The organism is Colwellia sp. TT2012 (assembly GCF_001440345.1).
GTDB lineage: Bacteria > Pseudomonadota > Gammaproteobacteria > Enterobacterales > Alteromonadaceae > Colwellia.
The window spans coordinates 403699-461369 of the sequence record NZ_LJYX01000017.1 but is presented as its reverse complement, the minus strand read 5'-3'; the positions used below and the strand labels follow the sequence as shown (position 1 = coordinate 461369).

The following is a 57671-nucleotide window of genomic DNA, read 5'->3' as shown; positions in this document are numbered from 1 at the left end:
AAGCTTTTACTAAATTTGACTATCAGTTAAATAAAGATTTAGTCGTCGCTTCTGGGAACTCTATTTATTTACTTATTCTAAATGGTTTGGGTGGTCTGTACTCTCGTATTGGTAACTTGTATTTTTCTCACCCTAAAGGGCGTGAGATCACTAGAGCATATTACCAAACGTTAATAGAGTTGGCTAAAGCCGAAAAGTATGAAGACGCAATATTTGTAGTTCGTAAATACGGCATTGATTCTGGCGCACTATGGGCTGAGTTAAAAGATGATGTTTTGAAAGAATTATCTGTCGATTAATTTTTAATCGCTATGGTCAGCAATTTTAAATAAAGACGATTTAATCGTCTTTATTTTTTTGTGAACAGCTGGCAATGATCTTATCTTCACCTGATTTCATTTCTTGCACAATCTTAACGTCAAAGTGCCATAAATAATGCAGGTGCTTTAATACCTCATCTTTTGAATCGCCAAGCTCTACACCATTGTGTGGCGTGTATCTAAGGGTTAGCGCTCTGTCACCATCAACATTTGCGTCAATTATTTGGATATTTACTTCAATATTACTGAGGTTATACTGATTTGCTAGGTTTTGACGAACTTTTTTATAGCCTTGCTCATTATGAATAGCACCAATTTCAACATAATTATTGTCACTATCATCATTAATATGAAAAAATTTAAAGTCACGCATTAGTTTTGGCGATAAATATTGGCTGATAAAACTTTCATCTTTAAAGTTTTCCATGGCAAAATGTAACGTATCTAGCCAGTTACTGCCCGCTATTTCAGGAAAATATTCTTTATCTTCTTCTGTTGGGTGTTCACAAATACGTCTGATATCAATGAACATATTAAAACCTAAAGCATAAGGATTTATACCTGAATAATATTTACTGTTGTATTTAGGTTGAGCAACGACATTAGTATGACTGTGTAAAAACTCCAGCATAAATTTATCTGTGACTAAGCCCTCATCATATAAGTGGTTTAAAATAGTGTAGTGCCAAAAACAGGCCCAACCTTCGTTCATCACTTGAGTTTGTTTCTGCGGGTAGAAATATTGCGATATTTTCCTGACGATTCTGACAATTTCTCTTTGCCAAGGTTTGAGCAAAGGGGCATTTTTCTCAATAAAATATAAAAGATTTTCTTGAGGCTCTTTGGGAAATATGTTTTTTTTCTCATCGTCTTGCTGTGCTTTTTTAGGGACAGTGCGCCATAAAGCGTTTACCTGTGATTGTAAATATTCAGCACGTTCAGATTGTCTTCTAAGTTCTTCATCGAGTGATATTTTTTGTGGTCTTTTATAACGGTCAACACCATGACTCATTAAGGCATGACAGGCATCTAAAGTAGCTTCAACCTCACTGATACCATATTTTAGTTCACACTTGGCAATATAACTTTTGGCAAAAAGTAAGTAGTCGATAATTGAACTGGCATCAGTCCATGATTTAAATAAATAATTTCCTTTAAAGAAAGAGTTATGACCATAACAAGCATGTGCCATGACCAGTGCTTGCATGGTCATGGTATTTTCTTCCATCAAGTATGAAATGCAAGGGTTTGAATTTATTACAATTTCATAAGCTAGGCCCATCTGGCCTCGTTGATAGTTTTGTTCCGTTTGAATGAATTTTTTGCCGAAGGTCCAATGACTATAACCGATAGGCATGCCCGCACTGGCATATGCATCCATCATTTGTTCCGCCGTGATCACCTCTATTTGATTGGTATAAGTATCTAGACGGTAAAAGTCAGCAACACGCGCAATCTCTCGCTGATATTGTCCAAGCAAGTCAAAAGTCCAATCTGGACTATCGTCTAAAGGCGTTACTTTAGTTTTTTGAGCGGTATCATCATTAGTGTTTGTCATCTATCACCCCATTTAATAAGTTACGTGGCACTTTGTGTGTTCTTTTTGAAAAGCTCCCTAAATACCGGGTAAATATCAGCGACTGATTTGATATGCTGCATGGCAAAGTTCGTATTAGACTGCTCCACTTGTTGATAGTGTTTCCATAGGGTTTGGTGTGCTCTTTGGGTTATTTCTATATAACTAAAATAGCGGCTTTTAGGCAGTATTTGTTGCTGTAAAATTGTTTGACAGCGGGGCGAGTCATCTGCCCAGTTATCGCCATCAGAAGCTTGGGCACCATAAATGTTCCATTGATTATCATTATAGCGTTCGCAGATAATATCATTCATTAACTCTAAGGCACTTGATGCAATTGTTCCGCCGGTCTCTTGGGAGTAAAAAAATTCATGTTCATCGACTTCTTTCGCTTGGGTATGGTGCCGGATATAAATAACATCAATATTTTTATAGGTGCGACTAAGAAATAGATATAGTAAAATATAAAAACGTTTTGCCATTTCTTTCGTTGCTTGATCCATCGAGCCTGAAACATCCATTAAGCAAAACATTACCGCTTTTGACGTAGGGACTGCTTGCTTAGTATAATTACGAAAACGTAAGTCGAAAGTATCAATAAAAGGTACTTTGGCTATTTTGTTTTTTAGTGCTGTAATCTCAAGTCGCAACGCACGCTCTTGTTGAATATGATCATGGGTATCTTGACTCAGTGCTAGAAGTGCTTGCTCGAGCTCTTTTAACTTTTTACGTTTTGAGGTGGTCATTGCTATGCGACGGGCAATGGAGCCTTGCAGTGATTTAACAATATCTATATTTGATGCCACACCCTCTGAGCAAAAACCACTGCGCACCGTTTTATATTCAATCATTTTATCTAATTGATTTTTCTCAAGGTTGGGTAGCTCTAAGTCTTCAAAAAGAAGGTTTAGATATTCTTCCTTTGAAATTGAAAAGGTAAAGTCATCTTCGCCTTCTCCGCTATTACTAGCATCTCCTTGGCCAGCACCTTGGCCTTGCTGTTTCGGCGGACGAGGGATTTTATCACCAGGAGAATATTGATCATTACCTGGATGTACTCTATCTTTTACACCGCCATCACCTTGATGGAAAATCGGCTCGGATAAATCCTGTTTGGGGATAATGATGCTTTCACCAGAATCTATATCTGTCACACCTCGTTGGTTTATTGCATCCGAGACAGATTTTTTAATTTGATTTTTATAACGCCTTAAAAAACGTTGCCGATTAACGGTACTTTTATTTTTACTGTTAAGACGTCTATCAATAAAATTGGCCATATATTATCCTTATCTCTTTTTTAGCTTATCCATATTGCGCAAGAGATACGACTTAAGAAGACTTTCTAACCCGTAAATACCACTCAGACAATAAGCGTACTTGCTTTTGGGTATAGCCTTTTGTCATCATACGTTTAACAAAATCATCATGTTTTTGTTGGTCATCGCTTGATGTCTTAGCATTAAAAGAAATAACAGGTAATAAATCTTCAGTATTGGAAAACATTTTTTTCTCAATAACGATACGTAGTTTTTCATAGCTAGTCCAAAGTGGATTTTGACCATTATTATTGGCTTTTGCCCGTAGGACGAAATTAACAATTTCATTACGGAAATCCTTCGGGTTGCTTATACCTGCTGGTTTTTCAATTTTCTCTAATTCATCATTAAGAGATTGACGATCAAATAGCTGACCGGTCTCTGCATCTCTATACTCTTGATCTTGAATCCAAAAATCTGCATAAGTGACATATCGGTCAAAAATGTTTTGTCCGTATTCGGAGTAAGACTCTAAGTAGGCGGTTTGTATTTCTTTACCAATAAACTCAATATATTGAGGGGTCAGGTAGCCTTTGATAAATTCCATATAGCGATCTGCGGTTTCTTTGGGCAGTTGCTCTCGTTCAACTTGTTGCTCTAATACATAGAATAAGTGCACAGGGTTTGCCGCGATTTCAGCACTATCGAAGTTAAATACCCGAGATAAAATCTTAAAAGCAAAGCGAGTAGAAAGTCCTGACATACCTTCATCAATGCCAGCATAGTCACGGTACTCTTGATAGGATTTTGCTTTTGGATCGGTATCCTTAAGTGTCTCGCCATTATAAACACGCATTTTTGAATAAATGCTTGAGTTAACAGGGTCTTTTAAACGAGATAAGACCGAGAATTGCGCAAGAATATCTAAAGTATCTGGCGCACATTGCGCCGTTTTTAATTCACTGTTTTCAAGTAGTTTTTTATAGATCTTAACTTCTTCAGAAATACGCATGCAATAAGGCACTTTAACAATATATACCCGATCTAAGAATGCTTCGTTGTTTTTGTTATTTTTAAAAGTGGTCCATTCAGATTCATTTGAATGGGCAAGTATAATTCCGTTAAATGGTAAAGCTGAAAGACCCTCTGTGGGGTTATAATTACCTTCTTGGGTGGCAGTCAGTAATGGATGCAGCACTTTAATAGGTGCTTTAAACATTTCAACAAATTCCATTAAGCCTTGATTGGCACGACACAAAGCGCCTGAATAGCTATAAGCATCCGCATCGTTTTGAGCAAAATGCTCAAGCTGCCTAATATCGACTTTACCAACAAGCGCTGAAATATCTTGATTATTATCATCACCAGGCTCTGTTTTAGCGATGGCAATTTGATCCAAAATAGAAGGGTAAATTTTTACCACTTTAAATTGAGCAATATCACCTTTATATTCATTTAAGCGTTTTGCCGCCCAAGGAGAAATAATATTGTTCAAGTAACGCTCTGGGATATTGTATTCTTCTTTTAAGATTTTACCGTCTGAATTTGCATCAAATAAGCAGAAGGGGTGATCATTTACCGGACTACGTATGCCATTGGCACTTAAAACATAAATAGGCTTTTGTTGCATCAGGAATTTTAATTTTTCAGCTATTGAGGATTTACCGCCGCCTACCGGGCCTAATAAATACAAGATCTGTTTATGCTCTTCTAATCCTTGTGAAGCATGTTTTAGATAAGAAACTATTTGCTCAATGGCTTCCTCCATGCCGTAAAAATCTGTAAAAGCAGGATAGCGCTTAATAACCCTGTTGGAGAATATCCTACTGAGTTTCGGATCTGTGGCTGTATCTACCATTTCAGGTTCACCAATGGCAAGAAGCAAGCGTTCTGATGCACTAGCGTAAGCTAGATTATCGTCTTTACAGATAGTTAAAAATTCTTGCAAGCTAAATTCTTCTTGTTGGGCTTGTTCATAACGTGTTTGATAATGTTGAAAAATACTCATAACTACCTCCAAAAGAGCGAAAAACTATCCATTTAAGATGAATTAGCAAAAAGTTAGTACCTAACAGCTTGTAAAGGTAAAGTAAAAAGTAACTGCTATAATTTAAGGTTAGTTGTTCTGGCTGATTTTGCTAAGAAATTTATAGAATTAAATTGTAATTGCCCAGAAAAATCCATGAGAGATCAATTAGCTATTGTTTTGTACAATCATGGTAATGACTGTTTTTTTGCTTGAAAGCATAGTAGGTCAGTAACACCAGTGTTTGCTATCAGGTAAATATCAAGCGAATAGTACTCATTCCTTGAGTGCTAAACCCCACTGTACATAAATATATACAGTCGACTGATAGCATCAGTATAGCCTTGTTAGCAGTGAGCAAGGTTTTTAACAATATACTCGTACAATTTCTGTTACAACCATCGATTCGGCCTCGTACTACCAGCTCTTTCGCTTCTAAGCTTTGCCATTGATAATAGGCTTAATATAAGAAGATGATTGGAAGAGAAATAACAATGACCGAATGTAAAAACCCATTAAAACTTTGTGGTATTGAGTTTACTGAATATGCCACCCCCGACTCTGATTTTATGGAAAAAGCTTTCTATGGCTTTGGTTTTTCTAAAACCAAAAAAATGAAAGGACGTGATGTTGACTACTTTAATCAAAATGACATCCATTTTCTTATAAACAATGAAAAAACAGGTTTTTCTAAAGAATTTGCTAAAAATCATGGCCCTGCCATTTGTTCTATGGGCTGGCGTGTTGAAGATGCTAATTTTGCTTTTACTGAAGCAGTGAAGCGTGGTGCAAAATCTGCAGAAAATGAAGCCAACAAACTTCCCTATCCAGCAATTTTTGGTATTGGTGATAGCCTTATCTATTTCATCGATAACTTTGCCAGAACAGGTAAAAATAAAGGTTTAATCTATGATACCGACTTTGAAGATATTGCTGAGCCCGTTATCGTTGAAGACAAAGGCTTTTTAGCCGTTGATCATATGACTAATAATGTTCGTCAAGGCACCATGCATAAATGGGCTGATTTTTATAAAGACGTTTTTGGTTTTACCGAAATTCGTTATTTTGACATCAAAGGTGTTAAAACAGCATTGATCTCTTATGCACTGCAATCACCTTGTGGTAAATTTTGTATACCTATTAATGAAGGTAAGGGTAGTACCAACAATCAAATTGATGAGTATTTAAAAGAATATAATGGCCCTGGCGTGCAGCATTTAGCTTTTATAACGGATGATCTTGTCGGCTCACTTGATAAGTTAGATAGTGACATTATTGATACGCTAAATATTTTGCCAGAGTATTATGATGAAATATTTGACCGAGTACCTTGGGTAAAAGAAGATAAAGATAAGATTAAAAAGCATCAAATCTTGGTTGATAGCCAAGGTGAAAATACTTACTTATTGCAAATATTTACTAAAAACTTATTTGGTCCCATTTTTATTGAAATGATCCAGCGAGTTAATGATCAAGGTTTTGGAGAGGGGAATTTTTCAACCTTGTTTAAATCAATTGAATTAAATCAAATGGAACGTGGCGTTTTATAGTAAATAAGCAAGGATATATTTTTGCTAAAAAAACCAGCTAACTGAGTTAAGTTTGCTGGTTTTTTATTGCTTGTCTGTTTAGTTAACTAAATTTACTGATCTTTTTTGCTGTCGGCAGACACGTTAAGATCTTTTAAAATGCCATCGTGTAAGTTGTAGACTACGCCATGCACAGTAATATCCTGTTTATTATGCCAAGCTGTTAACAAGGTTGTGGTTTTACATATATTGGCTACTTGCTCGATAACATTGAGCTCACATAATAAGTTAATGCGCTCTTTCTCATCGGTAAGCTTGTCCATCTCTTCTTTATGGAAACGGTAAACATCTTCAATATGGCGTAACCAGTTATCAATAAGGCCATGACTTTTATTATCAAGGGCGGCACTGACACCACCACATCCATAATGACCACAAACGATAATATGCTGTACTTTTAATACATCGACGGCATATTGAATCACAGATAAACAGTTTAAGTCGGTATGAATAACTTGGTTCGCTATATTACGGTGTACAAAGACTTCACCAGGTTGCATACCAAGTAATTCATTGGCAGGGACACGAGAGTCAGAGCAACCTATCCATAAGTATTTGGGTGATTGTTGTTCAGATAAGGATTGAAAAAAACCAGGGTTTTCTTTAGTGATTTTTTCTGCCCATTGTTTATTATTATCAAACAGGTGTTGGATTGTTTTCATAAGTATAAGTCACGCCGAGTAGTTAAATTCACTGACATATTATGTCATAAAAAAGGTAAGTAAAAGTAATTATTTGTAATCTTGTGATATTTGAGCTCATTAAATAGTCAATATTCAATGAGGTACCTTTTAAAATGCCAATAGCTTACTTGAGTCATAGCGAACTAGGGCAGTAAACACAATAGTAAAATTGGCAGTTTAGACCATTTTCAGACCAGCAAATAATTAGTGCCATTGCTCTTCGTATCTCTAGTATAATAACAACAATCTCAACTCAATAGGTATAACAGCTATGGCGAGTGCATGTGCATTACATATTTTAGTAAAAACTGAAAAACAAGCGATAGAAATAAAAGCACAACTTGCTAACGGTGCTAATTTTGGCGTACTAGCCAAAAAACATTCCCTTTGTCCATCGAAGAAAAAAGGTGGTGATTTGGGCGAGTTTCGCCGCGGAAAAATGGTGAAAGCTTTTGATGATGTTGTCTTTAAAAGACCGATATTAAAAGTACACGGACCGATAAGAACAAAATTTGGCTATCATTTAATTAAAATCCTATATCGCAATTAACGGGTTATTTTAATCCTGTTGCACTCTTCTTATTTTTTGTTTTGTTCTTGCTCTTCTTTATCAAGTCGTTCGTTACGCTGTTTAATTTTAGCCAGTTGCTCCGCTGTTAAATTAAATTTTCGCGCCGACTTTTTTAATAACAAAATGCCTCCAAGGATAATACCTATAGCAAGCGTTATAATAATTATTGCGATTAATGACATAGATGCTAAAACCTTTTTTGATAACTTTGATGAAAATACTAGCAAAAATAATGCAGTACAGGTAATTTATTCTACTATAGCCAAGCCACTTCAAGATGCAGGATTCAGCTGGAATTAGAAACGTCTTTAGGCCAGGCATTGATTGAAGAGAATGGTTATTCCCTTGTCGAATTAATACTGATGGATAAATCCTTTATAAACCAGCCTTGCGGGGGACGTCTGAGTAAATCACGTTCGTCATTGCGTAGTTCATTAAGGACGCTACATCGATGCAGCTGATTAGAGAATGCAGACGGTACAGGAGTCCCTTATTAGATAATGCAGGAGCAATTATCCTGAGCATATTCTCCTGAACAACCATTATTTCATCACAGCGCCTTGAATTGAAATTGCTCAAGCACTCTGAAATAGGCATCTTGAATGGTAACGGGTATAGTCATATTATTATTGGTTTAGCTGATGTAGTTAACGTCATCGATTAATGACACTATGTTCGCGGTGGTATCCCTTAAGTCATGATATTAACAGAGGTTTAAATTCTGTTGCCGCACATGCCGAGCAGCAGCAACAAACGTCAAAAGAAGTAGAGCAGGCTATCAAGATAATTTGTGTTTGTGTTTGTGTTTGTTTTATCTTTTATTTTCTTGATTTCGCAATTTAGCCAGTTTTTGTAATTGTTTAGATTGCTCATGTAAACTGGCACGCACCAATATCTCTCTATCTTCTTCTCGTATAAAGTGAAACGTTACCTTGTAGGCAAACTGTTCGTTAGCCGACTCAACCTCGACTACTTCCCCAAAACAATAAATAGCACAATTATTTTCCAGTAAAAATATTTTCAGCTCAAGTATTTGGCCAATACTAAATACAGTTGTCGCGATAAATTTAATGCCGCCACCGCCAAATTGTATGCCTTGGTATCTATATTGAACCTCATCCTGTTGACTAAGAATATAGCCGACCAGTAAATCAATTTTCTGTGATTGTTGATTAAGGAAACTGACGAGTTGAGCTGCGCTACTTCCTAGACTTTGTAATGACCTTAACGCTGATTGATCGATTGAATTCATCTCAGTTGACAGTTTGAATGGCATTGGCATACGGGTCATAAATCGTGAAAAACTACTGGCTTCCTCTTTTTCTATGATGGTAATATTTACCGAGAAGTCATGCTTAATGGCAAAAAACTCATGATATAGGGTTAATTTTTGTTCAAGGGAATGAGTATTCATCAGGTCAGTTTCCATTTAAAAGAGAGTGGTTTTCATAAATAAGGTAAAAGTTCAAAAAAATAATACCATAGCTGAAACTTATAACAGAAAATTGTAACTATACATATCTCTTTGGCTATTTATCACAGACAATTATAGTGACTGTGTTATGCTACAGACCATTCTAAATTAGCCGCAGATAAAATAATAATACCTTAATGTTTCAACCTATTAGCATCTTCATCGGGCTACGTTATAGCCGTAGTAAAAGCCCCACTGGCTTTGTTTCTTTTATTACTTTCTTTTCTACTGTGGGTATCTTATTAGGGGTGGCATCACTGATCACCGTGGTCTCCGTGATGAACGGTTTTGAAGGTCAGTTAAAAAAACGCATCTTAGGTATTGTCCCCCATGTTATTGTCAGTGACTTTCCTGATAAAGAGGCTGGTGCTACGCAAAATCCATATTGGCCAAGTTTACGCAAAGAACTTCTTAGTCAGCCTCATGTACTGCAAGTGACACCTTTTCTGGAAAGTGAGGCATTAATTCAATCGACAAAAGGTCTTCAAGGCGTGTTACTACAAGGTATTATGCCTCAATTTGAAAGACAAAATATTATTAGCAGCCATATGGTTGCCGGTAGTCTGGCAAATCTTTCGACACAAAGCTATTCCTTAGTCTTAGGGCAGTCATTAGCCAATAAATTACAAGTGAACCTGGGTGATGAAGTGCGCTTGGTACTGCCCAATAAGAGCGTTTTTACCCCCATGGGACGTATGCCGGTACAACGTGTTTTTACCGTGGCAGGTATTTTTCATATTGGCTCACAAGTTGATGATGCCATGGTTTATGTGGACAGTCGCTATGGCGCAAAATTACTCAGGCGAACGGGCGATGGTATTGATAAATTACGCCTTTATTTAGATGACGCCTTTAATGCCCAGCAAGTAGTAACCGCACTTGAAAGTAAGCAACAAAGTGCACAATTACCTAAGCAAACAGGCAACCCTCTGCATTCCGTTAGTTTTAGCACTTGGAATGAAAGCCAAGGGGCATTTTTTTCCGCAGTAAAAATGGAAAAAAATATGATGTGGTTAATGCTTAGTTTAATTGTTGCTGTTGCTACCTTTAATATTGTCTCGGCGCTGGTGATGGTTGTTGTTGATAAACAAGCTGAAATTGGCATATTACAAACCTTAGGTTTAGCGCGTACTGATGTGATTAAGATTTTTATCACTCAGGGCATGGTTAATGGTTTGTGGGGCGTTAGCTTAGGTGGGGTTATTGGCGTGATACTAGCACTGAATCTGAATGATATAATGCGGGTGATAGGGGTTAATTTATTTGGTTTTGGCGTACAAGTTTTACCGATAAAGTTGGAGTTCTTTGATGTGCTAACTATTATTTTATCAGCATTGGTCATGAGTTTTCTTGCGACGCTTTATCCGGCATACCAAGCGTCGACCACTCAGCCGGCAGAGGTGTTACGACATGAATAAGGTTATGAACTAATGAGTAAAGTATTACAGTGTTGTCAACTAACTAAATCATATAAGCAAGGTGACATCGAAACTAAGGTATTAAAAGACTTAGACCTCAGTGTTGACAAGGGGGAGCTTCTTGCCGTTGTGGGTAGCTCTGGCTGCGGGAAAAGTACCTTCTTACACCTTGCCGGCGCTTTAGATACTCCTAGTTCAGGCAAGGTGCTTATCAATGGCATCGATATTCACCAATTATCAGACAAAGAAAGAGCTAAATTTAGAAATCAGCATATTGGTTTCATTTATCAATTTCACCATTTGATGATGGAATTTAGCGCTCAAGAAAATGTTGCTATGCCATTGATGATTAGAGGTGACAAAGCTAAAAATGCCTTGTTAGCAGCCAAGAATATGCTTGACGAGGTTGGCTTAAGCCATCGAATTGATTATCGGCCTTCACAATTATCAGGTGGCGAACGTCAACGCGTGGCGATTGCTCGAGCCTTGGTTACCAAACCCTCTTTAGTTTTGGCTGATGAACCAACAGGGAATTTAGATAGCGATACCGCCGAGCAAATTTATCAACTGATCCGTAGGCTAAATAAAACGGCTCAGACAAGTTTTGTCATTGTGACTCATGATCTAGTCTTGGCGAAACGTATGGATAGGCAAGTGAAGTTGGTACGGGGGCAATTATCACCCTTGTTCGATGAGAGTCATAAACCATTAGTCACCGATGACGCTAACAGTGATTTAAGTCAAAATAGTCGACCAATAAGCGAAAAAAATGTTTAAACCCTTAAGTCTTTTTTTAGGCTGGCGTTATGTTTGTAGCCGACATGGTAATGGTTTTTCAGCTTTCATCTCTGCCTCTTCTACCCTAGGTATTGCTTTAGGGGTAACCGTACTTATCGTTGTGCTCAGCGCTATGAATGGCTTTGAGCGAGAGTTATCGCAAAAACTTTTGTCGATAGTACCGCACGTTGAGCTTGTCAGTGTTAATGAGCCGATAAAAGATTGGCGAAAAAGTATTGAAAAAGTACAAAAAGAGCCAGCAGTGCTCGCTGCTGCGCCGGTAATAAAAATGACCGGCATGTTGCAACATGGCTTGAAACTTAAAGCGGTAGAAGTACGTGGCGTTGATGCCGAGCTTGAAATGCACGTGTCGAGTATTGATGATTATATTATTGCTGGTAGGTGGCAGGCTTTAGCCACTGGTGAGTTAAGTCAAAACACCATTATTCTTGGTAGCGGTGTAGCAAAAAAAATATCTGTTGAGCTCGGTGATAAAATACAGTTATTGTTACCGCCACCACAAGGGGGCCATGACATTAAACAAGTCTTTTCTTCACCTATTATTCGTCATGTCGAAGTCGTCGGTATTTTTAAATTTGGCGGAACCATAGACGAAACGTTAGCTTATATTCCACTGGCCCTGGCTAGTGATGTTATGGGCTATGCTAGCAATGAAACACAAAGCATACGTTTGAAAGTAGCCGATGTATTTGCTGCGCCTGAAACCGCTCGTCAGGTTGCCTACAATTTTGACCATTATGTTTATATTAATAATTGGACTCGTAGCCAAGGGCATTTATTTAATGATATCCAGTTGGTGCGCATGGTCATGTTTATTGTCATGGTGCTGGTTATCGCGGTAGCTAGCTTTAATATTGTCTCAACCTTGATCATGGCGGTTAATGAGAAACAAGGTGATATAGCTATTTTAAAAACCATGGGTGCCAGTTCACAAACCATAATGTTGGCCTTTATTTTTCAAGGTTTGGTTAATGGGGTAGTTGGTAGTCTATTAGGCGCGCTGTGTGGTGTTTATTTTGCATTAAACCTTACCGATATTATTAGCGGCTTAGAGCAGTTGCTTGGGGTTACCTTTTTGTCGGGTGATGTCTATTTTATTAACTACCTACCGAGTGTTTTACATACTAGTGATGTTTACGCCACCGTTATCACCGCGTTAATTATGAGCCTGTTGGCAACCGTGTATCCTGCATGGCGAGCAACAAAAATTGAGCCTGCGCAAGTGTTAGGCCAGCTGTAAGCACCCCTATAGCTTTTACTCTAGCTGAAAAAAAGACAAAAAAAAGCCCGCAAACTAAGTGCGGGCCAACTCAAATATCAAGTTGATAGAAGGAAGTTAAATTCCAAGAAACATGTCAGAGAGAAAAGATAGTATCTATCATTTCAGAGTAATCTGGTTAGTGAACTTTCTTTGGGAAAAGAGAAAGTAACATTGCGCTAACTCAGAAAACAAAGCTATCATAGTGGTGAATTCCTTGGTCGGCAAACTAAAAAAAATGTAGTCTAGGTATTAGAAAAACTAATGTATAAACATTGAACTTTCTATTGAGTTTGATTTGTGAATAGATATTCATTTTATTTACCTGTACGGCAAATAAATGGTCTGTAGCGTGATTGTTTATGCATAAATCAATTGGCACCTAAATAATAGCTGGTTTTTTATAACAATTCATTCATTAAATGATGGTGATTTTAATTGTTTACTTAAAAAAACTAAGGCAAATACTATGCCCGTTACCAATCAAAGTGCAGGATTTTAAACCCATCGAAGAAACGTTTGAGCAACTTCACTTCATCGTTGCTGTAACTTATAATGACGCTACATGGATGGTGTGATTATAGAATGCAGGAGCATATTCTCCTGAACTACCATTATTTCATCACAGCGCCTTGAATTGAAATAGCTCAAGCACTCTGCAGCATGTATCTTGAATGGTGACGGGTATAAGTGATTTTATGCTTTATCGGTTAAGACATAATGGCTTAAGGCAATCGCTATCATTATTGTTGTTACTGTAGCGATAAAATGCAGGGGATCGAAGTCTTTCTATTAACAATGCCTAGTAAAGCAAGCTTTACTAGGCAAATATAGATCTAGGTTTTACTAGCTAAAGTTAGCTTGAGCAAAATCCCAGTTAGCTAATGCCCAAAAACCTTTCATGTAATCAGGTCTTACGTTACGGTAATCTATGTAGTAAGCATGTTCCCATAAATCAACGGTAAGAAGTGGCGTAACACCATCGTCAGTTAATGGCGTAGCAGCATTTGAAGTGTTTACAATCGCTAAGCTACCATCGGCATTTTTAACTAACCAAGTCCAGCTAGCGCCAAAGTTATTGATAGCACTATCAGTGAACTTAGCTTTAAATTCATCAAATGAACCGAAGTTACTGTTAATAGCGGCTAATAAATCACCTGATGGCTCACCGCCACCGTTTGGACTTAAGCTGTTCCAATAAAAAGTATGGTTCCAGATTTGTGCTGAGTTATTAAAAATACCCGCTGAAGAGCTTTTAACAATCTCTTCTAAGCTTTTATTTTCGAACTCAGTACCGCCAATTAAGCCATTAAGCTTAACAACATAAGTTTTGTGGTGCTTGCCATAATGGAATGATAAAGTTTCTGCTGAAATGTGTGGCTCTAAAGCATTTTGCTCGTAAGGTAATGCCGGTAATTCAATGGCCATGATACTCTCCTAGTTATAATTCTAATTTTCCACCAAAAATAGGTGTGTTTTCATATAAACTTGAGTAAAATACTCAAGTATTATTTATTCAGGACATAAACCTATATAGGGGTTGTCAGGACAAGTTTCAAGGCTATATATATATATTAAAAATCAATAGTTAATATATTTTTATGCTAGTACTTATTCTATTCCCTTGTATTGAAATGAGTTGAAAATTTATTTTTTATCTCCATATGTAGGTATATCAATGCAATTGAATAGAATAAGCATTAATTAATAGAGGGTGTTATGGATACAATTGAGCGAATTAAAGAACAAATTAGCAAAAATACAATCTTGCTATATATGAAAGGGTCTCCTAAATTACCAAACTGTGGCTTTTCATCACAAGCATCACAAGCGTTAATTTCTTGTGATGAGAAATTTGCTTATGTTGATATTTTACAGAACCCAGATATTCGTGCTGAATTACCTAAATACGCCGATTGGCCAACCTTCCCACAATTATGGGTTGAAGGTGAGTTAGTAGGTGGCTGTGATATTATTATGGAAATGTTTCAGCAAGGTGAATTACAAACTTTAGTGAAAGCAGCCGCGGCAAGAAATTCCTCAGCAGAAGATAGTTCAGCAGGCAATAGTCCAGCAGAGGCATAATTTTAACTGATTGATATTTAACTATCTGCCTCCATGTTTGTTGGCAGGTAATTAAAATTTTTAACATAAATAAAAACGGAGCATAAAATGAGTGTATTAGTTGGTCGTCAAGCACCAGACTTCACTGCAGCAGCAGTATTAGCTAGCGGTGAGATTGTAGATAGTTTTACATTAAGCGAAGCAATTAAAGGTAAAAAAGCGGTAGTGTTTTTCTACCCATTAGATTTTACTTTTGTTTGTCCATCTGAGCTATTAGCTTTTGATCATCGTATGGACGAGTTCAAAAGCCGTGGTGTTGAAGTGATTGGTGTGTCAATTGATTCACAATTTTCTCATAATGCGTGGCGTAATACACCAGTAAACGACGGTGGTATTGGTCCAGTACAATACACGTTAGTTGCAGATGTTAAACATGAAATTTGTAAAGCATACGGTGTTGAACATCCTGAAGCGGGTGTTGCATTTCGTGGTTCATTCTTAATCGATGAAGAAGGTAATGTACGTCACCAAGTAGTGAATGATTTACCTCTTGGCCGTGATGTTGATGAAATGTTACGTATGGTTGATGCTTTACAATTCCATCAAGACCATGGCGAAGTTTGTCCTGCAGGTTGGAAAAAAGGTGATAAAGGTATGACAGCGTCTACTGACGGCGTAGCTGCTTACCTTACTGAGAATGCAGACAAGTTATAATTATTGCTTAATCGTTAAGTTACTCGTTTAAGTTAATTAACGACAGAGCAAAGTAAAAAACCGCGCAAGCGGTTTTTTTATCTTTAAAATTCAATAAAGTCAACTAAGCAGTTATTGCTTAACGTCATTTTAATTGCCGCCGCAGATAATGGCTAACGGCCAGCCCCCTCACGCTCGCCGTTTATTTACAATGAGACAAAGGTATGTTGATTAGGTCCGGCTATTTTTACTGTGCCTCAGGCTCAGGCTCAGACTCATTCTCTGACTCGGTTAATGGCCACCCCCATAACGCTCGCCATTTGTTTACAATGTGACAAAGGTATGTTGATTAAGCCCGGCTGTTTTTACTGTGCTTTAGACTTAGACTTAGACTTAGACTTAGACTTAGACTTAGACTTAGACTTAGACTTAGACTTAGACTTAGACTCGTTTTCTGTCTCATTCTCTGACTCGGTTAATGGCCACCCCCCCTAACGCTCGCCATCTATTAACAATGTGACAAAGGTATGTTGATTAAGCCCGGCTGTTTTTACTGTGCTTCAGACTCAGACTCAGACTCAGACTCGTTTTCTGTCTCATTCTCTGTCTCGGTTAACGGCCAACCTCCTAACGCTCGCCATCTATTAACAATGGGACAAAGGTATGTTGATTAAGCCCGGCTGTTTTTACTGTGCTTCAGACTCAGACTCATTTTCTGTCTCATTCTCTGTCTCGGTTAACGGCCAACCTACTAACGCTCGCCATCTATTAACAATGTGAGCAAGGTATGTTGATTAAGCCCGGCTGTTTTTACTGTGCTTCAGACTCAGACTCAGACTCAGACTCAGACTTAGACTCATTTTCTGTCTCATTCTCTGTCTCGGTTAACGGCCAACCTCCTAACGCTCGCCATCTATTAACAATATGACAAAATAACTCGGCCGTTTTTTCGGTATCATATAATGCGCTATGTGCTTCATTATTATTAAAATCTATATTGGCTGCGATACATGCTTTTGCTAAAACAGTTTGTCCTAAGGCCAAACCAGCAAGTGTGGTCGTATCAAAGCTGACAAAACTATGAAAAGGACTGCGCTTGATTTTACAGCGCTCGGTGGCCGCATTTAAAAAGCCTAAATCAAAGGCGGCATTGTGCGCAACAATAATGGCTCGTTGACAACCTGCCGCTTTCATTTTTTTACGCACTAATTTGAACAGTGTTTTAAGTGCTTCATCTTCCGTCACCGCGCCACGCAACGGGTTAGTAGGGTCTATACCGGTAAACTCCAGTGCTTTTGGTTCTAGATTCGCACCTTCAAAAGGCTCAATGTTAAATTGTATGGTTTCATCGATAGAGAAATCACCTGTGGTTTCATCTAGATGTAACATTGAAGCCGCAAGTTCAAGTAAGGCATCAGTTTTGGCATTAAAACCCGCGGTTTCTACATCGATAACAACAGGGAAATAGCCCCGAAATCTTTGAGAAAATTGGCTTTTAACGTTGTCAGTATTGGTTGATGTTTTTTTCTGGCTATCTATTGAGCTTGATTCGGACATGGTCACTATGTAATGAAAAGGGAAAAGTAATGCTGGGGATTATCGCAGAAAGTTAATTTAAAAACGACAATGAAAGTGATTTCTCGGCAAGTTAGCCTGTTTTTACCATGAAAAGCGCTATTTCATTGATATAATGCTAAAGTTATCTAGGTTTATGACGATACCTTTATATATCTAATATAGGCTAAAGTGTATAGGCCCGTTACCGCTTTCAATATTGTGCATAATTATGAAACCAATCATCGCAGCAATGAGTTCTTCTTTTCTTGTCCTGGCTAGCTTAACCGCTAGTTTGCTTGTCAGTGGAACACATGCCGGCATCCGCCAATATAGCGCTGATATCCATACCTCACAATGGCAGCTCTCTGCTGATTCACGCCTGCAGTGCACCTTGTCACATCAAATCCCTCGTTATGGTGAAGCCCGCTTCTCAGCCAAAGCCAGCCGCAAGCTTAATATGGAATTTGAGCTAGATATGATGCTGTTACCCGATAACTACTCCTTAGCGGAAGTTCGCAGTGTTGCACCTAATTGGCAACCTGGTGTGGGCTCTCGCACGTTAGCGACGATGAAATTACATAAGCAATTTAAGCCAAGTCTACCAAAAAAAGTTGCTTGGACCATGTTAAGTGAACTAGAGCAAGGCATGAGTCCGACCTTTTATTATAATGGCTGGTATAGCGATCAAGATAAAATATCGGTTGGTCTATCAACAGCACGTTTTAAAAAAGCTTATAAAGATTTTGTTGGCTGTGTAGGTAACCTGCTTAACTACAGCTTTGAAGATATCGCTTATACCGTACTTAACTATCAATCGAGTAGTGATAAATTTACTAAGGCATCACAAAGGCGTATCGATATGATTCGTGAGTATTTGAGTCTAGATCCCGACTTAGAACTGGTATTGATTGGTGCTTATTCTGATAGCTATGGTGGCCGTTGGTCCAACTTAAAGTTATCGGAACGCCGCGCCACAAAAATAAGAGATTATTTTGTGAAAAATGGTATTGATATTAGTCGAATTGCCGCGAAAGGTTACGGAGAAAAACGTCATATTGCCTCTAATGACACCACACTAGGTCGAGGGAAAAACCGCCGAGTGGTTATTCAAATGCAAAAACCTTAACTTATTTACCACATTTTGTTAAAGAGCTGTAAATAATACTTGCTACTAACGCTATAGAAAATTTAAAAAATCTAAAGTAAAGTATTGAACAGGCCTGTAGATTCGCAGTAATCTACAGGCCTGTTTTTGTTTGTGCTCTATTTAATACCAATGAGTATAAAGATCGCTCACTTAGCGAGAGTTTAACGGCGAATAGGCAAGGCTTTGTTCATTCTAATGTCGACCCTGTCATGCTTAGTGTTCATATTCTTTATGCAAAATGGTAAAAGTACAATTTTTTATTTTAAAGGGTTAAATGTCATGAAACATTTTTCAAAACTTTGCTTGTTACTCGGCACTTTATCAGTGTCAGTTGCGCCAGTTACGTGGGCGCATGAAGGAGCAGAACATCAACACGCTAAAGTGTCTAAACTAACGGATGCATATACTTACGCTAATTATGACCAAGTTAAAGCGACTCATGTATATCTTGATCTTAATGTCGACTTTGATAAAAAATCTTTGTCTGGTTTTGCGGAACTCTCACTCGATTGGATGAGCGATAACAAAACGTCATTGATTTTGGATACCCGCGATCTTGTTATCCACCGCATCATGGCAAAAAATAGCCAAGGGCAGTGGCTAAAGGTTAATTATAAACTGGCAAAGCGTGATGACGTTTTAGGTAGCAAGCTAACCATAGATACACAGTTTAATGCTGAAAAAGTTCGTATCTACTATCACTCAACTGAAAAAGCTTCAGGCTTACAATGGTTATCAGCTGAGCAAACGGCGGGTAAAGAAAAACCATTTTTATTTAGTCAAAACCAAGCCATTCATGCGCGCTCTTGGATACCAATTCAAGATACCCCGAGTGTTCGAGTCACTTACACGGCACGTATTACTACCGACAAAGATTTATTAGCGGTAATGAGTGCTAATAATGAACCCGGTACTGAGCGAGATGGCGACTATTTTTTCTCAATGCCACAAGCAATACCTCCTTATTTAATTGCCATTGCTGTCGGTGATCTGCAGTTTAAAGCGATGAGCCATCAAACCGGTATTTATGCCGAGTCTTATATTTTAGATGCTGCGGTTGCAGAATTTGATGATACCCAAGCGATGATTGATAAAGCGGAAGAAATGTATGGTAAATATCGTTGGGGTCGTTACGACTTATTGATGTTACCACCAAGCTTTCCTTTTGGCGGTATGGAAAATCCACGTCTTTCGTTTATCACACCAACCGTGGTTGCCGGTGATAAAAGCTTAGTTAACTTAATTGCGCATGAACTTGCTCATTCTTGGTCAGGTAACTTGGTGACTAACGAAAGCTGGCGTGATCTTTGGTTAAACGAAGGTTTTACTAGCTATGTTGAAAATCGTATTATGGAAGCAGTCTTTGGTACTGAACGTGCGATTATGGAACAAGCACTTGGTGCGCAAGAGTTAAATGCTGAATTATTAGAACTTGCCCCAGGGGATACTAAGCTTTATATCGATTTAAAAGGCCGTGATCCGGATCATGCATTCACTGGTGTACCTTATGTTAAAGGCCAGTTATTCTTAATGTACCTAGAACAGAAGTTTGGTCGTGAACGTTTTGATGCCTTTGTCCTTGAGTATTTTGAGAGTCATGCATTTCAAAGCATAGGTACCAAAAACTTTATTAAATACTTAAAAGCTAACTTAACCGATAAGTACCCTAATATTGTTAGCGATAGTGAAATCAATGAGTGGATATTTAATACTGGTTTACCAAGTTATGCGCCACAGCCTATATCTGACGCTTTTACCGTTATTGATAAGCAAATTAAACAACTCGTTGCTGATGAATTAACTTTGGCGGAATTACCTACCGCTCAATGGACGTTGCATGAATGGTTACACTTTATCAATAACTTACCGCTTGAGGTTAATCAAGAGCGCATGGTTAGCTTAGATAAAGCCTTTAACTTAACCACAAGTAAAAATGCTGAAATTGCTCATGCTTGGTACTTATTATCAATTCGCGTTGGTTATAAGGAGGTTTACCCCGAAATGGCTAAATACCTGAAGGGCATAGGTCGTCGTAAACTGATTGTGCCTTTGTATAAAGAACTAGCGAAACAAGCAGAAAGTAAGGCATGGGCTATTGAAGTTTATCAACAAGCGCGGCCAGGCTACCACGGCTTAGCACAAGGCAGTGTTGATAGTGTATTGAAATAGTTGAGTAAAATCTTGCTCAATAAAATCTAGATGAAAAATACGCGATAAAAAAGGGCTCAATGTGAAAACATTGAGCCCTTTTTATATATATTTTAGTAGAGTAATAACTAGGTAGCAAAGCTAACTAGCAGTTTGCTTACATATTACTTTCAATAATCACATCGACTTGGCGCTTTTTATTTTGTTGTGAAATAACCACACGCATGGTTTCTTCACCCTCTTGGTATTTCAGCGTCAATCTGTCGCGTTTATGCTCTTGTGAATATGAAGCGCCGAAGGCTTGTTGATAAAATTCGATAACTTGTGCTTCGCTGGCGTTAGTGAAGTAGTTAATCACTGCCGGTAGAGCATCACTAAACTCAGCAAAAATTTGCGCGTCTGCTAATACTGGGATAGCAATAACCCCGTTATTAATCACCGCACTGATAACGTCTTCTTGCTCTTCAATGAAAAACTCTTCAATAATAGGCTCGACCACAACTGCAGCTTGTGTCGGCAGCTCTTCAATATCTGGTGTTGAAGAGCAAGCACTAACACCAACTAGCATCACAGTTAGTAAGGTAAAATGCTTAACAACTTGTTTTACTTTCATTTAAGTCACTCCGTTCATATGTGTTTTTTATATTATTTAAATATATACGATTTTAAGCACTAACGCGATATCAGCATAAAAAAAGCCATAAAGCGCAGTACCTAGTGCAAGGTATTTGATTGATATAGGGTTTATACCTTGTCTTGATAGTGATCCACCCATAAAGCGGTAGCGCCACAAATGGCCACAGGCATAACGATAAGATTTACTATTGGGATCATTGAAAATACCGTGACTGTGATACCAAAGCTATAACTGAGTCCTTGGTTTTGTTTTAATATTTCCTTCATTTTGGCAAAAGGCACTTTGTGATTATCAAAGGGGTAATCTTTATATTGTATTGCCATCATCCAAGCAATAAATAAAAACCAAATAATTTGGCCTAAAATGGGTAAAACCCACAACATAATGAAAAATCCAATAGCACGAGGTAAATAATAACTTAATTTTTGCCATTCTCTACTCAATGTTCTTGGAATATCTTTAACTATGTCGAGCATCTCACCCTTGGGTGCTTGCTGTCCGCGTAAAATAGCCTCCATTTTTTCGGACAATAAGCCATTAAAGGGGGCTGCTAGCCAATTGGCAACAGTACTAAAAACAAATGAAAAAATCACCAGGATAGTAAGTACCGCTAAAGGCCACAGTATGACACTTAACCAATCTAGCCAGCTAGGTAACCAAGCCATAATGCTGGTCATATAGCTAGCCAACTCTAGATAGACAAAGTAAAAGGCAATACTAAATAGTAAGGTGTTGATTATTAATGGGATAATAACAAATCGACGTACACCTTTTTGTTTTATTAGACTAAAACCTTTCAAAAAGTAACTGGCACCACTGTGCGCAATAGGGGCATATTTAGCTTGTTTAGATGAATGAGGCATGAGGTTAAATTGATCCTAACTGACAGATATTCTTCGTGTGAGTATATACTCTTTAGCATGCTAAATGCAGCTTGATTGGTGGCGGGCAAAATAGCTTCTTTCCTGCTATTACCACATTAACTTGTTACAAATAGCCTAAATTTCTGCTAAAGTTTCCCGTTAATATATAGCGATAATATTCGCATGAAATACAGCAATCAAGAGAGTAAACAGGCTGGAAATGGAAGATAACTTCAGAAACGTCTTAATTATACTTAGCGCCATTGTTATTACCGCAATATTTATTCATGGCTTATGGACAATAAGAAAACAAAAAAACCCCTACAAACTAAAAACATCTATAAAGAAGATTGAGCCAATCACGCGAGACTTTGATGGTAAAGGTTTTGATCAAGATGGAGTAGGGCAGATAAAAGTTACCCCTAGTGTAGCAAGTGACCAGCTAAACCTTGAAGATGAGGCTGTAGCTGAGCATATTTCGACCACTGGTGTGCAGTTACCCGATGACCTGTCTACAAGCCAAATATTAATAAAAAAGGATGTGTTAGGTGAACTTGCTGGACAGGTTACGGAAGGGCAAGATGAAAAAGCTGCGAATAGCGCAGTTCAACCATTAGATAACTGTCTTGAAGATGACTGGTTTAAAGACGATACTCAAGAAGGCTCTTTAGAAGATAAGAGCAGTCAATTTTCTAAAGGTGAATTAGGTGACGAGTTAACCCCTGTTAGTCAATCAGTGGATGCTACTGCGATACCAGAGCCGGTAGAGCCAAAACCAGCGGTTCATATTGAACCTTTATATGAACAACCTGTTACACAAGCTAAGCCGGTACGCACGCCAATTAAAAAAGTTACTAAAGTATTATCAAAAGCGTCATTTAAGCGTGAACAAATTGAAAAAGATTTTGATAATCAGCTAAATGAACGTGCCATTGAAGCTAATAAGGTTAAAACGCCAATAGAGCCACAAGTCATTATTTTATCTGTGGTCATGCCGGCAAATCAGCAAATTTTTGGTGCTGCATTACTACCAAGTTTACTGACCTTAGGCCTTAAATATGGTGAAATGAATATTTTTCATCGCCATGAAGATAATGCCGGTAACGGTAAAGTGACCTTTAGTTTAGCTAACATCATGAATCCAGGTGCATTCGATTTAGATACCATGGAAAGCTTTGCTACACGGGGTGTCAGTTTATTTATGACCCTACCTAATGCAGGGGACCCTTTTTATGTTTTTGAACAAATGCTTAATGCCGCTAAGCAGTTAGCGCAAGAATTTAATGGCCAAGTTATCGATGATAAACGCAATGTCATGACTAAACAAACTGAGCAACACTACTTAAGTAAAATCAGAGAGTTTGATCGTAAAAATCGTATTGCTCTAGTAGGCTAATCCTAAGTAGGCTAACCCCTGAGTAGGGTTAGTCATCTATACCCGTCACCATCCAAAGCACTCTGAAACATGCATCTTGAATGGTAACGGGTATATACTCATCTTTATTGTTATAGCGGGCTTTGGCCCGTTTTTATTTTCTTTATACCCTTCATCTATTTGTGTCAGCTTCTTATTCAATCTAACCGAGTTGCCATAAAGTAAATTATCAACCTTAGTGAATTATTCTTATGTCCAATGCCGAAGATAAAATTAGCCAACTGCAACTGCAGCTTAATCAATATAATCATGAATATTATCTATTAGATCAACCTAGCGTACCTGATGCCGAATATGATCGGTTAATGAAAACATTAATTGCTTTAGAAACTAAAAATCCTGAGTTTAAAACCCTTGATTCACCTAGTCAAAAAGTTGGTGGGCAAGCCTTAAAATCTTTTACTCAAGTCACTCACCAACAGCCAATGCTTTCACTTGATAATGTCTTTTCTCTAGACGATTTCCATGCCTTTGTTAAACGTGTTAAAGATAGATTGAATAGTGAACAGCCGTTAACTTTTTGTGCCGAGCCTAAATTAGATGGCTTAGCGGTAAGTCTACGTTATGAACAAGGCATTTTAGTACAGGCAGCTACGCGTGGTGATGGCCGTGTTGGTGAAAATATCACCACCAACATTCGTACTATTAAATCCATTCCACTTAAATTAAGGGGCACAGCGGGTAAAGATTTTCCGAATATTGTTGAAGTACGTGGTGAAGTTTTTATGCCTAAAGCCAGCTTTAATGCCTTAAATGAACTGGCTAAAAAACGTGGTGACAAAGGTTTTGCCAACCCTCGTAATGCCGCCGCGGGCAGCCTACGACAACTTGATTCCAAAATTACCGCTAAGCGTAATTTAGCCTTTTACGCTTATAGTTTAGGATTTGTTGGTGATTTTACCGCTGATAATGGCGAAAGCAAAGACTTAACCCATGAATTCTTTGCCGACTCACATCACCAAAGGCTGTGCCAGCTTAAAACACTCGGTTTACCTATGTGTCCAGAAGTACGTTTACTGGCCAATGAACAAGCAGCTGATGGTTTTTATCAAGATATCTTGGCTAAACGTAGCGCCTTAAGTTATGAAATTGACGGTACCGTATTCAAGGTTGATGATATATCTTTACAACAACGCTTGGGTTTTGTCGCACGTGCGCCTCGTTGGGCCATTGCTTACAAATTCCCAGCTGAAGAAGAGTTAACCTGTGTCGAAGACGTTGAGTTTCAAGTTGGACGTACCGGCGCCATTACCCCAGTGGCTAGGTTAAAACCTATTTTTGTCGGCGGCGTTACGGTTTCTAATGCTACCTTACATAACCAAGATGAAATTACCCGCTTAGGGTTGAAAATAAATGACACCGTCGTTATTCGCCGAGCGGGTGACGTTATTCCGCAAATTGTTAGTGTGGTAGTGGATAAACGACCGGATAATGCCCTAGATATTGTCTTTCCGACCACGTGTCCCGTGTGTGACTCTGCGGTGGCTAAACCAGAGGGTGAAGCGGTACTTAGGTGTACGGCTGGGCTCTTTTGTGCGGCGCAACGAAAAGAAGCGATTAAACACTTCGCTTCTCGAAAAGCCCATGATGTCGACGGATTAGGCGATAAACTTGTTGAGCAGCTTGTTGATGAAAATTTGATTAATACCCCGGCTGATTTATTTAAACTGACCGAAATTCAGGTCAGTATGATGGCGCGCATGGGTAAGAAGTCAGCGACTAATTTAATCGCTGGCCTTGAAAAAGCAAAAAGTACCAGCTTAGCGAAATTTATTTATGGCTTAGGTATACGGGAAGTAGGTGAAGCAACGGCAGCTAACTTGGCGAATCATTTCTATACCTTAACGGCCATTGAAAGTGCATCCCTTGAAGCATTACAAGATGTCAGCGATGTCGGCGAAATTGTCGCGAGAAATATCATTAACTTCTTTAAAGAAGAGCATAACTTAGCGGTGGTTGCTGGGCTAAGCGCGGTGATGAATTGGCCTACTATCGAAATAAAATCTGCTGAGCAGTTACCACTTAACCAGCAGGTTTTTGTTTTAACGGGCACGTTAACGCAAATGGGCAGAGCAGAGGCGAAAACAGCGTTGCAATCCTTAGGGGCTAAAGTATCCGGCAGTGTTTCGAAGAAAACAGATTTTGTTGTTGCTGGGGATAAGGCCGGCTCTAAACTCACTAAAGCACAAGATTTAGGTATCTCGGTACTTACTGAAGATGCTTTGGTGGCATTACTTGCCGAACATGGCGTGACTATTTAGCTTTGCGGGTTAATCGCCAAAAAGCAAAACCGGCGACAAAAAACAGTACCATAGGGTAAAAGGCATGGCTTGCTACAGCCAGTGGTGATATTTGTAAAGTTGCACCAAGCAATAACGCCTGTGCGCCATAAGGCAATATACCTTGGTTAATACAAGCAAAAACATCGAGTAAACTGGCTGATTCAGCAGGCGATAGTTCTCCATCATTAGCAATGTTTTTAGCGGTATCCCCGGTGACTATAATTGACACTGTGTTGTTGGCGGTGAAAAAATTACAAACAAAGGCAAGCCCGGCAATGCCTAAACTGGCAGCACGTCTTTTATTATTAGGCACCAGTTTTCTAGCGAGGTTTTCAATAACACGGGTTAAAGCGGCTAAGCCACCTTGCTGGCGAACAAGTTCACTTAAACCACCGATAAATAGCGATAAAATAAAGATGTCCTGCATACTGGAAAATCCGGCGGTAATATCTTTTAACCACGCGGATAACTGATAACCATTGCTTATCATGCCTATGACCGCAGCTAACACTATGCCTAAGATTAATACTACAAAGACATTCACGCCCATCAAAGCTAATACCAGAATTACCACGTAAGGGATCAAACCAGCAATATCTGTGTCACTGCTGAGTTCATGATTTACTTCGCCACCTAAGACCGTAAATATCACCAAGCAAATAAGCGCGGCAGGAACCGCAAATTTAAAGTTAACGCGAAATTTATCTTTCATGTGTGCGCCTTGACTGCGCGTAGAGGCGATAGTGGTATCAGAAATTATTGATAGGTTATCACCAAAAATGGCGCCGGAAACTAAACAGCCAGCGACCAGAGCCGCATCTAAATTTGCTGAATCAATAAAGCCGAGAGCAACAGGAGCAATGGCCGCTATAGTGCCCATTGATGTTCCCATGGCGGTAGATAAAAATGCAGCCACTAGGAATAATCCTGGTAGTAATAAATAATCAGGGAATATAGCCAAGCCTAGCTGTACACTTGCATCAACACTGCCAGTAGCTTTGGCTACCACGGCAAAGGCACCCGCGAGCAGGTAAATTATGCACATGGTAGTAATATTTGCATGACCTGCGCCACTAACAAATTGTGTCACTTGTTTATCGATAGAGCTTTTAAATAAAAACTTGCCTAAGGCCATTGAGGCAATAATTGCCGGAATAATAGCAATACTTGCTGGCAGTTGATAAAAAGCAAAATCAACACCTTGCAGTGTTAAAATAATACCGGTACCGAGAAAAAGCCCTAAAAAAATGGCAAAAGGCAGTAGGGCAAATAAGTTTTCTTTAGGGGCTTCTTTATCAGTCATAACAGAGCTACATAAAATAATGTTGTTGTAGCATTATAAAAGTAAAATAGCTTCTGTCAATGTAGATGTTTAGATGGCTAAATGTTTTTTGTACTTAATCTATGAAAAAGGTCAGTAACGGCGGTTACTGACCTTTTATAATATGCAGAAACAAAAAATGTTATGTATTAGTTAAGCTTAGATGAAACTGCTTGTGTTTGTTCATCGGCCCAAGCGACTGCTTGATTGTAATGTTCAACCACTTTATCTTTATCGAGTTTTAACTTTTTCATCACCAAGGTGGTTTTATCCCACTCAGCCTGTTCTATGAATCCAACCAACTTAATGATTGCTGCCATAACGCCTTTCTTCGTTAATAGCGGCTCTTTAATTTCTGGAGATAATGGCAGTTTTTCTAATACAGTGGCCATATCTTCATCTAAGATGGCATCAATCATAGATAACAAACCTGTTAAAAAAGCAATGGAAGTATTGAGTTGTGAACGGATGTCCTGAGCCACTAATTCACAGAATTTTGCTCTGCTCATGGCCATGTTAATCAACTCTGATGGTTTGTCTGGGTTTGCCGTTACTGCAAACATCAAGCCGATAAAACGTTTTAGCTCAGCTGATCCTAATATCACTAAGGCCTGTTTTATCGTGGATATTTCATTGCAACGTTTAAATATTGCTGAATTAGCGTAGCGCAATAATTTATAAGACAGTGAGACATCGCGTTCAAATACGCTAGTGATACTATTTAAATCAAGCTCAGTTTTAGACGTTTCATAGAGTAACTCTGCCATGGCTATTTGAGAGGGAGACAGGTTTTTAGTTTTTACCATTTCAGGTTTGGCAAAGAAATAGCCTTGAAAATAATCAAAACCTAGTTGCAGCATTTGTTCATACTCTTCATAGGTTTCTACTTTTTCAGCTAACATCTTAATATGGGGATGATCTTTAATCGCACTCAGCACCTGTTTTATGTCATCAATGCTGCTTTGCTGGATATCAATTTTAATAATTTTAATGAAAGGATAGAAATGCGCCCAAACATTTTGGTGCTCATAATCATCTAACGCTAGGGTGTAACCTTTTTTATGCAAATCTTTACATAACGCCAGTAATTTTTTACCTGGTTTTATTGTTTCCAGAATTTCAACCACTATCTCATCAGGCGATAGCATTTCAGGATAACCTTTTATTAAGGTTTCTAAGGTGAAATTGATAAAAGCAAGCTTATTACCGGTAAACCCACTGATGCCCATGTTAAATTGACTAGCTTCAATTATTTTACTGGTCGCTTCATCCCCATCTATATCTGGAAACACATTGTCGATGCTGTCACGAAAAAGTAACTCATAAGCAAAAAGTTTTTTACTTTTATCTAAAATTGGTTGTCTTGCAGCGTAAAAAATCATAAATGTCGTTAACTAGCTCAGGCTCTATAGGTTTATTACTCTTAAATATATGGTATAGCGGTTTTTTTTGCATTAGTTTTTTTAATTTGTTTTCGTTTTAGCGGTATTTTTATTCTTATTTACCTGTCATTAACGCGAGTGTTTACATTCGCAATAGTTTAGGACTACATTCACTTACTTGGCTAAGGTTTATTTATTCAGCTATTTTTGCTAGGTTAGCGACCTTAATAATTAACAACTTTACATTTTACAGGTAATTACTTTGGCTATAGGTACTTTAATTTCGTTAGCACTTTATTTTGTCGTTATGCTCTTAATTGGGTTATACGCTTATAAAAAATCCACCAGTGATGTCGCTGGCTATATGTTAGGTGGTCGCAGTTTATCGCCAAGTGTTGCGGCATTGTCGGCGGGCGCTTCTGATATGAGTGGCTGGATGTTGATGGGCTTACCCGGTGCTATGTATATTAGTGGCCTGAGTAGTATTTGGATTGCTATTGGCTTAGTTATTGGTGCGTTTCTTAATTACTTAGTGGTTGCGCCACGCCTTAGAACCTATACCGAAATAGCGAATGACTCAATTACTTTACCTGATTTTTTTGAAAATCGTTTTAATGACAAATCCCGCCTATTACGCATAGTATCCTCTTTGGTCATTGTAGTGTTTTTTACCTTATATACCTCAAGCGGTCTTGTTGCTGGCGGAAAATTGTTTGAAAGCTCTTTTGGTTTAAATTATGAAGTCGGTTTATATGTTACCGCCGGTGTGGTGGTTGCTTATACCTTATTTGGCGGTTTTTTAGCGGTAAGTTTAACCGACTTTGTCCAGGGCTGTATTATGTTTGTCGCTTTAGTTTTAGTCCCTATTGTTGCGATAAATGAAGTAGGTGGCATAGCCGAAATGCAAAACACAATTACAGCGATAAACCCTGAGCTATTAAATGTTTTTAGTGGCGTCAGTGCTCTTGGTATTATTTCCGCTATGGCTTGGGGCTTAGGTTACTTTGGCCAGCCGCATATTATTGTTCGTTTTATGGCTATTCGTAGTGTTAAAGATATGCCAACCGCTCGCCGTATAGGGATGACCTGGATGATAGTTACTATTGTTGGTGCTATGGCAACAGGTCTTGCTGGTATTGCTTACGTGGCTAAAACAGGGTTACAGCTAGATGATGCCGAAACCATTTTTATTGTTTTATCACAGTTACTCTTTAGCCCACTCATTGCAGGTTTTTTATTGGCAGCAATACTTGCGGCAATAATGAGTACGATATCTTCACAGTTATTGGTGACTTCTAGCTCGCTTACCGGTGATTTTTATCAAGCGTTTTTACATCAAGATGCCAGTGAAAAACAACTGGTGTTAGTGGGTAGGATTTCAGTTTTTCTGGTGGCATTAGTGGCCATTTATTTAGCTTATGATCGTAATAGCAGTATTTTAAGTTTAGTCAGTAATGCTTGGGCAGGGTTTGGTGCCGCATTTGGCCCTGTTGTTATTGGCTGTTTGTATTGGAAGGATATGACACGTAATGGCGCATTAGCTGGCATAGTCAGTGGCGCGGTAACCGTGCTTATCTGGATTTATGCCCCTATTACCATTAATGGCCAAACACTTAGTGCCATTATGTATGAAATAGTGCCAGGTTTTGTCGTTTGTTCATTGGCTATTTATGGGGTAAGTAAACTATCCCCTAAAGTGGCAGAGCAAATAACGATTACTTTTGATGAAATGTTAACGCACCATAAATAATCTAACGCTTCCTTAAATCCATGTTAATTGAAAAGCTAGTGACATCAAGTCACTGGCTTTTTTATTCTCACCCCCGACAATTAGGGCCTTGCTCAAGCTCAATAATAGAGGGCGTTACTCTTGATATTGACTAATTTCAAGTTGTTCGTATTAGAGCTTTTATGCTAGAATCGCGATAATTTTTAAACCTTCGATTAATTTTGCTTACTTTAAACATAAGTTTTAATTAAGCGTTTAAAATAAATTAATCATTTAAAAGACTACTGATAGTCTGGAGTTTATATACCGATGAATTTTGATACTACTGAACAACGTGTTAGCTATGGCGTAGGTCGTCAATTAGGTGACCAACTTCGCAACAACCCTTTTAAAGATTTTGATATCACTGCTGTACAAGCGGGTATCTCTGATGCATTAGCTGATGCTACTAGCCAAGTTTCAGATGAAGACCTAAACGAAGCTTTTTCTGTGGTTTCTAAAAAAATACAAGAGCAAGAACAAGCAGTTGCTAAAGAAGCTTCAGCTGAAGGCGAAAAATTCTTAGCCGAAAATGCTAAACGTGATGAAGTGACGGTTACTGAGTCTGGTTTACAATACGAAGTATTAGTAACAGGTGAAGGCGAAAAGCCATCAGCAGATAGCACTGTATCTGTGCATTATCACGGTACATTTACTAACGGTGATGTCTTTGATAGTTCAGTTGACCGTGGCCAACCGGCTGAGTTCCCGGTAAAAGGCGTTATTGCTGGTTGGACTGAAGCCTTACAGTTAATGACTGAAGGTAGTAAGTGGAAATTAACTATCCCTTACGATTTAGCCTATGGTGAACGTGGCTCTCAAGGTAGTATTCCTGCCTATGCCACTTTAGTATTTGAAGTTGAATTATTAAGCATCAAGTAATTAACAACAATAATGATTAAGCCCTCTATTGAGGGCTTTTTTTTAAGCTAAAACAAGTTGCAGCAACACGATTTCGTTAATTTTAACCAGTAAGGGAGAGTAAGTTTTTATGCAGATTGATATCAGATTACAGCAGCTCTTTAAAAACTATCAAAGTGCCTTTCTTCAATATGATATTGAAGGGGTGAGCCGTTGTTATCACTTACCATGCACACTAAATACACCTGATAAAATAGTACTGCTCGCCAGTCAAGCAGATTGCCAGCAAGAATTCGCTACTATTTTTACTCAACTCAAAGATGCCAGTACCAGTAATATTATTGCCAAGCAAGCTTCTTTTATGCAAGTGAGTAAACAGTTATATTTAGTGTGTATAGATTGGGACTTTATCGATGGGCAGGGGCAAGTATTTGCCGACTTTGCTGCTATTTATCATGTGTTAGACCATGAGGGTACCTTGAAAATAGTGAATGTTGTTTCTCATGAACTTGACAGCTCGTTAACCTTAGCGGAGCCACTTTCTTGGTGATATCGCTAAGCAGTGAATAGCGCGTTTAACTAAGTAGCTAGTCACCATTCAATTAACATTTATTGGCGGTTTTCCGTGATTTCCTCCAAAATAATAGAGAAAAATATGAAAGTAAAAGTAGCTATTTTAGGGTGCAGTGGTCGTATGGGCCGTGATTTAATTCAGGCAGCTCATGAACATGCAAGTATTGAATTGGTTGGTGGCAGCGTCCGTACTAGTTCATCTTTTGTCGATTTTGATTTAGGCGAGTTGGCGGGAATTGGCGCAATCGGTATTAAAACCTCAACACAATTATCACAACTGGTTGATGCCGATGTTTTTATTGATTTCACTTCGATAGCAACCAGTTTAGAAAATATTATTTGGTGTAATAAAAATAAAAAATCTTTAGTTATCGGTACTACGGGGTTTTCTGCTGAGCAAGTTCAAGTTATTGAACAAGCGGGTAAAACCATGCCAGTAATTTTAGCGCCTAATACCAGTGTTGGTGTTAATTTAATGTTTAAGTTGTTACAAATCACCGCGAAAGCAATTGGCGACTATACTGATATTGAAATTTTTGAGGCACATCATAGATTCAAGAAAGATGCACCATCGGGCACTGCGGTGAAAATGGGGCAAGTGATAGCTGAGACCCTTGGACGTGATTTAAATAAAGTAGCTGTTTATGGCCGTGAAGGTATTACCGGTGAAAGGGATAGAGAAACCATTGGTTTTGCCACCATTAGAGCCGGTGATATTGTTGGTGAACATACCGTCATTTTTGCCGATCTTGGTGAACGTCTTGAAATTACCCATAAAGCAAGTTCTCGTATGACATTTGCGCTAGGGGCTATGCGTGCAGCGTTTTGGTTACAAGATGCCGAGGCAGGTTTTTATGATATGCAAGACGTACTGGGTTTAAAAGATTAATATTAATATCTAGGCATTAGCCCTACTTTATCAGAGATAAGGTGTCTTTTTAGCCCTTTGACTATTAAATGCTAGGAAAACCTAGAAAAGACTGAGTTTTTACGATTTATTACTAGACGAAACTAGAACACAAGCGTAAAATAAGTGGATTTTGTCAAAAGTTTAGCGAAAAGTCTGCTTTTGACATCTTTTTTTGTACAGGAAGTATTGGGCAATTGCACGGAGCTCTTGCTGTTACATGCGCGTTTACGTTTATTTCTTCTTTGGAGGTTACATTGGCTACATCTGCTATTTTAGTGCTTGAAGACGGCACTGTTTTTAAAGGCATCGCAATTGGTGCACAAGGGTCGGCTGTTGGTGAGGTGGTTTTTAACACCGCAATGACAGGTTATCAGGAAATTCTTACCGATCCATCCTATGCAGAGCAAATTATTACCCTGACTTACCCACATATAGGTAATACCGGTACTAATAGCGAAGATAAAGAGTCTGATAGCATTGTTGCTAAAGGTCTGGTTATTCGCGACTTGCCTTTAATGGCTAGTAACTTTCGAAATGAACAGAATTTAAGTGATTATTTAATTGCTAACAACATCTTAGGCATCGCTGAGATTGATACCCGTAAATTAACGCGTATTTTACGAGAGAAAGGCGCTCAAAATGGCTGTATCTTAACACTTGATGATGTTAACGACGATAGCCAACAAGCGGCGGCACTTTCCCAAGCAAAAGCATTTCCAGGTCTTAAAGGTATGGATTTAGCCAAAGTGGTTTCAACGAAAGAACAATATGAGTGGACGGAAGGTAGTTGGTCACTTACCGGTGGTAAAGACGGCGGTACTGGTTTTACTAAACCAGAAAAAGTTGAGTTTCATGTTGTCGCTTACGATTTTGGCGCGAAAAGAAATATCTTACGCATGTTAGTTGACCGTGGTTGTAAATTAACTGTGGTACCCGCACAAACACCGGCCAGCGAAGTACTTGCCATGAAGCCCGATGGTATCTTCTTATCTAATGGTCCAGGTGATCCAGAGCCATGTGACTATGCTATCAAGGCAATTAAAGCTTTCCTTGAAACAGAAATTCCCGTGTTTGGTATTTGTTTAGGTCATCAATTGCTTGGTTTAGCCAGTGGCGCTAAAACAATTAAAATGAAGTTCGGTCATCATGGTGCGAACCATCCAGTGAAAGACTTCGCTCGAGACGTGGTCATGATCACTTCACAAAATCATGGCTTTGCCGTTGATGAAGACAGTTTACCTAGTAATTTAAAAATCACTCATAAGTCTTTATTTGATGGTTCTTTACAAGGCATTCATCGCACCGATAAACCAGCGTTTAGCTTCCAAGGTCATCCAGAAGCTAGCCCAGGGCCAACAGATGCCGCGCCGTTATTTGATCACTTTATTGACTTGATCAAAATTTATAAAAACGCTAAATAATTCAGCCTAGAGAAAGATAAGAGAGAAAAAAAATGGGAAAACGTACCGATATAAAAAGTATCTTGATCTTAGGTGCTGGACCAATTGTTATTGGTCAAGCCTGTGAGTTCGATTACTCTGGCGCGCAAGCATGTAAAGCATTACGTGAAGAAGGTTACCGAGTTATTTTAGTTAACTCTAACCCTGCAACAATTATGACTGATCCAGAAATGGCCGATGCCACTTACATCGAGCCTATTCATTGGGAAGTAGTACGTAAAATCATTGAAAAAGAACGTCCTTGTGCACTATTACCGACTATGGGTGGCCAAACCGCATTAAACTGTGCTTTAGAACTTGAAGCCAAGGGTGTATTAAAAGAGTTTAATGTTGAAATGATCGGCGCAACAGCCGATGCTATTGATAAAGCAGAGAACAGAAGTCGTTTTGATAAAGCAATGAAAGCCATTGGTTTAGATACACCGCGTGCTGAAATTGTTCATACCATTGAAGAAGCGCATGAAGCGGTTAAGCATTTAGGCTTTCCTTGTATTATTCGCCCGTCATTCACTATGGGTGGTTCAGGTGGTGGTATCGCGTATAACACCGAAGAATTTGAGGAAATCTGTACCCGAGGTTTAGACTTATCACCCACCACTGAATTATTGATTGATGAATCTTTGATTGGTTGGAAAGAATATGAAATGGAAGTGGTTCGTGACAAAAATGATAATTGTATCATTGTTTGTTCGATTGAAAACTTCGATCCTATGGGCATTCATACTGGCGATTCAATCACAGTTGCGCCTGCGCAAACGTTAACCGATAAAGAATACCAAATCATGCGTAATGCCTCACTGGCAGTACTGCGTGAAATTGGCGTGGAAACAGGTGGCTCAAACGTACAATTTGGTATTTGTCCTGATACTGGCCGTATGGTAATCATTGAGATGAACCCACGTGTCTCACGCTCGTCGGCATTAGCATCAAAAGCAACGGGCTTCCCGATAGCTAAAATTGCCGCCAAATTAGCGATAGGTTATACCCTAGATGAACTAACCAATGATATCACCGGTGGTAAAACCCCTGCATCATTTGAACCCACCATTGATTATGTCGTTACTAAGATCCCACGTTTTAACTTTGAAAAATTTGCCGGTTGTGAAGACCGTCTAACCACACAAATGAAATCGGTTGGTGAAGTGATGGCGATTGGCCGTAACATGCAAGAATCAATGCAAAAAGCATTACGCGGTTTAGAAGTTGGTGTTAATGGCTTTGATTCGATTGTCGATGTGACTCAGCCAGGCGCCAAAACCAAAATTATGCATGAATTGCAAGAAGCGGGCGCTGACCGAATTTGGTATATAGGAGATGCTTTCCGTTTAGGTTTAACGGTTGATGAAGTTTATAATTTGACCAAGGTTGACCGTTGGTTCCTCGTTCAAATTGAAGACATTATTATTGATGAAGCCAAAGTCGCTGATGGTGGTTTAACTAATTTAACCCCAGAATACTTACGTAAACTTAAGCGTAAAGGTTTTGCCGATTCTCGTTTAGCTGACTTGATTGGTGTCTCTGAAGCCGAAGTGCGTAAAAAACGTCACGCGGCGAATATTTACCCAGTATACAAACGTGTGGATACTTGTGCGGCTGAGTTTAGCTCTGATACCGCTTACATGTATTCAACTTATGATGAAGAATGTGAAGCCAGGCCAACGAATAATAAAAAAATCATGATTTTAGGTGGCGGTCCTAACCGTATTGGCCAAGGTATTGAGTTTGATTATTGTTGTGTTCACGCGGCATTAGCACTTCGTGAAGACGGTTATGAAACCATTATGGTTAACTGTAACCCTGAAACTGTCTCTACCGATTACGATACCTCAGATAGACTATATTTCGAGTCAATTACCTTTGAAGATGTCCTTGAAATTGTCCGTATTGAAAAACCGATAGGTGTTATCGTGCAATACGGTGGTCAAACACCGCTTAAATTGGCACGAGCACTTGAAGAGGCAGGTGTACCTATTATCGGTACTTCACCTGATGCTATTGACCGAGCAGAAGACAGAGAACGTTTCCAACAAGCGGTTGAACGTTTAGGTTTATTACAACCTGATAATGCCACGGTGACCTCAGTAGAGGAAGCCATGGCAAAAGCTGAAGGTATAGGCTTCCCATTAGTGGTACGTCCATCGTATGTACTGGGTGGTCGCGCCATGGAAATCGTCTATGACCTAGAAGATTTACGTCGTTATATGACCGAAGCGGTAAGTGTTTCTAATGATGCACCAATATTACTTGATCGCTTCCTTGATGATGCGATTGAAGTTGATATTGACCTGATTTGTGACGGCACTGACGTAGTCATTGGCGGTATCATGCAACATATTGAACAAGCGGGTGTACACTCAGGTGATAGTGCTTGTTCATTACCAGCGTACAGTTTAAGCCAAGAAATTCAAGATGTTATGCGTGAGCAAGTAACGGCTTTAGCCTTTGAATTAGGCGTGGTTGGTTTAATGAATACGCAAATGGCGGTTAAAGACGGTAAGGTTTACTTAATTGAAGTTAACCCACGTGCGGCTCGTACCGTACCTTTTGTTTCTAAAGCAACGGCTGTACCACTCGCTAAAATTGGCGCACGGGTAATGGCGGGTAAAACCTTAAAAGAGCTAGGGATTACCAAAGAAGTTATTCCACCGTATTTCTCGGTTAAAGAAGTGGTTATTCCTTTTGATAAGTTCCATGGCAGCGATCCTCTCGTTGGCCCAGAAATGCGCTCAACCGGTGAAGTGATGGGTGTTGGTGATACGTTTGAAGAAGCCTACGCTAAAGCAAGTTTAGGCGCGGGTGTTAGTGTACCTAAGTCAGGTCGTGCGTTAATTTCTGTCCGTGATAGTGATAAGAAACGCGTAGTAGAATTAGCTAGAATTATGGTCGATTTAGGTTATGATATCGATGCAACTCATGGCACTGAAATTATTATACGTGAGGCAGGTATTCCTGTTCGTCGTGTTAATAAAGTGCATGAAGGGCGTCCGCATATTCTAGATAGAATTAAAAACAGCGAATACAGTTACATCATCAATACTACGGAAGGTCGTAAAGCCATTGAAGATTCCAAAGTATTGCGTCGTGGCGCCTTACGTTATAAGGTGGCTTATACCACCACCTTAAACGCGGCTTTTGCTACCTGTATGTCACATTCGGCTGATGACAGAAATAAAGTTACCTCTATTCAAGAGTTACACAAAAGGCTCTAAATAGTTTTTCCCGAAATAAGCTAACGCTTATCTAAAACTTTTTTAAAGGTGGTTATCTCCTATTTATTGGGTTAACCACCTTTATTATTAGAATGAGAAGATAATAATGATTAAATATCCAATGACCCTTCGTGGTGCTGAGCAATTACAAACAGAGCTTAAAATTTTAAAAACAGAAAAACGCCCACGTATTGTCAAAGACATTGCTACTGCCCGTGAACATGGCGACTTAAAAGAAAATGCAGAATACCATGCAGCTAAAGAAGAGCAGGGTTTTTGTGAAGGCCGTATACAAGATATTGAAGGCCGTTTGTGTAATGCCCAAGTGATTGATGTAACGTCAATACCTAACCATGGCAAGGTTATTTTTGGTACGACAGTGACCTTATTGAATATTGAGACGGAAGTTGAAGTGACTTACCAAATTGTTGGTGATGATGAGGCGGACTTTAAAACTGGCCGTATTTCATTAAACTCACCGATTGCTCGTGGTTTAATTGGCAAAGAAGTGGATAGTGAAATTGAGATTAAGATACCTGGCGGTGTGGTTGAATATGAAATTATTTCGGTTGAACATATCTAGCAACGCGCTCTGGTAAATGCAATGACAAATGACTATTGTCGCAGTGTTGCTGCCATAGTGATTGAGATAAAAAGCCGTAAACGTAATGTTTGCGGCTTTTTTGTCTGCGTTATTTGATTATTGAGCGATTACCTTGCAAAACTTTTAGTATAGGTGTAGTTATTTTGGTATCAAAATGATATCAAAATGATATCATTTTTACATATCAACAGGAGTTTGTATGAACGAGAAAATAGGTTTTTCGATCAGTGGCTATGGCGTTTTTGTTATTTTATTAGCAGCAGCCGCTTTTATTGTTAGCCAAGCCGCAGCAGGTAATATAGAAATGCTGACCGTAGTCGTCTTTATACTTATGGTGGCAGCAAGCCCAGGTTTTTTATGGTGCAACCAAATCAAGCGAAAGTGGTGACTTTTTTTGGTAGTTATGTTGGCTCGGTTAAAAGCAATGGTTTACGTTGGACGATACCTCTCTTTAAACGGGCAAATATCTCCTTACGTATACGTAACTTCGAATCAAACCAAATGAAGGTTAATGATAGTCATGGTAACCCGATTGAAATAGCAACTGTGGTGGTTTGGTCGGTAGATGATACAGCTGAAGCGGTATTTGAAGTGGATGATTACATCAGCTTTGTAAATATTCAAAGTGAATCAGCACTGCGTAATATGGCGACGAGTTATCCTTATGAGCAACACGAAGGTGATGACGTTGCCCTACGTAGCCATCCACAAGAAGTTTCAGAAGCCTTAAAAATAGAAATACAGCAGCGCTTAGGTAAAGCGGGTGTTAGGTTCATGAAGCCCGTATAACCCATTTAGCCTATGCCCCAGAAATGGCCAATGCCATGTTACAAAGACAACAAGCCTCGGCCATTATTGCCGCTAGACGTTTGATCGTTGATGGTGCTGTAGGCATGGTTGAGATGGCGCTGACACAATTATCAGAAAAGAAAATAGTAGAGCTCGATGAAGAACGAAAAGCTGCTATGGTCAGTAATTTACTGGTGGTCTTATGTAGTGATAAAAGCACGCAGCCAGTGGTGAATACGGGTAGTTTGTATTAAACCTTAGGCAAAATAGGAAAGATAATGGTCGCTAAAAAAAGCTTCCCACTTAGGATTAATCCGGAGGTTTTAGCCGCAATGCAACGTTGGTCGGATGATGAGTTGCGCAGCGTTAATGCTCAAATTGAATATGTATTAAGAAAAGCTTTGGTTGATTCCGGTCGAGTCAAACTCATTCAGAAAGTGGTAACCTCTCTTGAAAATAGCCTTGATGAGGGGGAAGGTGGGTCAAAATAAAATTATCTATAGGCAAGCTAAGTTACTTGCTATAAATAAAAATGACAGCAATTGCTGTCATTTTTTATGTATCTATTGCTGAGTAAGAGTAAAATTAAATTTTAGGGATTCTAATTTTTTGCTCAGCACTCTGGCGATAAATAACTAGGGTCTTACCGATCACTTGAACTTGTGTCGAGTTTGTTTCACGACAAATAGCATCGACGATTAAGGCCTTATTTTCTTTATCCTCGGTCGGGATTTTTACTTTAATCAATTCATGGTGATTAAGTGCATAATCTATTTCAGCGACAACCGCTTCTGTTAAGCCATTATTACCCAATAATACTACTGGTTTTAAAGAGTGTGCTACTCCTTTAAGGTGTTGGATTTGTTTTTTGTTTAAGCTCATTACTAAATTTCGTTATCTGTTGCCTTGAATTATCGCCATTTTACCCTTATCTACTGAGTAATACCAAGTCTATTAAGTTATTTCCTACTGAGGAAGAATTAAAAGGCTTAAAGGCAAGGCATTGCTTGAAGTGAATGCTTAGGTTAGCCGGATAGGGTCGGGATAATAGCTCAAGATATATTGAATGAGACACTTGCTATACCCTCGGTGTTTTTTAAATCGGCTGTATCCATGCAGCGGCCTTATCAGAATGATATAATACTCATAGTGATATAACTTAACGCGTTTAAATGTATTGGAAGCAAGAAAAACATGGCAAATAAAAAACACAAAGCGAGCAGTCAACGTTGGTTAGATGAGCACTTTGATGATGAATATGTAAAAAAGGCGCAACGTTTAGGCTTACGCTCACGGGCTGTTTTTAAATTGGAAGAAATCAATATCAAAGATAGATTGATTAAACCCGGTATGAAAGTAGTTGACCTGGGTGCGGCTCCAGGTAGCTGGTCAGAATATGCAGTCAAGGCGGTTGGTGATAAGGGCCAGGTTATTGCCTGTGATATTTTGCCTATGGATGCCATCGCCGGTGTTGATTTTCTCGAAGGTGACTTTAGAGAAGAGGATGTTCTTGAAACCTTATTAGCACGTATCAATGGCAAGAATATTGATGTGGTTATGTCTGACATGGCCGCTAATATGACTGGCAATGAAAGTGCTGATTCTGCTCGTAGTATGTACTTAGTCGAATTGGCGTTAGATATGTGTAGTCAGGTATTAAAAACCAATGGTGCCTTCGTGGTGAAAGTTTTCCAAGGTGCAGGTTTTGAAGATTACATGAAAGCGATAAGGGCAGTTTTTAAAACGGTTAAAGCCCGTAAGCCGCATTCATCACGAGCACGTTCAAGGGAAGTGTACCTTGTTGGCACAGGTTACAAGGGCTAACGCGCTGATATAAGGTTAGCAGGCTATTTATTGCCGTAGGGTGAAATATAAGGGAGAATAACATCTTGAGTGTTATTACTCAGGCTAAGCCCTTCATTTTTACCGATTAGGCTTTAAGCTAGCCCTTAGCAAATTAAATGTTTTATCTGTTTAATGTAACCAGTTGTTACCTACTACTAAAGTAAATAGCGACAAGCCTTGAATTGTAGTAAATTAGGCACAATAAACTAGTATAGTTTTATTTTAATAAATATATTAAATACCACAAGAGGTCATTAAGTTGAGCGATATGGCGAAAAATCTAATTTTATGGTTAGTTATTGCAGTTGTTTTGATGAGTGTATTTCAGAGTTTTTCTCCGAGTACCACAGAAGAGCAACAAATGGATTACACTCGATTTATTCAGGATGTACGTCAAGGACAAATTCGTGATGCGAATGTTGACCGAAATGGCGTAATTACGGGTGAAAAACGTAGCGGTGAAGAGTATAAAACCGTTATACCAGGTGGCTATGACCGTGATTTAATTAACGACTTAGTTAAACAGGGTGTACGTGCCCAAGGTAAATTACCTGAAGAAACAAGTTTTCTAACGACTATTTTTGTTTCTTGGTTCCCCATGATCCTACTTATAGGTGTGTGGATTTTCTTTATGCGTCAAATGCAAGGTGGCGGTGGCAAAGGCGCTATGTCATTTGGTAAATCTAAAGCGCGTCAATTAAGTGAAGAGCAAATCAAAACCACTTTCGCTGATGTTGCTGGTTGTGATGAAGCGAAAGCAGAAGTTGAAGAATTGGTTGATTACTTAAGAGAGCCTGAGCGGTTCCAAAAATTAGGTGGCCGTATTCCTTCTGGTATCTTATTAGTCGGTCAGCCGGGTACGGGTAAAACCTTACTGGCAAAAGCCATTGCCGGTGAAGCTAAAGTGCCATTCTTTACTATTTCAGGCTCTGATTTTGTTGAAATGTTTGTGGGTGTTGGTGCCTCTCGTGTCCGTGACATGTTTGAACAGGCCAAAAAAGCAGCGCCTTGTATTATTTTCATTGATGAAATTGATGCAGTAGGTAGAAAACGTGGTTCTGGTATAGGTGGTGGTCATGATGAACGTGAACAAACATTAAACCAAATGCTAGTTGAAATGGATGGCTTTGAAGGTAACGAAGGCGTTATTGTTATTGCCGCGACTAACCGTCCAGACATATTGGACCCTGCATTACTTCGTCCAGGTCGTTTTGACCGTCAAGTAACGGTTGGTTTACCTGATATTCGTGGTCGTGCACAAATCCTTAAAGTACATATGCGTAAAGTGCCGTTAAATGATGATGTGAAAGCCTCAGTAATCGCCCGTGGCACCCCTGGTTTCTCGGGTGCGGATTTGGCAAACCTTGTCAATGAAGCCGCTTTAGGTGCCGCACGTAAAGCACTCCGTGTTGTTGGTATGAAAGAATTTGATGCAGCCAAAGACAAAATCATGATGGGCTCAGAACGTAAGTCTATGGTAATGAGTGAGTCAGAAAAAGAAATGACCGCCTACCATGAAGCCGGACATGCCTTAATTGGTCGTTTAGTACCTGATCATGACCCGGTTTATAAAGTGAGTATTATTCCTCGTGGCCGTGCTCTTGGTGTGACTATGTACTTACCAGAGCAAGACAGATTTAGTCATTCTAAACAGCACTTAGAAAGTAATATTTCTTCATTGTACGGTGGTCGTATTGCGGAACAATTGATTTACGGTAGTGATAAAGTGTCTACGGGTGCATCAAATGATATCGAACGTGCGACGGACATTGCCCGTAAAATGGTGACACAATGGGGCTTATCTGAAAAGTTAGGGCCAATGTTGTTTGTTCAAGAAGAAGGTGAAATTTTCTTAGGTGGTTCTTCGTCTAAATCGTTCCATTTGTCAGCAGAAACCGCTAAATTAATTGATGAAGAAATTAAAGCGGTGATTAATCGTAACTATCAACGTGCGGAAGACTTAATGAAAGAGAACATTGATATTCTTCATGCCATGAAAGATTGTTTGATGAAGTATGAAACTATTGATGCTTTACAAATTGATGATTTGATGGCGAGAACTACCGTCCGCCCACCAGCAGACTGGGATGATAAAGATAGCGATAATTCAAAATCAAATAAAGACAAAGGTGATTCTACTACCGAGCAAGAAGCAAGTAGTGACGAACCAGAGCAAGTTAAAGAGGATGAAAAAGCTAGCCCAGTTAAAGCGGATACTAGCAAAGCAAGTGATGATACGCCTGCAAGTTAGCACTTCATAGTAATTAAGAAAGCCTCGATATTTACTTTAAATACCGAGGCTTTTTCATAGGTATATCCGTTCCACTTGAAGATGCAATAAATGATTAGAATACTATGACAGTAGATTGTTTTTTAGCCAAAAAAGTCCCTCAGCAGCATGAGAAAGCCCAGCCACAAGTGATGGGTATTTTAAATGTTACCCCTGACTCATTCTCCGATGGCGGAAAATTTGCTAGTTTTGATAACGCATTAGCACACGTTGCACAAATGATTGCTGATGGCGTCGATATTATCGATATTGGCGGTGAATCAACTCGCCCAGGCGCAGTTGAGGTCAGTGAAGTGAATGAGTTAGCTCGCGTTATCCCCTTACTTAAAGCGATTAAAGCAAAGTTTACTATCAAGGTATCAATCGATACCAGCAAAGCCGCAGTGATGGCACAAGCAATCATTCATGGCGCTGATATTATTAATGATGTGCGGGCATTGCAAAACGACGGCTGTTTAGCGGTATTGGCAGCAAGTAATGTGCCGGTGTGTTTAATGCATATGCAGGGTTTGCCGCGCTCAATGCAAGAAAATCCGCACTATAACGATGTTATTGGTGATATCAAACAGTTTTTTATCGACCGTATCAGCGTCTGTGAGCAGGCGGGTATTAAGCGAGAACGGTTGATTTTAGACCCCGGTTTTGGCTTTGGTAAAACCCTAGAGCAAAATTATCAGTTACTGGCACAACTGCACCAATTTAATGACTTAGGCCTACCTTTGCTCTCAGGCACATCGAGGAAATCAATGATAGGTGATTTATTAGCGCGTAATGTTGATGAACGTCTTGCAGGTAGTTTAACTACCGCTATAATAGCCGCACAGCAAAATGCGAGTATTATTCGGGTGCATGATGTTAAAGAAACAGTAGATGCCCTAAAAGTATTAGCCATGACAGTGAAATACCAGTAAGTGGCACTGTCAGTATAATCATAATTTATGTTAGCAAAACTAACAAACTTAGCAGCGAAACGATGCTGCTATAGCGTAAAATATATAAGGAAAAACTATGTCTGATCGTAAATATTTTGGCACCGATGGTATTCGTGGTTTAGTTGGCAAAGCCCCAATAACGCCTGAATTTGTGATGAAATTAGGTTACGCCGCCGGCAAGGTTTTAGCGGCGCAGGGAACGAAAAAAGTTTTAATCGGTAAAGATACTCGTATTTCGGGATATATGCTGGAATCAGCCCTCGAAGCTGGCTTTTCTGCTGCTGGTGTCGATATCGGTTTGCTTGGTCCTATGCCAACGCCTGCTATTGCTTATTTAACTAAAACATTTAGAGCCGAAGCCGGCATTGTTATTAGTGCCTCGCACAACCCTTTTTATGATAATGGCATTAAATTCTTTTCACAATCAGGCGAAAAATTGCCTGATGATATTGAATTAGCCATTGAAGCAGAGCTCGATAAACCCATGGGCTGTGTTGAATCAGCTAAGTTAGGTAAAGCTACCCGCATTAATGATGCGGCAGGGCGTTACATTGAATTTTGTAAAAGTAATTTCCCAACGCGAATGTCATTGCAAGGTTTAACCATAGTGGTTGATTGTGCTCACGGCGCAACTTATCACATAGCGCCCAATGTATTTCGTGAATTAGGCGCTAACGTTATCGAAATAGGCACAGCGCCTAATGGTACTAATATTAATGATGGTTGTGGTGCAACATCAATGGCTGCCATTAGCAAAGCGGTTGTTGAGCATAAAGCTGACCTTGGTATTGCCCTTGATGGTGATGGCGACCGTTTGATGATGGTTGATCATACCGGTTATGTTCTTGATGGTGATGTGATTATCTATATCATCGCCTGTAATGATATAAAAACGGGCCGTAAAGGCGGTGGTGTTGTTGGCACCTTAATGAGCAACATGGGCTTAGAATTAGCCTTAAAAGAATTAGATATCGAATTTGCCCGCAGTAAGGTTGGCGATCGTTATGTCATGGCAATGTTAAAAGAGAAAGGCTGGCAACTCGGCGCGGAAAATTCAGGCCATGTTATCAACCTTAATCATACCTCTACTGGTGATGGCATTATTGCTGCGCTGAATGTACTCACCGCGGTAATGAAACAGAAAAAATCACTACATGAATTACGCCAAGGTATTACCATGTTGCCACAATTGCTGGTTAACGTGCGCTTTGCTGGTGAAAACAACCCATTAGAAGATGTCAAAGTGCTTGCTGCGGTAGATGAAGTCAATGAAATACTAATGGGTCGTGGTCGGGTGCTATTGCGTAAATCAGGTACTGAACCCTTAATTCGCGTTATGGTTGAAGGTCCTGATATGGATGAAGTCACCTTATTAGCCAATAAAATTGCCGATTTTGTCAAATTGGTTAAATAGTTTTACCCATAAACGATTACTCTCAAAAGACGGATAAATCTCGATTGAATCACGTCTAAAGCTAGCGTTGAGCGAGTAAAGGGTGATTTCAAACACTATTATGCTAAAAGCGTGTTATACCAATATGCATACAGAAATGAGTAATTTCTTGTGCATAGGGGTAAATAAGTATAAAAAACCTGCAACCAGTAAAAGATATTGTGTGAAATACTTGTATCTTTTGCGCAGGTTAGTTACTATCTCGCGGCTTCATTTTAGCAATCACTTCATTTGAACGTTGTTGGAGTGATAAGATAATAACCTAGGCTAAGAGGTATAAATGACTAGACAAGCAATTGTAGCCGCAAATTGGAAAATGAACGGTGACTCAGCCCTAGTTGATACTATGGTTTCAGAGTTAGCAGATGTTAAACTTTCTTCACACGTTGATGTAGTTATCTGTCCTAGCTTCCCCTATTTATCTGAGCTTGCTCAGAAAATAAAAGCAGCTAACTTAAATGAAGCAATCCATGTTGGCTCGCAAAATGTTAGTGAACATGAAAGTGGTGCTTACACAGGTGAAATATCCATAGCTATGTTGAAAAACTTAGCGATTAACTATGTAATAGTTGGTCACTCTGAGCGTAGAAGTATTTATAAAGAAACGTCTACCCAGATTGCAAAAAAAGTTCATGCGGCATTAAATGGCGGCTTAACACCCATTTTATGTATTGGTGAAAGCGAAGCAGAACGAGCAAGTGGAGCAACAGAAACTGTATTATCAGCACAGCTTCAGCCAGTTATCGATGAAATTGGTATAGAGAAATTTAATGATGTTGTTATCGCGTATGAGCCAGTTTGGGCCATAGGAACAGGTAAAACAGCATCAAGTGCCATGGCACAAGAAACACATCAGTTTATTCGTCAATTTTTAGCTCAGCAAAACGAGCAAGTGGCGGCTAAAATACCTTTACTCTACGGTGGCAGCGTTAATGCAGCTAACTGTGAAGAATTATTTGCACAAGCGGATATAGACGGTGGTCTTATTGGTGGTGCTAGTTTAAAAGCAGAACAATTTAAAATTATTTGTTCCGCAGCGAAAGGAAAATAGAAATGTTGTATCAAGTCTTAATTATCGTTTACGTACTTATTGCTTTAGCTCTTATTGGATTAGTATTAATTCAACAAGGTAAAGGCGCAGACATGGGCGCATCTTTTGGTGCTGGCTCGTCTGCCACTGTATTTGGTTCAGGCGGCTCTGGTAACTTCTTAACGAAGTCAACGACTTATCTAGCCGTTGCATTCTTTGCTATCAGCTTAATCTTAGGTAACATAACGGCTAACCAAACGAAATCGGTTGATGAATGGAATAACCTAAGCGTGCCAACTGAGCAAGCTATTGATGCGATTCCAACTGAAAGCCTTGAAGCTACTACATTGCCAGCTGCACAAAATAGTGATGTCCCAGCTTCTGACCTAGTAGTTAATAAAGAAGACAGTAGCAACGTCCCAGATTAACTTATAGCTAAACCTCAACTTAGTTAAAAGTAAAAAAGTTTAAAAATCTAGTATTGCGCGGTTGTGGCGGAATTGGTAGACGCGCCAGCTTGAGGGGCTGGTGATTTAGGTCGTGGGGGTTCAAGTCCCCCCAACCGCACCACTAGATTTATATATGATATAAAAGGCTTAATGCATTACGCGTTAAGTCTTTTTTTGTTTGGTTGCTAATTGGTATGTCATTGGTTGCTAATTATTCTTCAAAGGGTAGTTCAATAGGTAGTATATTTAAAGCATAAGAAAGGGCTGTAAAGGTGCTTTATATTTTGAATTCTATGGCAGTATGGGGGCGAAAACGAGTTAGGGTATATATTCTAAAACACTCGTTATCTAATAATTTATAAAGTTAGCTAAAGTGAATGAAATAGATTGTTACCAACCTTGGTTATATAATATTTTTGCCTTGGACTTCTTGGCGAATCAGGTTCTGTCATTGCTATTAATCCAGCGTCTAGAGCCGGTGCGATATAGTTATTCTTAAATGTAGGTCGATGCTTTAACGCTAACGCTTCCATTATAATTGCAAGTTTTTGCGGTTCTTTATTATTGAGCCAACTCAATAGAGATTTTACTTGATCGCTTACTTGCACTGTTACTTGATCGCTTTGATCTGAGGTAACTTCAATCATTGCTGAATATAATGCTTTGAGCATAAAAAATATAAATGCGGTTGAATCGCTTGCTTTATCTGAAGCTGACAACGCTCGGTAATATTCATTTTGTTGATCTTTAATGACAGTTTCTACTGGCAGGTATGCAAATATTGGTTGCCATTGGCTAAGGTATAATGTTTGCCATAATCGACCCATTTTGCCATTACCATCTGAGAATGGATGGATGAATTCAAATTCATAATGAAAAATACAACTTGCAATCAAGGGATGACAATCCGTATTTTTCAACCAGTTAAGTAAATCATCTATCAATAACGAAACTCTATTGGCTGGTGGTGCCATGTGGATTAACTGTTTTTCTCGATAAACGCCAACGCCTGCATCACGGTATTTGCCAGCATCATCAACTAAGCCATACATAAATGATTGATGTGCTGATAATAAATCACTCGAATTTTTTGCCTGCCACGAAGTAAGGTTTTCATAAGTTTTAAAGGCATTTCTCACTTCTTGAATTTCATGAGGTAAACCTAATACTTTTTTACCTGATATCACAGCAGTAACTTGCTCTATAGATAAAGTGTTATTTTCTATTGCGAGCGAAGCTTGAATAGTTTTAATTCGATTACCGCGTCTAAGCACAGGAGAAAGCAGATTTTTATCATTTGCTGACCAATGCCCAAGTAACCGGCTAATATCAGCAACAATATTTAAAATGTCATTAGTGATTTGAAAGGGTGGTTGCTATGACATTAGATGCTTCCTTGGCTTTCATATTTGATTATAAAACAACACTAGCACTAGAGTGTTTAGTTATAATGACTGTAGCAACTACAGTCCTTTGAATCTAAATAATTTGGTTAGGTGTCAGTTGCCGAGGAAACAGTCACGTATTCATAGTTAAATGCTCTGATTTTTTTACCTGAATCAGCAACAAACTCTACAGTTGTTGAACGAGGTAATATTAATACTGCTTCATACTCCTCACCAGTTAAACAAGTTTCATTACCACATACTAGGTCTTGGGTTAATTTTATTATCATTATTACTGTTCGCTATTGTGTTGAATAATTTAACAGATTATACCATTTTCCACGTACCAATTAGTGAAAATACTGTTCTAACTGATTTCAGTCAAACTCTAATAAATAACATCCTATCTGATTATTTAATTGTATTTTGATTAACCAGTAATAAATAATTTTTGGGATAAGAAAGCTGACCTTGCAAACGAACTGGTTAGTGGTAATAGTGGCTGTGATGACTATCTCGTTAAGGGGCGAAATGCCTTAGGGTTTTTATTCTAAAGGGTGCGACTTCATAAAATAAACAAATGAAAATAATTTAATAGTGAGAAAAACCATTGACTATTTTGGTTGATAATTCAGATGTAAGCTATTGATCTTAAATGACTGGCACTGCTATTATTTTTAAATTAATAGAACAAGGTTTTACTCGTAAGTGATTGTATATATGTATTTTATGTTGTTTAGGTGAGCATTCTTGAGGGGCTGGTGACTTAGGTCGGGGGGGGGCAAGTCCCCCCCGCACCACTAGATTTAAATTAATAGTTAAAAGGCCGATATGTAATATATCGGCCTTTTTGCGTTTACTTGCTCATTATTGATAGTGAGTAAATATTGTTTTTTTTCATGTTTTTTTTTACTATAACAAGGTGAAAGTTAACATGAAGGAAATAGGTGTAAATGGTAGATAATCCAAGCAAAGTAAATAACAGCGAAGCAAATAGCCGTCAGTTAAATTCAAGCCAATTAAATAGTGATTACCAAGAACAGGGTTACTTCGTCATTAGAGCTTATTTTAATACTGCGGAAATTGCAGCATTGAGAGAAGTGGTGTTAAAATTTCACCAGTTATGGATACAAGACAACGCAGAATTCTATAAAGAAACCGCCTTTAATTCTTCTTTAATTACCGGCAGTCAGTACTTAGGGAGCGATGATAGAATAAAGCTTTTTAATTTTATCAGCTCTAAAAAAATGATGGCTGTGGTCGATTCGGTTATAGCCGATAAGGCCGCGTTTATGAATACGCAATTATTTTTCAACCCCATTAACCCAGAGCTTAAAGATTTCTGGCATCGAGACTGTCAATATGATCACGACGTTGACGTACAAAAAATTGTTATTCATGAGACCCAGGTATTACATCTGCGTGTGCCTTTATTTGATGAACTTGGTATGGAGCTAGTCCCAGGTACACATAAACGCTGGGATAATGAAGAAGAGTTTAATATCCGCCAAGAAGAGCAGGGCAGGTTGAGTAACGAAAGCCTGTCTACCGGTAAGCAAATTAAGTTAGCCGCAGGCGACTTGTTAGTTTTTTCGGCGGACATGATCCACCGGGGTTTATATGGCATGGACCGGTTAGCGTTAGATATTTTAGTGTTTGATACCACCGGTGATTTTGCTGACTATGTTGATGATGATTGTTTACCGGACAGTTCAATGCTAGATAAAATTGAGTACCCAAGGTTATTTATCAATACACTCGAGTTAAAGTCGCAGGTCTGATCGAATTCACTAACTTAACCAGGCATAAATACGCTAAAATAAGGGTTATTACCTTAGCTTTGAGCCTCTATATTAATGACCTCTGCCAAAAACGCTGCCAATACTACAGCCACAATACCAAGCAATTTTAAAGAACTTGGCCTTATTCCACCCTTATTAGCTCGATTGACTGAGCTGGAATATAAGCAGCCAACGCCTATTCAAGCGCAGGCTATCCCAAGTGTCTTAGCGGGACGTGACTTAATTGGTGGGGCAAATACCGGCTCGGGTAAAACAGCCGCCTTTGCCTTGCCCATGTTGCAACAGCTACATGCGGTAAAACCATCGGCTAGTAAAGGCCGCAAAGGTAACTATGTATCTGGACTGATTTTGGTGCCTACCCGTGAATTGGCCAAGCAAGTGGCTGATAGCATTAAATCTTACGCGGTGCACTTTAACGGCGAGATCAAAATACTTGCTGTTTTTGGTGGTGTATCAGCGAATACACAAATGCTGGCATTGCGCGGCGGTACTGATATTTTGGTGGCAACCCCAGGTCGATTACTCGACTTGATTTCATCTAATGCCATTAAGCTCGACAGGGTGGCAACCTTAGTGCTTGATGAAGCTGACAGAATGTTAAGCCTAGGCTTTACTGAAGAGCTAGCGGCGCTGTTAGCATTACTGCCAAAGAAAAAACAAACCTTACTCTTTTCAGCTACCTTTCCTGAGCAAGTACAGACCTTAACCAAAGAGTTACTCAACAACCCGGTTGAAATACAATTACAAAGTGCCGATGCTAGTACCTTAGTACAGCGCGTTTTCACCGTCAATAAAGGCGAAAAGACAGCTCTGTTAGAGCATTTAATCAAACAACATAAATGGCGACAAACGCTGGTTTTTGTTAATGCCAGAAACCACTGTGAGCACCTAGCTGAAAAGCTCGCTAAGCGTGGTATTAGCGCCGAAGTGTTTCATGGTGATAAAGGTCAGGCCGAACGTACTCGTGTGCTTGAAGGGTTTAAAGCCGGCGATATTGAGGTGTTAATTGCCACGGATATTGCTGCCCGTGGTCTAGATATTGAAAAACTACCTGTGGTCATCAATTTTAACTTACCCAGAAGTCCAGCCGACTACATGCATCGAATTGGTCGAAGTGGCCGTGCTGGTGAAGTGGGCTTAGCAATATCGCTTATTGATTATGAAGATTATCATCATTTCAACGTCATCGAAAAGAAGAACAAGATTCGCCTTGAACGTGAACAAGTAGCAGGTTTTGAAGTCGATGAAGAGATCACCGCAGAGCTGTTACAGGCGATTAAACCGATGGCAGCACCTGAAGGCTCTGGCAAGAAAAAGGCTAAGAAAAAACGCAAAAACCAAACGTCAGTGAATGCCGATATCTGGGCTGGATATTCTAAACCAGAGTAAGTAGTCGCTAATCCCGGTATAACGGGCCTAAGTGGCCCTATATACCCTTTTGATACTAACTTAATGGTGCCAAGAGCGAGTCTAAAATATCATCGGTTAAACTCAGTTTTGTATCACTCACTTCTTCAGATAACAAGGCATTGGCTAGGTCGGCTTTATTTTGCTGTATTTTAAGAATTTTTTCTTCTATTGAATTTTCAATAATATATTTGTACACAAAAACAGGTTTGTCTTGGCCAATGCGATAAGCTCTATCTGTCGCTTGGTTTTCTACCGCAGGGTTCCACCAAGGGTCAAAATGAATAACGGTGTCGGCTGCCGTTAAGTTCAAACCGACACCACCTGCGCGCAAGCTAATTAAAAATACCGGCACGTCACCGCGTTGAAACTTATCAACCACTTCTTGGCGCTTAGTGGTAGCGCCGGTTAATTTAACAAAACCAATATTTGCAGCCACCAGCTCAATCTCAATTAAAGCAAGCATGCTGGTAAACTGTGAAAAGATTAATATTCTACGGCCTTCATCAATTTGCTCAGGCAGGGTTTCCATTAAGTAATCAAGCTTAGCGGATTTGTTTATTTTTTTAGCGCCTTTAAGTGATAATAGCTTAGGGTGATTACAGACCTGTCGCAACTTTAATAACGCATCCAACACTTCTATTTGACTACGTTTTAAACCTTTTTCAGCAATGATATCTTTTAAACGACTATCCATGGCTAAACGCACTGACTCATACAGCTCAGCTTGTTTACCTTCAATACGCAGGGTTTGAATTATTATCGTTTTCGACGGTAGCTCAGTGGCTATTTTGTCTTTGGTTCTACGTAAAATAAACGGTTTAATACGCTGATTTAATATCTGCTTACGTTCTAGCTCACCATGTTTTTCTATCGGCGTTCTAAAGAGTTTGGTAAATTGCCTTTGACCGCCTAAAAATCCGGGCAGTAAAAAATTAAATTGCGCCCAGAATTCGCCTAAATGATTCTCCATCGGCGTGCCGGTTAAGCACAATTTATGCTGTGCATTAAGTGACATAAACGCTTGGTATAATTTGGTTTTTGGATTTTTTATATAGTGGGCTTCATCAAGAATAAGGTAATAAAATTTTTGCCGACAATAAAGATCTAAATCTTTCGTGATCAAGGCATAACTGGTAATAATTAGATCAACCTTATTTTCGTCGCTTGCATCACCTTCACTTCTTTTCAGGCAGCCGAAGTGCTGATGACGTTTACTACCGTGTAATACTTGATAAGAAAGTTGTGGGGTGAATTTGTCAATTTCATTTGCCCAGTTAAAAATAACACTGGTGGGGGCAACAATTAAAACCGGTTTTGTCAGTCGGCCTTGTTGTTTTTCAATTAATAAGTGCGCCAAGGTTTGAATGGTTTTACCTAAACCCATGTCATCAGCCAAAATACCGTTTAATTGATACTCCCGTAAAAACTGTAACCAGTTAAGACCTTGATGCTGATACGTTCTTAAGGTCGCGTTTAAACCTTTCGGCACCGCCACTGTGGTGACTTGTTGAAAGTTCTGTAGTTTAGTAGCCAGCGCTCTTAACTTACTTGTGCCTGTGGCTATCATGCCTTGGTCATCTAACATCGATAAGGTTTGATGACCTTGAAAGCGTGATAGCTTCATGGTGCCATCTTTATTTAAGGGATTAGGCATAAACAGTTCAATAAACTGTTTTAAAATGGGTTGGACACTTTTATAACGCAAGGCAACAAAATCACCATTGTCTAGATCAACATAAATAGGGGTATCGGGCGCAATAAACGCTGCTTTTTTGTCAACACCTTCTTCGCTAGCACCTTGTTCACTATCAACACTTTCATCATCATCATCAACATTTTCTCGACCAAAAAGTACCGAACGTGGTAATTGTTCAATAGCGCCCAGCAAAATAGGAAACGCGGGCATTTTTTTCCCATCAATGGTTAAGTTTAACCCTAAGGAGAAAAAATCATGATCATCGGTTTCAATCACTTCGGCATCAAATATGCTATCGGTGGCCAGTGATTTATAATAAAAAGCATCGGCAAAGCTAATATGCCAGCCCAAGTCTTTAAGTAAGGGTAATTCTTGATCTAAAAACTGATGCCAAGCATAGCGGCCTTGCAATATCATGGAATATTTAGGCGTTTTATCGGTAAGTGACGCGTCTTTATTTAAATACTCGGCATTAATAAAGGCATAACGTTTAGGTATAGGCACTGGGCTAAATTTTAAGGTGGTCAATTTGTTAATAACCGTTTGCTCAAAGGCTAAATCACGATAAAGCTTTATCTCGCTTGAGCTTTCGTTTTCACCCTCAACCTCACTATCACTATCACTATCCGTTAGCCTTGCTACGGTAATCGTCGCACTCTCATTATGCGGATTAACTAAATTGCCTTGATAAGAAAAATTAACCTTCACATTACCCGTTTGTGGTTTTTTTTCTAGCGGCGTAGAAAAGTATAAATGCACCTCGGGTTTGCTTAAGTCTTGTGAGAACTGAGTTTTGGGTTTAGGCAAGCGTTGCACCGCATCACCTAACGACATCGACAGCTTATTTATTACCCAGGGTAATTTATCTTCTTCAAAAATGGGTGAATTGAGTAAGTCGGCTTCAAAATCACATCGAGTATTGGTATTAATCTTACCGAAGCAATTTTTATCTTCATCATAAAAACAAAGCGGTTGTGCTTTAATAATTTGAATACTGCTGGAGGGCTCATTCAATACCAGCTGTAAAGTATGTAAATTGTTACCCAGTGCTAACCACTGCCACTCTGCTTCTATGGGCTCACTTAAGGTAATGGCTTGGTCTAAGTCGAAGTGTGTATGCCAAAAACAGCGATTTGTTTTTATAATCTGTGCAAATAAATCAAAATACTTAACGTTATCGCCAAATTGGTTAGTACGCATAAGCTCGGTAATTACCGCCACATCCTCGTTAGTCGCATAGGCACTATTAATTAAGGTACTGGTTGAATATTCACTGCCCAGAGAACTACTCCAGCCGCCACTTTTTTTTGCGCGCGTTGATTTTATCGCCAAATTAAAATAATCGTCTTCGTTATAACTGTTGGGGGTTAAAAAGTACAATAACGATTTTTTTTGAGGATTTGGTTGGTATCTACTGGGCTGAGCTTGAAAATGGCTAAGCCATTTATCAATGACTCTTTCAGAGGTGGCAATACTATTTCTATCAAAATGTTCATGAATAAAACACTGCGCCAAGGCGGCACCATGTTTACAGTCACGGCCGACATAACAATCACAATAACTGGCAATACCATCATGCTTAATATTTAACACTAAACGCGTTAAGTAACTCGATTGTTTAGATCGCTCACTAAAAACGACACCGCGAATTATGTCTTCATCAAGGGCACAGGTTTTAATACCATCCGCTTGATAAATTCTCGCGCCTTTTTTCCATTCGTTTTTGGTAAAGTGTTGTTCAAGTAATGCCGGAGTGAAAGTGTTTTTGGCCATAAGTCTTTAATTATTAGTATTTAAATAGGTTGCATGGGTTAAGTAGCTTAGACAGTTATCTGCTCTTAACCGCATGATAAATATCATAGCCCTAATGATAGCTAAGGATACCTCAGGGGGTAATCCAAATAGCGAGTCAGGTATTATTCTAGCCAAATAATACCATAACCGCTTATTTTTCATAAGGTGGACAGCAATATTTTGTTAGTAACTTCTGGCCGATTACCCTATTTGATGGCAACTAATACCATTACACTAGACATAGTTAACCAACAAACTAGCGAGCAAACAAACAAAAAAGTGGCTGAGCAAACAAAACCTTTAGCCAATAATGTTATTAGCTTATGTGAATATAAAAAAATGAATAAAGGCTAATACCAGTTTTATTAAGTTTATGATCTTGTTGTGCCCAGGAAAAATAAATTAAAGCAAGGCGCTCGATTGAGCAATAGCTGGCTATTGGAATTGATAGCAACGCCTTGGTGTATGTTAACCAGCACAAGTGGGCAATAATTTAATGAAATTGCTATCATAGGTGGGCCAGTATCTAAAGCGATCAAACACCATCGCTCAGGTATCACAGTCTCGGTAATATGCGTAACCCATGCCTGTCATCCTCATATTTCCACCCCCGTCATTCCCGAAGTACCTGATCGGGAAGCCAATGTTTAAAAGCCATAATACTTTGATTAACGTAATTTTAAATTACCGTTCAACCTTTAACTTGATTTTAGTGTGCATTTGTCATTTATATTAGATTTAACGTTTAAAATTATATTTAATCACATTTATTTGTGAATGTATTTTGTATTTCAAAGAATATTTAGATTATACTATTTTATGTTGTTATAAAGATGTTTTTATTGGAGTGTATGATGAGTAACGATATAGATGTCGCTGTTGAGGCGCTGAGTAAAGTTCAAAACATGCTAAAAGATTTTTCAGCTGACATGAATAAATCAAAAAGTTTATTTAAACTTGCCGAGTTAGGGACTTATGTTGAGCGATTTTGTGCGGATAACGTCTTACAAAAAAGAGATCTTTGCCTGCTTGCTGATATTTCATCAACAACGCTGACCAACACCCTCAAAAACCCTGAAAAAGCATCAATGTCCACGGTGTTATCCATTGGTGAAATCGTTGGCTTTGAATTACTTATAGGTCGTAAAAATGATTAAACCAAACCGGCAAGGGCATATCTACTGCAACGGAACGCTTGCTGGATTGTTGCAAGAATTCACCGATCTTAAAGCAGAGCGTTACCGTTTTACCTATGATACTAGCTATCTTATCAAAGGTGTACCAATAGGCTATAGCTTCCCTTTGACCGAAACCCCCTTTGAGTTTGACACCTTTCCCACGTTTTTTGCCAACCTCATATCTGAAGGATGGTTACGCACTCATCAAGCAAAAAGAGCCAGACTCGATAAAGCCGATTCATTTGGTTTACTCTTAGCAAATGGTAAAGAATTAATTGGTGCAATTTCAGTGATACCAGTGCCATTAAGTTTGTTATCGGCTGGTACGCAGGAAAAATATAGGAATAATCATGGCATGTAAGGGCAGTTTAAAAGAGACAAGTGATAAAAACCTTCAAAATGGCTATTCAAAAGCTCACCTTAAATCTATGTACGGTATAACTAAGCCGGTAACCATTAAAGGTACGTCTGACAGCTTCACTGATATGGTGATTGACCATACGGTTGGCACCTCTATATCGGGAGTGCAACGAAAAATGTTTATGACACTTGAGCAAGGTATATTAGTACCGAGCAACCAAGGTGAGTATATGGTAAAACCTACGCCCAAAGGATTGCCGCAATTGTCTGAAAATGAACATGCCATCATGAACATTGCCGATCGGGTTGGTTTTCATGTCGCTAAATGTTCAATAGCAGCCTTTGCCGACGGTGAACTTGCCTATGTTACCAAGCGTTTTGATTTAACCGATAATAAAAAAGTAAAAATTTTTGTCGAAGATGGTGCCAGTATTTGTGATGTTCATCCTATGCACAAAGGTAGCGATGCACTTTCTTATGAAGACTCAATAAAAAAAATGGTAAAAGCGTGTGGTGGGGCAATTGCGCACTCTGTCTACGCAGTAAGGCATGTACTATTTTCCTATCTGGTGGGCAATAATGATTTACACCTTAAAAACTTCTCACTAAAAAGAGCGCCAACGAGCAAATCTAATTTAATGGATGGCTTTGCTCCCTTGTACGACCTATTGAGCATAGCGCCTTACCCTGACTACGACCAAGAATACCTGTCATTATCGTTATTACAAGCTGAAACCGATGGCGACTTTAGCGCAAGTTATGAGGCTTATGGTTATTATACTAAACATGACTTTATATTATTGCTCTACTCTCTAGGGGTAAAACCCAGCATTGGCGAAAAAATAATTTTAGCGCTTGTCGCAAATGTTAGCAAAGTATCCGCAAAGGTATTGCATCTTTCAAGTTTAAGCAATGACATGCAAAGTATCATTATGAGCCGTATTACCAATAGGTGTGATGCAATTGAAAGAAAGATAATTGCGTAGATATACAAAAACAGGGTTTTCAACCCAGTTCTTTCCAGTTCCCGTCATTCCCGAAGTACCTGATCGGAAATCCAATATCTAATAGCCATTAAACTTTGATTTATATGGATTTAGAAGGAAAATGTGACATCCAGAGCTTGGCTCTAGTTTTGTTTTTAAAGTATGGATGTCCCGGTTTCAGGAAAAATAATTCAACGGTAGGCACTTTATTGACCAATAGCGGGTTATTGGAATTGAGAGCAACGCCTTGGCGTATTTTACCCCCCACAAGTGGGTAAGAACTTAATGGGATTGGTATAAGATGAACATCTCGTTAAGGAAAAAATAAAGCAAGAGCAGAAAAGTAAAAAACCTCAAATCAACTGTGATTTGAGGTTTTTAGTTAT

General features: G+C 39.0%; 52 protein-coding genes and 1 tRNA gene (1 of these 53 running past the window's edge). 37 read left to right on the top strand and 16 right to left on the bottom strand.

The window, feature by feature from the left end:
- Positions 1–299, top strand: partial view of a fatty acid metabolism transcriptional regulator FadR gene (fadR, locus tag ASU03_RS11685; protein ID WP_057831973.1) — the 3' portion only. It extends 415 nt beyond the left edge of the window; only the last 299 of its 714 coding nucleotides appear in the window; the start codon falls outside the window, past its left edge; its stop codon occupies positions 297–299.
- 40 nt (positions 300–339) lie between these two features.
- Here fadR and ASU03_RS11680 read toward each other — a convergent pair whose 3' ends face one another.
- From ASU03_RS11680 to ASU03_RS11670, 3 genes are read right to left on the bottom strand one after another with little or no spacing between them, the layout of a single operon-like run.
- The gene (locus tag ASU03_RS11680; protein WP_057831972.1) at positions 340–1878 is read right to left on the bottom strand and encodes a SpoVR family protein; all 1539 of its coding nucleotides are present in this window, start codon (positions 1876–1878) and stop codon (positions 340–342) included.
- Positions 1879–1898: 20 nt separating this feature from the next.
- Positions 1899–3176 carry a YeaH/YhbH family protein gene (locus ASU03_RS11675; RefSeq protein WP_057831971.1) on the bottom strand — a complete coding sequence of 426 codons (1278 nt, stop codon included), beginning with the start codon at positions 3174–3176 and terminating at the stop codon, positions 1899–1901.
- 52 nt (positions 3177–3228) lie between these two features.
- A complete protein-coding gene (locus tag ASU03_RS11670) occupies positions 3229–5163 on the bottom strand; it encodes a PrkA family serine protein kinase (RefSeq protein WP_057831970.1) in 1935 nt (644 codons plus the stop codon).
- Between the two features lie 512 nt (positions 5164–5675).
- Between ASU03_RS11670 and hppD the strand changes: the two genes are divergently transcribed.
- On the top strand, positions 5676–6731 hold the full coding sequence (hppD, locus tag ASU03_RS11665) for a 4-hydroxyphenylpyruvate dioxygenase (protein WP_057831969.1): 1056 nt from the start codon (positions 5676–5678) through the stop codon (positions 6729–6731).
- 92 nt (positions 6732–6823) lie between these two features.
- Here hppD and can read toward each other — a convergent pair whose 3' ends face one another.
- On the bottom strand, positions 6824–7432 hold the full coding sequence (gene can / locus ASU03_RS11660) for a carbonate dehydratase (RefSeq protein WP_057831968.1): 609 nt from the start codon (positions 7430–7432) through the stop codon (positions 6824–6826).
- 292 nt (positions 7433–7724) lie between these two features.
- On the opposite strand from can, the gene ppiC reads away from it, so the two are divergent.
- Complete coding sequence (gene ppiC / locus ASU03_RS11655; RefSeq protein WP_057831967.1) at positions 7725–8003, top strand: peptidylprolyl isomerase PpiC; 279 nt, start codon at positions 7725–7727, stop codon at positions 8001–8003.
- A 29-nt stretch (positions 8004–8032) separates the two neighbouring features.
- Here the strand turns inward: ppiC and ASU03_RS19955 are convergent, their stop codons facing one another.
- A complete protein-coding gene (locus ASU03_RS19955; protein ID WP_082627259.1) occupies positions 8033–8206 on the bottom strand; it encodes a DUF2897 family protein in 174 nt (57 codons plus the stop codon).
- A gap of 629 nt (positions 8207–8835) precedes the next feature.
- Positions 8836–9438: a PilZ domain-containing protein gene (locus ASU03_RS11650; RefSeq protein ID WP_057831966.1), complete on the bottom strand. Its 603-nt coding sequence runs from the start codon at positions 9436–9438 to the stop codon at positions 8836–8838.
- Positions 9439–9635: 197 nt separating this feature from the next.
- Here ASU03_RS11650 and ASU03_RS11645 point away from each other — a divergent pair, with 197 nt between their 5' ends.
- From ASU03_RS11645 to lolE, 3 genes are read left to right on the top strand one after another with little or no spacing between them, the layout of a single operon-like run.
- On the top strand, positions 9636–10916 hold the full coding sequence (locus tag ASU03_RS11645; RefSeq protein WP_057831965.1) for a lipoprotein-releasing ABC transporter permease subunit: 1281 nt from the start codon (positions 9636–9638) through the stop codon (positions 10914–10916).
- Positions 10917–10928: 12 nt separating this feature from the next.
- A complete protein-coding gene (gene lolD, locus ASU03_RS11640) occupies positions 10929–11693 on the top strand; it encodes a lipoprotein-releasing ABC transporter ATP-binding protein LolD (protein WP_057831964.1) in 765 nt (254 codons plus the stop codon).
- Positions 11686–12954: a lipoprotein-releasing ABC transporter permease subunit LolE gene (gene lolE / locus ASU03_RS11635; RefSeq protein ID WP_057831963.1), complete on the top strand. Its 1269-nt coding sequence runs from the start codon at positions 11686–11688 to the stop codon at positions 12952–12954. The genes lolD and lolE overlap by 8 nt, the downstream gene beginning before the upstream one ends.
- Before the next feature lie 864 nt (positions 12955–13818).
- On the opposite strand, the gene ASU03_RS11630 is transcribed toward lolE, so the two are convergent.
- Positions 13819–14400, bottom strand: a complete 582-nt coding sequence (locus ASU03_RS11630) for a Fe-Mn family superoxide dismutase (RefSeq protein WP_057831962.1) — start codon at positions 14398–14400, stop codon at positions 13819–13821.
- Positions 14401–14691: 291 nt separating this feature from the next.
- Here ASU03_RS11630 and grxD point away from each other — a divergent pair, with 291 nt between their 5' ends.
- From grxD to ASU03_RS11615, 3 genes are all read left to right on the top strand, one after another.
- On the top strand, positions 14692–15057 hold the full coding sequence (grxD, locus tag ASU03_RS11625) for a Grx4 family monothiol glutaredoxin (protein ID WP_057831961.1): 366 nt from the start codon (positions 14692–14694) through the stop codon (positions 15055–15057).
- A gap of 87 nt (positions 15058–15144) precedes the next feature.
- Entirely contained in the window at positions 15145–15750 is a 606-nt protein-coding gene (locus ASU03_RS11620) for a peroxiredoxin (protein ID WP_057831960.1), read from the top strand.
- 273 nt (positions 15751–16023) lie between these two features.
- On the top strand, positions 16024–16224 hold the full coding sequence (locus ASU03_RS11615) for a hypothetical protein (RefSeq protein WP_057831959.1): 201 nt from the start codon (positions 16024–16026) through the stop codon (positions 16222–16224).
- A 315-nt stretch (positions 16225–16539) separates the two neighbouring features.
- Here ASU03_RS11615 and rnt read toward each other — a convergent pair whose 3' ends face one another.
- Positions 16540–17286 (bottom strand): ribonuclease T, encoded by a 747-nt coding sequence (gene rnt / locus ASU03_RS11610; RefSeq protein WP_057831958.1) that lies wholly within the window; start codon positions 17284–17286, stop codon positions 16540–16542.
- 229 nt (positions 17287–17515) lie between these two features.
- Between rnt and ASU03_RS11605 the strand changes: the two genes are divergently transcribed.
- On the top strand, positions 17516–18412 hold the full coding sequence (locus ASU03_RS11605; protein WP_231731564.1) for a flagellar protein MotY: 897 nt from the start codon (positions 17516–17518) through the stop codon (positions 18410–18412).
- Between the two features lie 300 nt (positions 18413–18712).
- Positions 18713–20602 (top strand): M1 family metallopeptidase, encoded by a 1890-nt coding sequence (locus ASU03_RS11600; protein ID WP_057832251.1) that lies wholly within the window; start codon positions 18713–18715, stop codon positions 20600–20602.
- A 136-nt stretch (positions 20603–20738) separates the two neighbouring features.
- On the opposite strand, the gene ASU03_RS11595 is transcribed toward ASU03_RS11600, so the two are convergent.
- On the bottom strand, positions 20739–21194 hold the full coding sequence (locus ASU03_RS11595; protein ID WP_057831957.1) for a hypothetical protein: 456 nt from the start codon (positions 21192–21194) through the stop codon (positions 20739–20741).
- A 131-nt stretch (positions 21195–21325) separates the two neighbouring features.
- Complete coding sequence (gene cysZ, locus ASU03_RS11590) at positions 21326–22081, bottom strand: sulfate transporter CysZ (RefSeq protein WP_057831956.1); 756 nt, start codon at positions 22079–22081, stop codon at positions 21326–21328.
- Positions 22082–22301: 220 nt separating this feature from the next.
- On the opposite strand from cysZ, the gene zipA reads away from it, so the two are divergent.
- The gene (gene zipA, locus ASU03_RS11585; protein WP_057831955.1) at positions 22302–23477 is read left to right on the top strand and encodes a cell division protein ZipA; all 1176 of its coding nucleotides are present in this window, start codon (positions 22302–22304) and stop codon (positions 23475–23477) included.
- 230 nt (positions 23478–23707) lie between these two features.
- Positions 23708–25777: an NAD-dependent DNA ligase LigA gene (gene ligA / locus ASU03_RS11580; RefSeq protein WP_057831954.1), complete on the top strand. Its 2070-nt coding sequence runs from the start codon at positions 23708–23710 to the stop codon at positions 25775–25777.
- Here the strand turns inward: ligA and ASU03_RS11575 are convergent.
- Both ASU03_RS11575 and ASU03_RS11570 read right to left on the bottom strand, forming a co-directional pair.
- Complete coding sequence (locus ASU03_RS11575; RefSeq protein WP_057831953.1) at positions 25770–27101, bottom strand: Na+/H+ antiporter NhaC family protein; 1332 nt, start codon at positions 27099–27101, stop codon at positions 25770–25772. The two genes, ligA and ASU03_RS11575, sit on opposite strands and share 8 nt — an antisense overlap.
- Before the next feature lie 167 nt (positions 27102–27268).
- Entirely contained in the window at positions 27269–28501 is a 1233-nt protein-coding gene (locus ASU03_RS11570; protein ID WP_057831952.1) for an EAL and HDOD domain-containing protein, read from the bottom strand.
- A 262-nt stretch (positions 28502–28763) separates the two neighbouring features.
- On the opposite strand from ASU03_RS11570, the gene putP reads away from it, so the two are divergent.
- The 11 genes from putP (at position 28764) to ASU03_RS11525 (ending at position 39166) form a co-directional block, all read left to right on the top strand.
- A complete protein-coding gene (putP, locus tag ASU03_RS11565; RefSeq protein ID WP_057831951.1) occupies positions 28764–30251 on the top strand; it encodes a sodium/proline symporter PutP in 1488 nt (495 codons plus the stop codon).
- Positions 30252–30539: 288 nt separating this feature from the next.
- Positions 30540–31151, top strand: a complete 612-nt coding sequence (locus tag ASU03_RS11560) for an FKBP-type peptidyl-prolyl cis-trans isomerase (RefSeq protein WP_057831950.1) — start codon at positions 30540–30542, stop codon at positions 31149–31151.
- Between the two features lie 109 nt (positions 31152–31260).
- Positions 31261–31680, top strand: a complete 420-nt coding sequence (locus ASU03_RS11555) for a hypothetical protein (protein ID WP_057831949.1) — start codon at positions 31261–31263, stop codon at positions 31678–31680.
- A 105-nt stretch (positions 31681–31785) separates the two neighbouring features.
- Positions 31786–32592 (top strand): 4-hydroxy-tetrahydrodipicolinate reductase, encoded by an 807-nt coding sequence (gene dapB, locus ASU03_RS11550; protein WP_057831948.1) that lies wholly within the window; start codon positions 31786–31788, stop codon positions 32590–32592.
- A gap of 275 nt (positions 32593–32867) precedes the next feature.
- Entirely contained in the window at positions 32868–34034 is a 1167-nt protein-coding gene (carA, locus tag ASU03_RS11545; protein WP_057831947.1) for a glutamine-hydrolyzing carbamoyl-phosphate synthase small subunit, read from the top strand.
- A 32-nt stretch (positions 34035–34066) separates the two neighbouring features.
- Positions 34067–37282, top strand: a complete 3216-nt coding sequence (gene carB, locus ASU03_RS11540) for a carbamoyl-phosphate synthase large subunit (RefSeq protein ID WP_057831946.1) — start codon at positions 34067–34069, stop codon at positions 37280–37282.
- A 106-nt stretch (positions 37283–37388) separates the two neighbouring features.
- Positions 37389–37865 (top strand): transcription elongation factor GreA, encoded by a 477-nt coding sequence (gene greA, locus ASU03_RS11535; RefSeq protein WP_057831945.1) that lies wholly within the window; start codon positions 37389–37391, stop codon positions 37863–37865.
- 220 nt (positions 37866–38085) lie between these two features.
- On the top strand, positions 38086–38274 hold the full coding sequence (locus ASU03_RS19950; RefSeq protein WP_082627258.1) for a hypothetical protein: 189 nt from the start codon (positions 38086–38088) through the stop codon (positions 38272–38274).
- Positions 38244–38675 carry an SPFH domain-containing protein gene (locus tag ASU03_RS21505; protein WP_231731563.1) on the top strand — a complete coding sequence of 144 codons (432 nt, stop codon included), beginning with the start codon at positions 38244–38246 and terminating at the stop codon, positions 38673–38675. The genes ASU03_RS19950 and ASU03_RS21505 overlap by 31 nt, the downstream gene beginning before the upstream one ends.
- A 35-nt stretch (positions 38676–38710) precedes the next feature.
- On the top strand, positions 38711–38929 hold the full coding sequence (locus ASU03_RS21500) for a hypothetical protein (protein ID WP_231731562.1): 219 nt from the start codon (positions 38711–38713) through the stop codon (positions 38927–38929).
- Positions 38930–38953: 24 nt separating this feature from the next.
- On the top strand, positions 38954–39166 hold the full coding sequence (locus tag ASU03_RS11525; RefSeq protein ID WP_057831944.1) for a hypothetical protein: 213 nt from the start codon (positions 38954–38956) through the stop codon (positions 39164–39166).
- Between the two features lie 94 nt (positions 39167–39260).
- On the opposite strand, the gene yhbY is transcribed toward ASU03_RS11525, so the two are convergent.
- Positions 39261–39557, bottom strand: coding sequence for a ribosome assembly RNA-binding protein YhbY (yhbY, locus tag ASU03_RS11520; RefSeq protein ID WP_057831943.1), 297 nt, complete (start codon positions 39555–39557; stop codon positions 39261–39263).
- Positions 39558–39869: 312 nt separating this feature from the next.
- Here yhbY and rlmE point away from each other — a divergent pair, with 312 nt between their 5' ends.
- The 7 genes from rlmE (at position 39870) to ASU03_RS11485 (ending at position 46795) form a co-directional block, all read left to right on the top strand.
- The gene (rlmE, locus tag ASU03_RS11515) at positions 39870–40499 is read left to right on the top strand and encodes a 23S rRNA (uridine(2552)-2'-O)-methyltransferase RlmE (protein WP_057831942.1); all 630 of its coding nucleotides are present in this window, start codon (positions 39870–39872) and stop codon (positions 40497–40499) included.
- A 280-nt stretch (positions 40500–40779) separates the two neighbouring features.
- Entirely contained in the window at positions 40780–42771 is a 1992-nt protein-coding gene (gene ftsH, locus ASU03_RS11510; RefSeq protein ID WP_057831941.1) for an ATP-dependent zinc metalloprotease FtsH, read from the top strand.
- A gap of 104 nt (positions 42772–42875) precedes the next feature.
- On the top strand, positions 42876–43721 hold the full coding sequence (gene folP / locus ASU03_RS11505; protein ID WP_057831940.1) for a dihydropteroate synthase: 846 nt from the start codon (positions 42876–42878) through the stop codon (positions 43719–43721).
- A 97-nt stretch (positions 43722–43818) separates the two neighbouring features.
- Entirely contained in the window at positions 43819–45156 is a 1338-nt protein-coding gene (gene glmM / locus ASU03_RS11500; protein WP_057831939.1) for a phosphoglucosamine mutase, read from the top strand.
- Positions 45157–45475: 319 nt separating this feature from the next.
- The gene (gene tpiA / locus ASU03_RS11495; RefSeq protein ID WP_057831938.1) at positions 45476–46246 is read left to right on the top strand and encodes a triose-phosphate isomerase; all 771 of its coding nucleotides are present in this window, start codon (positions 45476–45478) and stop codon (positions 46244–46246) included.
- A gap of 2 nt (positions 46247–46248) precedes the next feature.
- Positions 46249–46653, top strand: a complete 405-nt coding sequence (gene secG, locus ASU03_RS11490) for a preprotein translocase subunit SecG (protein WP_057831937.1) — start codon at positions 46249–46251, stop codon at positions 46651–46653.
- Between the two features lie 57 nt (positions 46654–46710).
- Positions 46711–46795, top strand: a tRNA-Leu gene (locus tag ASU03_RS11485).
- Positions 46796–47042: 247 nt separating this feature from the next.
- Here ASU03_RS11485 and ASU03_RS11480 read toward each other — a convergent pair.
- Positions 47043–47948, bottom strand: coding sequence for a Fic family protein (locus ASU03_RS11480; RefSeq protein ID WP_197411245.1), 906 nt, complete (start codon positions 47946–47948; stop codon positions 47043–47045).
- A 218-nt stretch (positions 47949–48166) separates the two neighbouring features.
- A complete protein-coding gene (locus tag ASU03_RS11475) occupies positions 48167–48349 on the bottom strand; it encodes a hypothetical protein (protein WP_057831935.1) in 183 nt (60 codons plus the stop codon).
- Between the two features lie 663 nt (positions 48350–49012).
- On the opposite strand from ASU03_RS11475, the gene ASU03_RS11470 reads away from it, so the two are divergent.
- Together ASU03_RS11470 and ASU03_RS11465 are read left to right on the top strand one after the other, a co-directional pair.
- Positions 49013–49840 (top strand): phytanoyl-CoA dioxygenase family protein, encoded by an 828-nt coding sequence (locus ASU03_RS11470; protein WP_057831934.1) that lies wholly within the window; start codon positions 49013–49015, stop codon positions 49838–49840.
- A gap of 75 nt (positions 49841–49915) precedes the next feature.
- A complete protein-coding gene (locus ASU03_RS11465) occupies positions 49916–51250 on the top strand; it encodes a DEAD/DEAH box helicase (RefSeq protein ID WP_057831933.1) in 1335 nt (444 codons plus the stop codon).
- Between the two features lie 55 nt (positions 51251–51305).
- Here the strand turns inward: ASU03_RS11465 and ASU03_RS11460 are convergent, their stop codons facing one another.
- Positions 51306–54740: a DEAD/DEAH box helicase gene (locus ASU03_RS11460; protein ID WP_057831932.1), complete on the bottom strand. Its 3435-nt coding sequence runs from the start codon at positions 54738–54740 to the stop codon at positions 51306–51308.
- A 201-nt stretch (positions 54741–54941) separates the two neighbouring features.
- Between ASU03_RS11460 and ASU03_RS20750 the strand changes: the two genes are divergently transcribed.
- The 4 genes from ASU03_RS20750 to ASU03_RS11445 all read left to right on the top strand — a co-directional run bounded on the left by ASU03_RS20750 (position 54942) and on the right by ASU03_RS11445 (position 57285).
- Positions 54942–55115, top strand: a complete 174-nt coding sequence (locus ASU03_RS20750) for a hypothetical protein (protein ID WP_157465889.1) — start codon at positions 54942–54944, stop codon at positions 55113–55115.
- Positions 55116–55612: 497 nt separating this feature from the next.
- Complete coding sequence (locus ASU03_RS11455) at positions 55613–55918, top strand: hypothetical protein (RefSeq protein ID WP_157465888.1); 306 nt, start codon at positions 55613–55615, stop codon at positions 55916–55918.
- Complete coding sequence (locus tag ASU03_RS11450; protein WP_082627257.1) at positions 55911–56300, top strand: HipA N-terminal domain-containing protein; 390 nt, start codon at positions 55911–55913, stop codon at positions 56298–56300. Before ASU03_RS11455 ends, ASU03_RS11450 begins: the two co-directional genes overlap by 8 nt.
- Positions 56290–57285 (top strand): HipA domain-containing protein, encoded by a 996-nt coding sequence (locus tag ASU03_RS11445; protein ID WP_057831930.1) that lies wholly within the window; start codon positions 56290–56292, stop codon positions 57283–57285. Before ASU03_RS11450 ends, ASU03_RS11445 begins: the two co-directional genes overlap by 11 nt.
- Positions 57286–57671 lie beyond the last annotated feature (386 nt).

What these genes read in the sequence shown, in the direction of transcription:
- ASU03_RS11680 (WP_057831972.1), bottom strand. Translation starts at nt 1,878, where the DNA reads ATGACAAACACTAATGATGATACCGCTCAAAAAACTAAAGTAACGCCT.
- ASU03_RS11465 (WP_057831933.1), top strand. Translation starts at nt 49,916, where the DNA reads ATGACCTCTGCCAAAAACGCTGCCAATACTACAGCCACAATACCAAGC.
- grxD (WP_057831961.1), top strand. Translation starts at nt 14,692, where the DNA reads ATGGATACAATTGAGCGAATTAAAGAACAAATTAGCAAAAATACAATC.
- ASU03_RS11455 (WP_157465888.1), top strand. Translation starts at nt 55,613, where the DNA reads ATGATGAGTAACGATATAGATGTCGCTGTTGAGGCGCTGAGTAAAGTT.
- ASU03_RS11620 (WP_057831960.1), top strand. Translation starts at nt 15,145, where the DNA reads ATGAGTGTATTAGTTGGTCGTCAAGCACCAGACTTCACTGCAGCAGCA.
- ASU03_RS11525 (WP_057831944.1), top strand. Translation starts at nt 38,954, where the DNA reads ATGGTCGCTAAAAAAAGCTTCCCACTTAGGATTAATCCGGAGGTTTTA.
- glmM (WP_057831939.1), top strand. Translation starts at nt 43,819, where the DNA reads ATGTCTGATCGTAAATATTTTGGCACCGATGGTATTCGTGGTTTAGTT.
- ASU03_RS11475 (WP_057831935.1), bottom strand. Translation starts at nt 48,349, where the DNA reads ATGATAATAAAATTAACCCAAGACCTAGTATGTGGTAATGAAACTTGT.
- greA (WP_057831945.1), top strand. Translation starts at nt 37,389, where the DNA reads ATGATTAAATATCCAATGACCCTTCGTGGTGCTGAGCAATTACAAACA.
- dapB (WP_057831948.1), top strand. Translation starts at nt 31,786, where the DNA reads ATGAAAGTAAAAGTAGCTATTTTAGGGTGCAGTGGTCGTATGGGCCGT.
- ASU03_RS11450 (WP_082627257.1), top strand. Translation starts at nt 55,911, where the DNA reads ATGATTAAACCAAACCGGCAAGGGCATATCTACTGCAACGGAACGCTT.
- ASU03_RS21505 (WP_231731563.1), top strand. Translation starts at nt 38,244, where the DNA reads ATGGTGCAACCAAATCAAGCGAAAGTGGTGACTTTTTTTGGTAGTTAT.
- yhbY (WP_057831943.1), bottom strand. Translation starts at nt 39,557, where the DNA reads ATGAGCTTAAACAAAAAACAAATCCAACACCTTAAAGGAGTAGCACAC.
- ASU03_RS11650 (WP_057831966.1), bottom strand. Translation starts at nt 9,438, where the DNA reads ATGAATACTCATTCCCTTGAACAAAAATTAACCCTATATCATGAGTTT.
- ASU03_RS11615 (WP_057831959.1), top strand. Translation starts at nt 16,024, where the DNA reads ATGGCCACCCCCATAACGCTCGCCATTTGTTTACAATGTGACAAAGGT.
- cysZ (WP_057831956.1), bottom strand. Translation starts at nt 22,081, where the DNA reads ATGCCTCATTCATCTAAACAAGCTAAATATGCCCCTATTGCGCACAGT.
- lolD (WP_057831964.1), top strand. Translation starts at nt 10,929, where the DNA reads ATGAGTAAAGTATTACAGTGTTGTCAACTAACTAAATCATATAAGCAA.
- ASU03_RS11675 (WP_057831971.1), bottom strand. Translation starts at nt 3,176, where the DNA reads ATGGCCAATTTTATTGATAGACGTCTTAACAGTAAAAATAAAAGTACC.
- can (WP_057831968.1), bottom strand. Translation starts at nt 7,432, where the DNA reads ATGAAAACAATCCAACACCTGTTTGATAATAATAAACAATGGGCAGAA.
- secG (WP_057831937.1), top strand. Translation starts at nt 46,249, where the DNA reads ATGTTGTATCAAGTCTTAATTATCGTTTACGTACTTATTGCTTTAGCT.
- ASU03_RS19950 (WP_082627258.1), top strand. Translation starts at nt 38,086, where the DNA reads ATGAACGAGAAAATAGGTTTTTCGATCAGTGGCTATGGCGTTTTTGTT.
- ASU03_RS11605 (WP_231731564.1), top strand. Translation starts at nt 17,516, where the DNA reads ATGAAACCAATCATCGCAGCAATGAGTTCTTCTTTTCTTGTCCTGGCT.
- zipA (WP_057831955.1), top strand. Translation starts at nt 22,302, where the DNA reads ATGGAAGATAACTTCAGAAACGTCTTAATTATACTTAGCGCCATTGTT.
- rnt (WP_057831958.1), bottom strand. Translation starts at nt 17,286, where the DNA reads ATGTCCGAATCAAGCTCAATAGATAGCCAGAAAAAAACATCAACCAAT.
- ASU03_RS11445 (WP_057831930.1), top strand. Translation starts at nt 56,290, where the DNA reads ATGGCATGTAAGGGCAGTTTAAAAGAGACAAGTGATAAAAACCTTCAA.
- ASU03_RS11555 (WP_057831949.1), top strand. Translation starts at nt 31,261, where the DNA reads ATGCAGATTGATATCAGATTACAGCAGCTCTTTAAAAACTATCAAAGT.
- ligA (WP_057831954.1), top strand. Translation starts at nt 23,708, where the DNA reads ATGTCCAATGCCGAAGATAAAATTAGCCAACTGCAACTGCAGCTTAAT.
- ASU03_RS11470 (WP_057831934.1), top strand. Translation starts at nt 49,013, where the DNA reads ATGGTAGATAATCCAAGCAAAGTAAATAACAGCGAAGCAAATAGCCGT.
- tpiA (WP_057831938.1), top strand. Translation starts at nt 45,476, where the DNA reads ATGACTAGACAAGCAATTGTAGCCGCAAATTGGAAAATGAACGGTGAC.
- ASU03_RS11570 (WP_057831952.1), bottom strand. Translation starts at nt 28,501, where the DNA reads ATGATTTTTTACGCTGCAAGACAACCAATTTTAGATAAAAGTAAAAAA.
- folP (WP_057831940.1), top strand. Translation starts at nt 42,876, where the DNA reads ATGACAGTAGATTGTTTTTTAGCCAAAAAAGTCCCTCAGCAGCATGAG.
- ASU03_RS11595 (WP_057831957.1), bottom strand. Translation starts at nt 21,194, where the DNA reads ATGAAAGTAAAACAAGTTGTTAAGCATTTTACCTTACTAACTGTGATG.
- ASU03_RS11575 (WP_057831953.1), bottom strand. Translation starts at nt 27,101, where the DNA reads ATGACTGATAAAGAAGCCCCTAAAGAAAACTTATTTGCCCTACTGCCT.
- ASU03_RS11460 (WP_057831932.1), bottom strand. Translation starts at nt 54,740, where the DNA reads ATGGCCAAAAACACTTTCACTCCGGCATTACTTGAACAACACTTTACC.
- rlmE (WP_057831942.1), top strand. Translation starts at nt 39,870, where the DNA reads ATGGCAAATAAAAAACACAAAGCGAGCAGTCAACGTTGGTTAGATGAG.
- lolE (WP_057831963.1), top strand. Translation starts at nt 11,686, where the DNA reads ATGTTTAAACCCTTAAGTCTTTTTTTAGGCTGGCGTTATGTTTGTAGC.
- ASU03_RS19955 (WP_082627259.1), bottom strand. Translation starts at nt 8,206, where the DNA reads ATGTCATTAATCGCAATAATTATTATAACGCTTGCTATAGGTATTATC.
- ASU03_RS21500 (WP_231731562.1), top strand. Translation starts at nt 38,711, where the DNA reads ATGTTACAAAGACAACAAGCCTCGGCCATTATTGCCGCTAGACGTTTG.
- ASU03_RS11600 (WP_057832251.1), top strand. Translation starts at nt 18,713, where the DNA reads ATGAAACATTTTTCAAAACTTTGCTTGTTACTCGGCACTTTATCAGTG.
- ppiC (WP_057831967.1), top strand. Translation starts at nt 7,725, where the DNA reads ATGGCGAGTGCATGTGCATTACATATTTTAGTAAAAACTGAAAAACAA.
- carB (WP_057831946.1), top strand. Translation starts at nt 34,067, where the DNA reads ATGGGAAAACGTACCGATATAAAAAGTATCTTGATCTTAGGTGCTGGA.
- ASU03_RS11560 (WP_057831950.1), top strand. Translation starts at nt 30,540, where the DNA reads ATGAATTTTGATACTACTGAACAACGTGTTAGCTATGGCGTAGGTCGT.
- hppD (WP_057831969.1), top strand. Translation starts at nt 5,676, where the DNA reads ATGACCGAATGTAAAAACCCATTAAAACTTTGTGGTATTGAGTTTACT.
- ASU03_RS11630 (WP_057831962.1), bottom strand. Translation starts at nt 14,400, where the DNA reads ATGGCCATTGAATTACCGGCATTACCTTACGAGCAAAATGCTTTAGAG.
- ASU03_RS11670 (WP_057831970.1), bottom strand. Translation starts at nt 5,163, where the DNA reads ATGAGTATTTTTCAACATTATCAAACACGTTATGAACAAGCCCAACAA.
- ASU03_RS11645 (WP_057831965.1), top strand. Translation starts at nt 9,636, where the DNA reads ATGTTTCAACCTATTAGCATCTTCATCGGGCTACGTTATAGCCGTAGT.